Here is a 56,259-nt window from a genome sequence, read left to right on the forward strand (position 1 = left end):
GCCGCTCGACGATGAACAGGTCCTGCGAGGGCAGGTGGGAGATCTCGGTGATCCGGCCGATCTCGGTGCCGTCGGCGAGGACCACGTCGAGGTCCATGAGCTGGTGGTCGTAGTACTCGTCGGGCTCCTCGGGCAGCTCCGCCGGGTCCACCTCCGCGATGAGCAGGATGTTGCGCAGCGCCTCGGCACCGGTGCGGTCCTTGACGCCGGCGAAGCGGAGCATCAGCCGCCCGCTGTGCACCCGGCCCGTCTCGATGGTCAGCGGTCCCGCCGTCGCGGGCTCCGTCTTGAGCACGGCGCCGGGACTGAGCCGCAGTTCCGGCTCGTCGGTGCGCACCTCGACGGTGACCTCACCCTTGATGCCGTGGGCGCGGCCGATCCGCGCGACTACCAACTCCACTGTGCTCTCCTGTTCAGACGACGACGGGCCGGGGCGGGCACGAATGCCCTCCCCGGCCCGTGCCGGTGTTTCACGCTTCTAGCAAACCGGGTCTCAGCGGACCTGGTCCACGTCGACGAGGTCGACGCGGATCCCCCGGCCGCCGATGGCGCCCACGACGGTACGCAGAGCACGTGCGGTGCGGCCGTTGCGGCCGATCACCTTGCCGAGGTCGTCGGGGTGAACCCGGACCTCGAGCACCTGTCCGCGGCGCAGGTTGCGCGAGGCGACCTGCACTTCGTCGGGGTTGTCCACAATGCCCTTCACGAGGTGCTCAAGAGCCTCCTCGAGCATGCTCAGGCCTCGGTCGACTCGGCGGTGGCCTCAGCCTCGTCCGCCTTCTTGTCGGCCTTCTTCTTCTGCGTGATGGCCTCGCCCTTGCCCTCGCCGATGCCCTCGAGGGCCTTGGCGAACTCGTCGAAGGAGCGACGCTTGCTCTCCTTCGTCGCCGGCTGCAGCAGCGGCGCGGGGGCCGGAAGGCCCTTGTGCGCCTGCCAGTCACCGGTCAGCTTCAGGATGGCGAGCACAGCCTCGGTGGGCTGGGCGCCAACGGACAGCCAGTACTGCGCACGCTCGGCGTTGACCTCGATGCGCGACGGGTTGTACGTCGGGTGGTAGATACCGATCTCTTCGATCGCGCGACCGTCACGGCGGGTGCGGGCGTCGGCGACGACGATGCGGTAGTGCGGCTGGCGAATCTTGCCGAGGCGCTTGAGCTTGATCTTGACTGCCACTGGAGTGGTGTCTCCTGAACTTGACGTGGTTGGGCACATGAGATGCCACGTGGGGTTGCGGTACTCGGGTGCCCGATGGACGCGTCAGCCGGAGGAGAGAGGGGTCCTATGCGACTGTCGAGTACAGCTAGCCATTGTGCCATACGCCCGCGGCGCGCTCAGCCGCGGGGGCCCGCTCCGGCCACCCCGCCGCGACGTCAGGACGCCACGGCGACGGCGACCTCCGGGATGCGGAAGGGCTTCATGCAGCCCCCGCACACGATCGGCGCCTGGGCCAGCACGGAGGGGACCACCCGCACATTGCGCCCGCAGTCGCACACCGCCTTGACGCGCACCCCGCCGCCGGAGGAGCCGTGCCGGGCGGCCGGCCCGCGGAAGCTGCGCTTGGTGTCGGCGGCCGTGGCGACGGTGTGCGCCTTCAGCGCGCGCTGAAGGCGCTCCATGGTGGGGCGGTAGCGCCGCTTGGCCTCGGGGTTGAGCGAGACCAGCGAGAAGCCGCTGCTCGCGTGCGGCTCGTCGGAGTGGTCCAGCCCCATCTCCTCGGCGATCGCGAGGAATCTGCGGTTGTGGTAGCGGCCGGCGCGCGAGGTGTCACGCACTCCGCGCGCTGCGGCGATGCCGTGGACTGCCTCATGCAGCAGTCGCTCGAAGGAGAGCTCGGCGCCGCAGGCGGACGAGGACTCTCCGATCAGGGACTCGGGCGCGGCAAGGTCAGGCAGCTCGGGGTGGTACCGCTGAATATCGGCCCACGCCTGTGCCAGCTCTGCGGCGAGAACAGGTGGTGTCGTGCTCACGTCGTGACAACGAGCCGGGGTGCCCCGGTGTTCCGATTCCGGGCCATTCCAAATTTTTTGCACGTACCAGTCAGTTCAGTCTCATGCGTCCCGACGAGGACGGGTGCGTCTATCCCAGGAGGAGTCGGTACGTAACGAGGACTAACGACAAAGCCGCCCCGGCGCGCGGCACGGGCCGCACGCCGGGGCGCAGGAGTCACTCAGTAGGAGCGCGCGACGATGGCGAGGGTACCGGGGGCGTCGTCCGCCTCCGGGACCGACCCGTCGGCCGCGATCAGGCAGCGCACGGAGACGGCCTGCTCGGCCAGCTTGGCCTCGCCCTCGGGACCGAGGTCGGCCCACGGGATCCGCGCCCAGCCGCCGGCGATGGCGGCCTCGGCGGCCTCCTCGATGGTGGAGACGTCGGAGGTACGGGACTCACGGCGCTCGCGGGACTCGCGCAGCAGCTGCGCCTGGTCCTCCTCCAGCACCTTGGGCAGCAGGTCGGCGAGCGCGTCGATCTGCACCGGGGTCTTGCCGCCCGGGATCCGGCGGGCCAGCATCGCGGTGCCGGCCTCCAGGTCGCGGGGGCCGATCTCGATGCGGACCGGTACGCCCTTGAGCTCCCAGTCCACGGCGCGGCGGCCGAAGGGGGTGTCGACGCGGTCGTCGACCTGGACGCGCAGGCCCGCGGCCTTCAGCTGGGCGCCGAGCTCGCGGACCTTGGTGACGGCCTCGTCGCCCTTGATCGCCATGACGACGACCTGGACGTGCGCGAGGCGCGGCGGGACCCGCAGGCCGTTGTCGTCGCCGTGGGACATGATCAGACCGCCGACCATGCGGGTCGAGACGCCCCAGGAGGTCTGCCAGACGAGCTCCTGCTTGCCTTCCTTCGACAGGTACTGCGTGTTGAAGGCCTTGGCGAAGTTGGTGCCGAGCTCGTGGCTCGTACCCAGCTGGAGGGCCTTGCCGTCGCCCATCATGCCCTCGAGGGTGAGGGTGTTGATGGCGCCGGCGAAGCGCTCCTTGGCGGTCTTGCGGCCGAGCACGACGTCGATGCCGAGGACGTTCGTCATGAAGTCGCCGTAGACGTCCGTGTGGATCCGGGAGGCGTAGTCGCGGGCGTCCTCGTACGTGGCGTGGGCCGTGTGGCCCTCCTGCCACAGGAACTCGCTCGTACGGAGGAACACGCGCGGGCGCATCTCCCAGCGGACCACGTTGGCCCACTGGTTGATCAGCAGGGGCAGGTCGCGGTAGCTCTGGACCCACTTGGAGAAGTAGTCGTTGATGATCGTCTCGGAGGTGGGCCGGACGACGACCGGCTCTTCCAGCTCCTTGCCGCCGCCGTGCGTGACGACCGCGAGCTCGGGGGCGAAGCCCTCGACGTGCTCCGCTTCCTTCGTCAGGTACGACTGGGGGATGAACAGCGGGAAGTACGCGTTCTGGGCGCCCGCGTCCTTGATGCGCGCGTCCATCTCCTGCTGCATCCGCTCCCACAGGCCGTAGCCGTACGGCCGGATGACCATCGTGCCGCGGACCGGACCGTTGTCGGCCAGCTCGGCCTTGTTGATCAGATCCTGGTACCAGCGGGGGAAATCCTCCGCCTGCGGGGTGAGAACGGGTGCCTTTGCCATGGCGCGAATGGTACGGCGCCGGGCGACCCGAGCGTGAATCGGGTGGCGCGCTCCTCTGGACGCGGGGGCGAATCGGGAGTTCTCTGGCAGCGGGGGCAAGGGGGCGACACGGAATCAGGAGCGCTCTTTCGATGACACCGACGCCGACGGCGACGCTCGTCGCCCGGGACTGGGCGGAGATCCAGGAACGGATGCTGGTACCGCTGTACGAGGCGGTCTACGACCGGCTGGAGGTCGGGCCGGGCAACCGGCTGCTCGGCCTGGACTGCGGGGCCGGACTGCCGCTGCTGCTGGCCGCGGGGCGGGGCGCCTCGGCCACCGGCGTGGAGCCGGACCCGGCCCGCCGGGCGCTGGCACGGGAGCGGCTGCTGGAGGTGGTGGCGACACCCCCGGTGCCCACGGCGCGGCCGTACGACGTCCTGCTGGCGTTCTCGCCCGGCCCGGGCACCCTGGCCGCGGCGCTGCCCGCGGTCCGGCGGGGCGGTGCGGTGGTGCTGGCCGACTGGGGCCCGCCGGAGCGGTGCACGGTGCCGGCGGTGCTGGGCGGCGGTCCGGCCCCGCGCGACCTGGACGCGGTGGTCGAGCGGGCGGGCCTGCGACCGGACGGCTCGGGGCGGGTGTTCTGCCCCTTCGGGTACGCGGACGTGGACAGCGCGGTACGGGGGCTGCTCTCGACGGGCCTGTACGACGGCGCCGCGGCGGCCGATCCCGCACTGGCGGAGAAGGAGCTGGCGGAGTCGCTTCACCCGTACGAGCGGCCGGACGGGGCCGTCTGGCTGCCGAACATCTTTCGCTACGTGGTGGCCCGTACGAGGTAGCGGCGGCCCGGCCCGGGGCCGCCGCTTCGCCGGGCGGTCCCGTGAGGCGGTCCCGTCAGGCGGGCTTCGTCAGGCGGGTGATGCCCGCGGCGGCGTAGGCCGCGGACTCCTCCAGCGTCTCGTTCGCCAGCAGCGCCTCCGCGAGGGCGTCGAGCTTGTGGCGGTTCTCGCGCAGCAGGCGGCAGGCCTCCGCGTAGCACTCGTCGACGATGCGGCGCATCTCGTGGTCCACCGCGTCGAGTGTGGCGGGGGCGGCGGTGAGGCCGTAGGGGCTCTGCGCGTCGGACGGGATGGCGGTCAGCTTGCCGATGCGGTCGCTCATCCCCCAGCGGCCGACCATCCCGCGCGCGAGGTTGGTGACCTGTTCGAGGTCGTTCTCCGCGCCCGTCGTGACGACGTCGTAGACGGTCTGCTCGGCGGCCATGCCGCCCAGCGCGCCGATGATGCGGCCGCGCAGGTACTCCTCCGTGTACGCGTAGCGGTCGGCGTCCGGGGTGGACAGGGTCACGCCCAGGGCCCGGCCGCGCGGCACGATGGTGATCTTGCGGACCGGGTCGGCGCCCGGCTGGAGCATGCCCAGCAGGGCGTGGCCGCTCTCGTGGTACGCCGTGCGCCGGCGCTCCTCCAGCGGCATGACCAGCGGCCGCTCGGCGCCCAGCTGGACCTTCTCCAGCGCGTCCGAGAGGTCCGACTGGGTCACCGCGCTCTGCTGGCGCTTGACCGCGAGCAGGGCCGCCTCGTTGGCCAGGTTGGCGAGCTCGGCCCCGGTCATGCCCGGTGTCGTGCGGGCCACCTGGGCGAGGTCCACGCCCTCGGCCAGCGGGATGTCCCGGGTGTGGATGCGCAGGATCGCTTCGCGGCCGGCGCGGTCCGGCGGTGAGACGGCCACCGTGCGGTCGAAGCGGCCGGGCCGGGTGAGCGCGGGGTCCAGGACGTCCGCGCGGTTGGTGGCGGCCAGTACGACCACGCCCTCGGAGCCGGAGAAGCCGTCCATCTCGGTGAGGATCTGGTTCAGGGTCTGTTCGCGCTCGTCGTGGCCGCCCATGGCGGAGCCGCCGCCGCGGGCCCGGCCGATCGTGTCGATCTCGTCGATGAACACGATCGCCGGGGCCACCTTTCGGGCCTCGGAGAAGAGTTCGCGGACCCGGGAGGCGCCCACGCCGACGATCATCTCGATGAACTCGGAGGCGGAGGCCGAGAAGAACGGCACCCCGGCCTCCCCCGCGACCGCGCGCGCCAGCAGGGTCTTGCCGGTCCCCGGCGGGCCGGCCAGCAGGACCCCGCCGGGCATCCGGGCACCCATCTTCCGGTACTGCTCCGGGTTCTTGAGGAAGTCCACGACGTCGTTGAGCTCGCCCTCGACCTCGTCGATTCCGGCCACGTCCTCGAAGGTGGTGCGCTTGGCGCCCTCCTCCAGTTCCACCGGCTTCGGCGGCGCCTTGCGGCCGAGCCCGCCCATGCCGCCCATCGCCGATCCCATCCGGCGGGCGATGAGCAGCCAGAGGCCGACCAGGAGCAGCATCGGGGCGAGCGAGATCAGCAGGTTGACCAGGAAGCTGCGCTGTACGACCACCGGGGAGGCGGTGACGTTGACGTTCTGCTTGGTGAGGTTGGCCCACAGCTGGTCGTCGGCGAAGGCGGGGCGCTGGGTGACGAACTTGGTGTAGTCGCCCTTGCCCCCGTCGGGCACCGGCTGTTTGGCCTTCAGCTGGCCCTGGATGGCGTCGCCCTTGGAGTAGATCTTCGAGACGTTGCCGTCGGTGACCTGCTTGCTGAACTCCGTGTAGGAGATGGTCGGCTCGTCGCCCTCGTTGAAGAAGGACAGCACGAGGTTGGTCACCAGGTAGACGATCAGGGCGGTGAGGATCAGCCCCCGCCAGCCGCCGGGCATCTTCTTCTTGGGCGGCGGGGTGGGCGGTGCGCCTTCCGAGCGCCAGGGGGTGTCGGCCCGGTCGCGCGGCGGTACGGGGGTGGGGCTGGGCACGTGGCCTCCTTATGCCGTCCTCCCGGCCGACGATAAGGGACAAACCTGACCATTGCCCCCGCAGCAGGGAAGGGCCCCGGCCGCTCGACCTGTCGGTCGGGAGCGCGGCCGGGGCCCTTCCCCGCGTGCTGGCGTGCGTACTACTTCATGAACTTCTTGAACTCGTCCGGAAGGTCGAAGTCCTGGCCGGGCTGGCCGCCGCCGGCCGGGAGGCCGAACGGGTTGCCGGCGGCCGCGGGCTCGGCGCCCTGCGGACCCTGTTCGCGGCGCAGGGCGGCCGCGGCCTCCTCTTCCTTGCGCTTCATCGGGTTGCCGCTCTTGCGCTTGCCCTTGGCCTGCTTGATCTGCTTCTTCTGCCGGCCGGGGCCGCCGCCCATGCCCGGCATGCCCGGCATCCCGGGCATGCCGCCGCCCTGGGCCATGCGGGACATCATCTTGCGGGCCTCGAAGAAGCGCTCGACGAGCGACTTCACGGCGCTGACCTCGACACCGGAGCCCTTGGCGATACGGGCACGGCGCGAGCCGTTGATGATGTGCGGGTCGTGGCGCTCGGCCGGGGTCATCGACTTGATGATCGCGGCGGTGCGGTCCACGTCGCGCTCGTCGATGTTGTTGATCTGGTCCTTGATCTGACCCATGCCGGGGAGCATGCCGAGCAGCTTGGAGATGGAGCCCATCTTGCGGACCTGCTCCATCTGGGCCAGGAAGTCGTCGAGCGTGAACTCCTTCGGCCCCTTCGCCAGCTTGGCCGCCATCTTCTCGGCCTCGGCCTGGCTGAAGGTCTTCTCGGCCTGCTCGATGAGGGTGAGCATGTCACCCATGTCGAGGATCCGGCCCGCCATGCGGTCGGGGTGGAACGCGTCGAACTCGTCGAGCTTCTCGCCGTTCGAGGCGAACATGATCTGCTTGCCGGTGACGTGCGCGATGGAGAGCGCGGCGCCACCGCGGGCGTCGCCGTCGAGCTTGGAGAGCACGACGCCGTCGAAGCCGACGCCGTCGCGGAAGGCCTCGGCGGTGTTGACCGCGTCCTGGCCGATCATGGCGTCGACGACGAAGAGGATCTCGTCCGGGCTGACGGCGTCGCGGATGTCCGCGGCCTGCTGCATCAGCTCCTGGTCGATGCCGAGGCGGCCCGCGGTGTCGACGATGACCACGTCGTACTGCTTGGTGCGCGCGTACTCGATGGAGTCCTTGGCGACCTGGACCGGGTCGCCGACGCCGTTGCCGGGCGCGGGGGCGTAGACCGCGACACCGGCGCGCTCCGCGACCACCGAGAGCTGGTTGACGGCGTTGGGGCGCTGGAGGTCGCACGCGACGAGGAGCGGGGTGTGCCCCTGGCCCTTGAGCCACAGGCCGAGCTTTCCGGCGAGGGTCGTCTTACCGGCACCCTGGAGACCGGCCAGCATGATCACGGTGGGGGCGGTCTTGGCGAACCGCAGCCGCCGGGTCTCGCCGCCGAGGATCGAGACCAGCTCGTCGTTGACGATCTTGAGGACCTGCTGGCCCGGGTTCAGGGCCTTGGAGACCTCTTCGCCGCGGGCGCGCTCCTTGACGTTCGCGATGAACGAGCGGACGACGGGAAGGGCGACGTCGGCCTCGAGGAGGGCGATACGGATTTCCCGCGCCGCAGCGTCGATGTCCTGCTCGGAGAGGCGGCCTTTGCCCCGCAGGGACTTGAAGGTCGCGCTGAGGCGGTCGGAAAGCGTATCGAACACGGTGGTCGCGATTCCTCGGGTCGGGGGCGGTGTGGTCGTCCCCCAGGGTATCGGCCCCCGCCAAGTGGTGGACCCGGCGGTCCGGGCTCCACCGCGCGGGGCCTTTCCGGGCTCTGCCCCGAACCCCGCGCCCCAAACGCCGGCGGGGCTGCACTCCACCCCGTCCGGCGTCTGGGGACCGGGCTACACCAGGGCCGACTCGACCGATGCGGCCAGGGCGGCCGCATCCGCCTGGTCCAGCGGTTTGCCCTCCGTGGTGGTCACGTACAGCGTGTCCACCGCATTCGCGCCGAGCGTCGACACGTGCGCGCTGCGGACCCGGACACCGGCCCCCTCCAGCGCCCGCCCGATCCGGTGCAGCAGTCCGACCGCGTCGGGGGCCCGCACCTCCAGGACCGTGGCCAGCGCGGAGACGTCGGGCACCACCGAGACCCGGGGCGGCGGCGGGACCACGCCCCGCCGGCGCGGGTACGCCGCCTCGCGGTCCGCGAGCTTCGCCGGGACGTCCAGCGAGCCGTCCAGCGCCCGGACCAGATCCGTACGCAGCCGGGCCGCCTCCGGCAGGGAGCCGTACTCGGCGGCCACCCGCCAGCGCAGTACGAGGACCTCGCCGAGCCGGTCGGGCAGTTCCAGGGAGCGCAGGTCGGCCGCCCGCACCGTGAGGCGGTGCAGTGCCAGCACCCCCGCCACCGCCGGCAGGACCCCCGGCTGGTCGGGGACGGCCACCACCAGCTCCACCCCGACGGCGTCCTCCTCGTGGCGCGCGTGCAGCGCCAGCACCGGCTCCCTGGTGCGCAGCGCCTCCACCGCGAGGCGTTCCTGCTCCGTGGTCGGGATCTCCAGCTCGGTGGCGGCCGGCGCCGTGCCCCGCAGGACCGCGGCGACCCGCGCGACGAGGTCCGCCACGAGAGAGCTGCGCCAGGCGCTCCACGCCGCCGGCCCGGTGGCCAGGGCGTCGGCCTCCGTCAGCGCGTGCAGCACCTCCAGCGTGCCGGGCGACCCCACGGCGTCGGCCACCGCCTTCACGGTCGCCGGGTCGTCCAGGTCCCGCCGCGTCGCGGTGTCGACCAGCAGCAGGTGGTGGCGTACCAGCGTGCCCAGCACCGCCGCGTCCTGCGCGTCGAAGCCGACGCGCACCGCCACGTCGCGCGCGATCGTCTCCCCCGCCACCGAGTGGTCCCCGGGCCAGCCCTTGCCGATGTCGTGCAGCAGCGCGGCCATCAGCAGCAGGTCGGGGCGGCCGACCCGGCGGGTCAGCGCCGAGGCGCGGACCGCGGTCTCCACCAGGTGCCGGTCCACGGTCCAGGTGTGCACCGGGTTGCGCTGGGGCCGGCAGCACACCCGCTCCCAGTCCGGGAGCAGCCGCGCGATCAGGCCCTCCGCCTCCAGCGCCTCCCAGACCGCCACCGTCGGCTCGCCCGCCCCCAGCAGGGTCAGCAGCTGCTCGCGCGCCTCGGCCGGCCAGGGCACCGGCAGGGGCTTCGCCTGCGCCGCGAGCCTGCGTACGGCGTGCAGGGAAACGGGCAGACCCGCCTGCGCGGCCGCGGCGCCGAAGCGCAGCGGGAGCACCGGGTCCCGGTCCGGGCGTGCAGCCAGGGCCAGTACGGCCTCGCCGTCGGACTCCACGACCCCTTCGGCCAGCGGCGCCCGCTCCACCGCCGCGCCCCCGCGGGTGCCCAGCAGTCCGCGCAGCCTCGGCCTGGCCGCCCGCGCCCGCAGCACGCGCCCGACCTCCCGCCAGGTCACGTCCTCGGCGTACGCGACGACCCGCGCGGCCTCGTACACCTCGCGCAGCAAGGCGTCCGCGTCGAGCAGCCCGAGCCGGGCGGCGACCTGCGGCTGCTCCTGCAGCGAGAGCCGGTCGGTGGCGCGGCCCGTCACCAGGTGCAGCGCGTCCCGTACGTCGAGCAGCCGCCGCCGGGCTTCGGCGAGGCCCTCGCGCGGGGCGTCGGCCAGCCAGGACGCCGCCACGGCCCGCAGCACGGTGACGTCCCGGAGCCCGCCGCGGGCCTCCTTGAGGTCGGGTTCCAGCAGGAAGCGGAGCTCCCCGGCCCGGTCGGCGCGCTCGCGGCAAAGGGAGTGCAGTTGGGGCAGGCGCTTGACCGCCTGGTTGCGCCAGTCGGCCAGTACGGAGGTGCGCAGCCCGGCGAGCAGCCCCACGTCGCCGGCGACGGGCCGGGCGTCCAGCAGGCCGAGGTGCACCTTGAGGTCCTCGGCGGCGGTCCTGCGGGCCTCGGCGGGGGTGCGCACGGAGTGGTCCAGGGCCAGACCCATGTCCCACACGGGGTACCAGAGCCGGTCGGCGAGCATGCTCAGCGCCCGGGCGTCGGCCTTGCCGTCGTGGAGCAGCACCAGGTCGAGGTCGCTGCGCGGGGAGAGCTCGGCCCGCCCGTAGCCGCCGACGGCGACCAGTGCGGCGCCCTGGACGCCCGTCTCCCGTACGGCGGTGGTGAACAGCTCCTTCAGCCAGTCGTCGGTCAGGCCGGCCAGGGCGGAACGCCGCGAAGGCCCGGACCGCGACTCCTCCTGGAGGAGTCGCAGCCGGGCCGCGGCGTAACCGCTGGGTCCCGAGTCGGCCGTGTGGTCCGTGGTCTCTTCGACACTCGTCAACCCAGGAGCTCCCGTCACCTAGAGCGCGTCAGCGCCGCGCTCGCCGGTGCGGACCCGGATGATCGAGTCCACGGGGATGCTCCACACCTTGCCGTCGCCGATCTTGCCGGTCTGGGCGGCCTCGACGATGACCCGCATGACGTCCTCGGCGTCGTCGTCCTCCACGACCACCTCGACGCGGATCTTCGGTACGAGGTCCACCGTGTACTCGGCGCCCCGGTAGACCTCGGTGTGGCCGCGCTGGCGGCCGTACCCGTTGGCCTCGGAGACGGTCAGGCCGTGGACCCCGAACCGGTGGAGGGCTTCCTTGATCTCGTCCAGCCGGTAGGGCTTGACGATCGCGGTGATGAGCTTCATGCGTCAACCTTCTTGCTCGCGGCGGCAACGGGGGTCGGTACGGCGGTGCTCCGGGAGGAGGAGCCGCCGCCGGCTCCGCTGAAGTCGTAGGCGGTCTCGGCGTGTTCGACCTGGTCGATGCCGGAGACCTCGTCGTCCTCGGTGACGCGCATCCCCATCGTCTTGTCGAGGAGGAGGGCGAGTACCGCGGACGCCACGAGAGAGTAGGCGAGGACGGCGAAGACGCCCACGGCCTGCTTGCCGAGCTGCTCCAGGCCGCCGCCGTAGAAGAGGCCGGCCGCCTCGGACTGGACCCCGCCGGTGGCGAAGAGGCCGACGAGCAGGGAGCCGAGGACACCGCCGACGAGGTGGACGCCGATGACGTCGAGGGAGTCGTCGTAGCCGAACTTGTACTTGAGGCCCACGGCCATCGCGCAGACGACACCGGCGATGGCGCCGATGGCGATCGCGCCGAGCGGGGAGCAGGAGCCGCCGGAGGGGGTGATGGCGACGAGGCCCGCGACCGCGCCGGAGGCGGCGCCGAGGGTGGTGAAGGAGCCGTGGCGCAGCTTCTCGTAGCCGAGCCAGGCGAGCATGGCGGCGGCGGTGGCGACCTGGGTGTTGACGAACATGACCGCGCCGACGCCGTCGTCGTTGCCGAGCCAGGAGCCGGCGTTGAAGCCGAACCAGCCGAACCACAGCAGACCGGCGCCGAGCATCACGAGCGGGAGGCTGTGCGGGCGCATCGGGTCCTTCTTGAAGCCGACGCGCTTGCCGATGACGAGGATCACGCCGAGGGCTGCGGCGCCCGCGTTGATGTGGACGGCGGTACCGCCGGCGAAGTCGATGACGCCGAGCTCGAAGAGCCAGCCGCCGGCGCCCCAGACCCAGTGGGCGACGGGGAAGTAGACGACGGTGACCCAGAGGGTGATGAACAGGGCCCACGCGCTGAACTTCACGCGGTCGGCCAGTGCACCGCTTATCAGGGCGGGGGTGATGATCGCGAACATCAGCTGGAAGACGGCGAAGACGTAGACCGGGATGGTGTAGCCGTCCCAGAGCTCGGTGATGCCGATCCCGCTGAGGCCCACGTAGTCGGAGGACCAGCCGATGAGGGAGCCGGAGTCGGTGCCGAAGGCGAGGCTGAAGCCGTAGAGGACCCAGAGGATCGTGACGATCCCGAGGCTGATGAAGCTCATCATGAGCATGTTGAGGCTGCTCTTGACGCGGACCATGCCTCCGTAGAAGAAGGCGAGGCCCGGGGTCATCAGCATGACCAGGGCGGAGCAGATGAGCATGAACCCGGTGTTCGCGGCAGACAGCGTCGGGGCGTCTGCAGCGAGGGTCGTGATGGCTGATGCCATCGGCGTCTCCTCGTCGTCGGTACGTTCGCGTGCGGGCGATCGTGAAAACCTGAGCGGCGGCGTTTGGAACTGGCCGGTTATTGGCCCTGAGATTCGCGCAGGCCGGTTTCCGGCGTTGCCGCTGGATGTTTCGCACCGATGACGAAGGCTTTCGGGGTGTTACGGGGTGATGAACACCGCAACCATCAATTGAGGAAGCACCGCGGCGAGCGACCACGTCCGCGAGAGCGGCGCCGGTTTAGGCGCAGAAAGCGGCCCGGCCGCGGCGGTACCCGGATGACCTGGCTGGGGGAGCCTGATCGGGCTTCACGGGGTGACTGCCGCGGCCGGGGCCTTGGGGGGCGGCCGCGTGGCCGTCAGACGGCCTCCGCGGCTTCGGGCAGCCGGGAGGCGAGGTGGTCGGTCAGCCGGACCACGTCGGCCACGTCGCCGTACTCACGTGCGGCGGTGTCGACGGTCTTGCGCAGCCGGGTGTTGACCCGTTCGGACCGTACCTTTCCCGCCACGTCGAGGGCGCGGCCGACGAGCACGGTGGCCTGCTCGGGCTCGCGCTGGAGCAGGTGGACGGTGGCCATGCCGATGAGGTTGAGGGCGTAGGAGCGCTGGTGCTCCTCGTCCTTCTCGAAGAGCTGGACGGCCCGCTCCATGACGGGCTCGGCGAGGGAGGCGTACATGGGGCTGCGCCCGGCGACGTAGGCCAGATCCCGGTAGGAGTGGGAGTTCTCGCCGTTGAGCTCGGCCTCGGAGAAGAAGCGGATCCAGTCGGGCTCGGGCTCGCCGCCGAGGCCCACGTCGCCGAAGGTGTCCTCGGCCATCCGCACGGCCCGCTTGCAGCGGCTGGGCTGGCCCATGTTGGCGTAGGCGCGGGCCTCCATCGCATACAGCATGGCCTGGGTGCGGGGTCCGGCGCAGTCGCGGCTGCCGTACTGGGCGAGGTGGATGAGTTCCAGGGCGTCCTCGGGGCGGCCGAGGTGGATCATCTGGCGGCTCATGCCGGAGAGGATGTACGAGCCGAGCGGCTTGTCGCCGCCCTCCTTCGCGGCGTGCAGCGCGAGGACGAAGTACTTCTGCGCGGTGGGGTGCAGGCCGATGTCGTAGCTCATCCAGCCGGCCAGTTCGGCGAGTTCCGCGGCGACCTTGAAGAGCCGCTTCATGACGGGGGCCGGGTGGTTCTCCTGGAGCAGGTCGGTGACCTCGTGGAGCTGCCCTACGACGGCCTTGCGGCGCAGGCCGCCGCCGCACTGCGCGTCCCACTGCCGGAACATCACGGTGGTCGCTTCGAGGAGGTCCAGCTCCGGTTCGGAGAGTCTGGGCGGCCGGTGGCCCCCGAGGGCGCCCGCCGGCCCCGCCTCGCGCGGTCCCGGGTCGGCGGCCGGGGCGGGGACGAGCCAGCGCTGCATGGGCTCGATGAGGGCGGGGCCGGCGGAGAGGGCGAGCGAGGTCCCGAGGAAGCCGCGGCGGGCGAGCATCAGGTCGCTGCGGGAGAACTCGCTGAGCAGCTCGACGGTCTGCGGGCCGGCCCAGGGCAGGTCGACGCCGGAGACGGAGGGGGTCTGGTGCGCGGTGCGCAGTCCGAGCTGTTCGATGGCGACGACGGAGCCGAAGCGTTCGGAGAACAGCTCGGACAGGATCCGCGGGACGGGCTCGCGGGGCTGTTCGCCGTCGAGCCAGCGGCGCACCCGGGAGGTGTCGGTGCTGATGTGGTGGGCGCCCATCTGGCGGGCCCGGCGGTTGACCTGGCGGGCGAGCTCGCCCTTGGACCAGCCGCTGCGGACGAACCACGACGTCAGCTGTTCGTTGCGGCCGGCCTCGGGCGGTGCTTCCGGTACGGACGGCATCCCGTACTCCGCGCTCGTTCCGCTTGCGCCGCTGCCGCTCACTGGAACGCCCCCATCCGTCAGCCTCTTCACCCGAAACCCTGGCGGGGGCGGCGAGCGCCGCCCCGGACCTTCACAGGTCCTCCACAACTTGCCTCCGGCATACCCACGGACGAGTCTGCCTTCGAGCTTCGCGTACCGAAAGTAATCCTACGATCACCCCTTCGGCGAGGCCGATTCCACAATCGCCACCATTCGCCACCCCTTCGAATGAACTCGCCACCCGCCAGGCGCGATTCACTTGACACGAAGGCGAAACGGAATGGTTGGACGGGAGTGCGCTCGGGGCGCGCGCGGCGAGGAGTGCGCCGGGCGACAAGATCGCAGCCGATCCCGCGTCCCGTCCCGATCCCGTCCCGCCGGCGTCGTAACCACCGGCGCGTCCGACCCGTTGGAGGGGGCATGGGCATGGGCTTCACGATCGGCGGCAGCCGCAGTACCAAGGAGTTCCGCACCGGCGCTCGGCGCCGCGGCCGGATGTCGGAGTGCACGGCGGTGGCGGAGTACACCGGACTGTGGGGCTGGGACGTGGTCCCCGGCGCCCGGGCCGCGGCGCCCGCCCGGGACTGCTCCTGCGGTCATACGAGTTGCAGTGCGCCGGGAGCGCATCCGCTGGCCCTCGCGCCGACGGTCCCGGCCGGCGCCACCCTCGACGAGGTCGCCGAGGCCTGGGGCGAGTACCCGGGAGCGGCGGTCCTGCTCCCCGTCGGCAGCGCCTTCGACGTCATCGAGGTCTCCGAGGAGGCCGGGCGCCGGGCCCTGGTCCGGCTGGAGCGGATGGGGCTGCCGCTCGGGCCCGTCACCGCGACCCCGGACGGCCGGGCGCAGTTCTTCGTGGCCCCGGGCGCGGCGGCCGGGCTGCCGCAGCTGCTGTACCGGATGGGCTGGGACGACGCGGACCTCGATCTGCGGGCGCTGGGCCAGGGGTCCTTCGTCACCGCCCCGCCGTCCGACTTCGCGGGGCTCGGCCCGGCGAGCTGGCTGCGGCCGCCGGCGCTGGACTGCGCCGGGGATCCCCCGCAGGCCCGGCTGCTGCTGGGCACCCTCGCCTACCTGTGCCACCGCTTGCGCGGCGCGTAGCCCGGGCCGGATCCGGCTCCGGCTCCGGCTCCGGCTCCGGACATGCCGGTGCCCCCGGGTCCGTGGGACCGCGGGGGCACTGGTCGGCGTAGCGGATCCTGCGGTCAGTCGCCGATCAGCGCGTCGACGAACGCCTCCGGCTCGAAGGGGGCCAGGTCGTCCGCGCCCTCGCCCAGGCCGACGAGCTTGACCGGGACGCCCAGCTCGCGCTGGACCGCGACGACGATGCCGCCCTTGGCCGTGCCGTCGAGCTTGGTCAGCACGATGCCGGTGATGTCCACGACCTCGGCGAAGACGCGGGCCTGGGTCAGGCCGTTCTGCCCGGTGGTGGCGTCCAGGACCAGCAGGACCTCGTCCAGCGGGCCGTGCTTCTCCACGACGCGCTTGACCTTGCCGAGCTCGTCCATGAGGCCGGTCTTGGTGTGCAGGCGGCCGGCCGTGTCGATGAGCACCACGTCGGCGCCCTCGGCGATGCCCTCCTTGACCGCGTCGTAGGCGATCGAGGCGGGGTCGCCGCCCTCGGGGCCGCGTACGGTACGGGCGCCGACCCGGTCGCCCCAGGTCTGCAGCTGGTCGGCGGCGGCGGCGCGGAAGGTGTCGGCGGCGCCGAGCACGACGCTGCGGCCGTCGGCGACGAGCACGCGGGCGAGCTTGCCGGTGGTGGTGGTCTTGCCGGTGCCGTTGACGCCGACGACCATCACGACGGCGGGGGTCTCGACGCCGCTCTCGGTCTTCACCGCGCGGTCGAAGTCCGTGCCGAGCAGGGTCAGCAGCTCCTCCTTCAGGAGCGTGCGCAGGTCGGCGGGGGTGCGGGTGCCGAGCACCTTGACCCGCTCGCGGAGCCGGTCGACCAGTTCCTGGGTCGGGGCGACACCGACGTCGGCGATGAGGAGGGTCTCCTCGATCTCCTCCCAGGTGTCCTCGTCGAGGTGCTCGCGGGAGAGCAGCGTGAGCAGCCCCTTGCCGAGCGAGTTCTGCGACCGGGCGAGGCGGGCGCGCAGCCGGACCAGGCGGCCGGCGGTGGGCTCGGGCACCTCGATCTCGGGTGCGGCCGGAGCCTCGGGCTCGGCGACCGGAGCCTCGACGGGGGCCTCGGCCTGCGCCTCGGGGAGGGACACCTCCTCGATCGTTCGGCGCGGCTCTTCCGCCGTCGGTGCGGCGTCCTCCCCCACCTGCGGTTCTGCGGGCGGGGCAGTGATGGTCGGCGTGCTCGACGGCGCCGTGGGCGGCAGCTGCTTCTTCTTGCGGCTGCTGACCACGAGCCCGCTGATCGCGCCGACCGCGACCAGGGCGATGACTACAGCAAGGATGAGGATTTCCATAACCACCCCAGTATCGGCCACGGCGGCCCCGAAGCCCGGACCTTGGACGTCCACACCGGGCACTAAGACTCTGTTTGTGGTTTTAGCGGCAAATCTACGATGATGGTCGACTTCCTGCCTCCACGTCCCCACGGAGTACCGCATGCCTGCCGAGCCCGCCGACGGCGCGATAGAGACCGCAGTCGAGACCCGTGGCCTGGAGCCCGTCCCGGACGGCGAGCGCCACGGCCGGGTGCGCGAGCTCGTTCCGACCTGGGTCGCGGCCAACATCAGCGTGCTGCTGCTGACCATGGGCGCCGGCCTGGTCATCTTCAACAAGCTGAACATCTGGCAGGTGCTCGTCGTCGCGATCGCTGCGCCCGTCGTCTCGTACGGGATCGTCGGCCTGATCTCCATCGCCGGCAAGCGCGGCGGATCCCCCGGCATGGCGCTCTCCCGGGCCGTCTTCGGCCAGCGCGGCAACCTCTTCCCCGGCGCCCTGATCTGGGTCGCCCGGTGGGGCTGGGAGACCATCAACGCGGTCAGCGGCGCCTACGCCGTCCTGACGGTCCTGGACCTGGTCTTCGGGATCAGGAAGAACACCGCCCTGATCGTCGTCACCCTGCTGTTCTTCGTCGGCTGCACCTTCCTGGTGTCGGGTCTCGGCATCAACGCCCTGCGCGTCTGCTCCAAGTGGTCGACGTACCTCTTCGGCGCCTTCAGCGTGCTCGTGCTGGGCTACCTGATCGCCGAGACCGACTGGTCCGCCGTCTTCGACAAGCCCGCCGGCTCCACCGCGATGATGATCGCGGGCATCGGCACCATCGCCGCGGGCGGCATCAGCTGGGTCCCGTCCGGCCCCGACTTCACCCGCTACCTGCCGCGCACCGCCTCCTCGAAGGGGATGGTCGCCGCCACCATCGGCGGCGCGGGCATCGTGGTCCTTCCCATGGTCCTGATGGGCGCGGTCATGGCCGTCGGGACGCCCGACCTCGCCAGCGCTCAGGACCCGGTCTCCTTCATCGGCGAGCTGCTGCCGACCTGGATCGCGGTGCCGTACCTGCTGATCGCGCTCGTCGGCATGCTGCTCATCAACTCGATGTCCATGTACTCGGCCGGTTTCACCGCGCAGACCCTCGGCATCAAGGTCCCGCGCGCCGCGGCGGTCAGCGTCAACGCCGTCATCAGCCTGGTCTTCGGGTTCCTGCTGATGGTGGTCGCCACCAGCTTCTTCGGCTCGTTCATCTCCTTCCTCACCCTGCTGGCCGTGGCCTTCTCCGCCTGGATCGGGGTCTTCGGCGTGGACATGCTGCGCCGTACCTCCTACGACGGCCCCGCGCTGCTGGACACCACGCGGACCAGCGCCTACTGGTACAAGGGCGGCTTCGCCTGGCAGGCCATGACCGCCTGGGGCCTGGCCCTGGTGGTGGGCACGATGTTCACGAAGGTGGACTGGTTCAGCGGGCCGCTCGCCAGCACCTGGATCGGGCAGAACGGCCTGGGCTGGGCGGCCGGGATCGTCACCTCGGCGGCGCTGTACGCCGTCCTGCCGCGGACGGCCGCGCCGGCGCCGGCCGAGGAGCCCGAGCTCGCCGGATCCCTGTCCAACTGACGCTACGTCAGCTAACGTCCCCCCTCGCCCGCCCACCCACACCAGGCGAAGGGGGACTCCTCCATGCCCATCACCGTGGCCCGGTTCAATCTCGTCGACCCCAACGGCACCCCCGAGACCCTCGCCGCCCGGTACAAGGCGGCCCTGGAGATGGCCGCGTACGCGGACGACCGCGGGATCGACACCATCCAGACCGAAGAGCACCACGGCACCGACAACAACTGGCTGCCCTCGCCCTTCGCCTTCGCCGGCGCGGTCTTCGGCGCCACCCGCCGGATCGCGGTCACCGTCTCGGCGATCATCGGCCCGCTGTACGACCCCCTGAAGGTCGCCGAGGACGTCGCCGTGCTCGACCTGCTGAGCGGCGGCCGCCTCGTCACGGTCGCGGGCATCGGCTACCGGCCCGAGGAGTACGAGCAGCACGGCGTCGAGTGGGGCCGGCGCGGCCGGCTCCAGGACGAGCTGCTGGAGACCCTGCTGAAGGCGTGGACGGGCGAGCCGTTCGAGTTCCGCGGCCGTACGGTGCGGGTCACCCCGCGGCCCTTCACCCGGCCGCACCCGCTGCTGCTGGTCGGCGGCAGCTCCGAGGCGGCGGCCCGGCGCGCGGCCCGGCTGGGGCTGCCGTTCTTCCCGAGCGCGCACCTGCCGGAGCTGGAGGCGTACTACAACGCGAAGCTCGCGGAGTACGGCACCGAGGGCTTCTGCATGATGCCGGCGGCCGAGACCCCGCTGCTGCACATCTCCGAGGACCCGGACCGGACCTGGGCCGAGCACGGCGAGCGCTTCCTGCACGAGGCGGGCATGTACGCGTCCTGGCAGTCCAAGGACATCCGCAGCGCCGTACGGTCGGCCGCGCGCTCGGTGGCGGAGCTGCGCGCGGAGGGCGTGTACCGCATCCTCACCCCGGACGAGGCGGTCGCGTACGCCCGCGGCGCCGGCGAGGCGGGGAACCTGGTCCTGCACCCGCTGTGCGGCGGAATGCCGGTGGACGAGGGCTGGCGGAGCCTGCACCTGCTGTGCGAACAGGTACTGCCCCGGCTCAAGGACTGAGCCGGGGCAGTATCGAGGAGAGGGGGTGTTGGCGGGGATGGTTACCCCATCTCCTCCAGCGCCTTGCCCTTGGTCTCCGGCACCCACTTGAGGATGAAGGGGATCGAGAGCACGGCGAAGACCGTGTAGATGACGTACGCGCCGGACAGGTCCCAGTCCGACAGGGTCGGGAAGGACACGGTGATGACCCAGTTGGCGATCCACTGCGCGGCCGCGGCGACGCCGAGGGCCGCGGCGCGGATGCGGCCCGGGAACATCTCGCCGAGCAGCACCCAGACAACCACGCCCCAGGACAGGGCGAAGAAGAGCACGAAGCAGTTGGCGGCGACCAGGGCCACGATGCCCTGGGCGTGCGGCAGGGCGATGTCGTCACCGGCCCCGGACTTGTAGGAGAACGCCCAGGCGGCGAGCCCCAGCGAGATCGCCATGCCGACCGAGCCGATGAGGGCCAGCGGCTTGCGGCCGATCCGGTCCACGAAGATCATCGCGATCACCGTGCCGATGATGTTCACGACCGAGGTCTCGAAGGAGTAGAGGAACGAGGCGCTCGGGTCGATGCCGACGGACTGCCACAGCGAGGAGCTGTAGTAGAAGATCACGTTGATGCCGACGAGCTGCTGGAACACCGACAGGCCGATGCCGATCCAGACGATGGGCAGGAAGCCGAAGCGCCCGCCGAGCAGGTCCTTGAAGGTGGACTTGTGCTCGGAGCGCATGGCGTGCTCGATCTCGGCGACGCGCCCGTCGAGGTCCACGTGCGAGCCCTCGACCTCGCTGAGCACCTTCCTGGCCTCGGCGGTCCGGCCGACGGAGATCAGGAAGCGCGGCGACTCCGGGATGACGAAGGACATCAGGCCGTAGAGCACGGCCGGGACGACCATGACGCCGAGCATCCACTGCCAGGCCTCCAGACCGCCGATCTCGCCGCGCTGGTCCCCGTCCGCGAGGTTCAGGATCCCCCAGTTGACGAGCTGGGAGATGGCGATGCCGATGACGATCGCCGCCTGCTGGAACGAGGCGAGCCTGCCGCGGTAGGCGGGCGGGGACACCTCGGCGATGTAGGCCGGGCCGATGACGGAGGCCATGCCGATGCCGAAGCCGCCGATCACGCGCCACATGGCGAGGTCCCAGAGGGCGAAGGGCAGGGCCGAGCCGATGGCGCTCGCCGTGAAGAGGACGGCGGCGATCTGCATGCACCGGATGCGGCCGATCCGGTCGGCGATGCGGCCCGCGGTGGCGGCGCCGAGCGCACAGCCGATCAGCGCGGCGGCGATCACCTGGGCGAGGGGCGCGGGGCCGATGTCGAAGCGGTCCCGGATCGCGACGACGGCGCCGTTGATGACGGAGCTGTCGTAGCCGAAGAGGAATCCGCCCATGGCCGCGGCCGCGGTGATGAAGATGACGTGCCCGAGGTGGTCCGGCTGGGCCGACCGGCCGCCGCCGGCCGCGGGGGCGCTCGCTGTGCTGCTGCTGGTCAAGGTGTGCTCCGTGGGGGGTTTTGTCCGTCCTACCAGTGGCGCACAGTTCAAGATCGGGCACCACCCGAAGGCGGGAGACAGCGAAGCGAGCCTATGTGTTCATTTTATGAAGTCAATACTTGGCGCGAAGTTCACGTTAGGCAGGAACCGTTGAAGTTGAGTTCACTTCTTGAAGTAATGCGTCTCAGCGCAGCCGCTGACTGATGACCTTCGAGACGCCGTCGCCCTGCATGGAGACGCCGTACAGCGCGTCGGCGACCTCCATCGTCCGCTTCTGGTGCGTGATCACGATCAGCTGCGAGCTCTCCTGGAGCTCCTCCATGATCCGGATCAGGCGCTGCAGGTTGGTGTCGTCGAGCGCGGCCTCGACCTCGTCCATCACGTAGAACGGACTGGGCCGGGCCTTGAAGATGGAGACCAGCAGCGCCACGGCCGTCAGCGAGCGCTCGCCGCCGGAGAGCAGCGACAGCCGCTTGACCTTCTTGCCGGGCGGGCGGGCCTCGACGTCGACGCCGGTGGTCAGCATGTTGCCGGGATCGGTCAGGATCAGCCGGCCCTCGCCGCCGGGGAACAGCCGCGAGAAGACCCCCTCGAACTCCCGGGCCGTGTCCCGGTACGCCTCCGTGAAGACCTGCTCGACGCGCTCGTCGACCTCCTTCACGACCTGAAGGAGGTCGGCCCGCGTCTTGCGCAGGTCGTCCAACTGCTCGCTGAGGAACTGGTGGCGCTCCTCCAGGGCGGCGAACTCCTCCAGCGCGAGCGGGTTGACCTTGCCGAGCTGCTGGTACGCGCGCTCGGCGGCCCGGAGCCGCTTCTCCTGCTTCTCCCGTACGAACGGTCCCGGCCGGTTGCGCGGGTGCTCCGGATCCTCGGGCAGCTCCTCGCCCTCGGCGGGCAGGGAGGGCGGTACCGGCTGGTCGGGTCCGTACTCGGCCACGAGCCCGGCCGCCTCGATCCCGAACTCCTCCAGCGCGCGGCCCTCCACCTGCTCGATGCGCAGCCGCTTCTCGGCGCCGAGCACCTCGCCCCGGTGCACGGAGTCGGTGAGCTTGTCGAGCTCGCCCTTGAGGTCGCGACCGCGGTTGCGGGCCTCGCCGAGTTCGCGCTCGCTCAGCCCCTTGGCGTACTCGGCGGCGGCCCGCTCCTGCTCGGCCCGGCCCAGGGACACCTCCACGTGCGCGAGCAGTTGCCGGGCGCCGTCCGCCACGGCCCGGGCCACCTGCGCCTCGTGCCGCAGCCGTTCCCGGCGCCGCTCGGCGCGGGCGCGGGCCTCCCGCTCCGCGCGGGCGCCGCGGTCCAGCGAATCGGCGCGTCCGGCCAGCCCCTTGACCCGCTCCTCGTGGGTCCTGAGCTGGAGCCGCGCCTCCATCTCGGTCTGCCGCGCGTTGGCGCCGTCGGCCGCGAGGCGGTCCCGCCGGGAGGTGTCCGGCTCCTCCTCCACCGGCATCTCCTGCGCCACCGCGAGCCGCTCCGCGCACTCCTCCACGTCGGCCAGCGCCTGCTCCAGCGCGTCCTGCGCCTTGGCCGCGGCCGCGGCGCACCGCTCGGCCTCCCCCGCGGCCCCCTTCGCCTGCCCGCCGAGGCGGCCGAGCTGCTGGGCCACCCCGGCGCGGGCCTGCTCGGCGGCGCGGCGGCGCTCGCCGAGCTCCTCCACGAGGGCTGCGCACTGCGCCCGCCGGGCCTCGGCGGACTGCTTCGCCCCGGCCAGCTCCAGGCACTGCCCGTCGAGCCGGGCCAGCTCCGCGGCCGCCTCGTCGACGGCGGCCTGCACCTCGATCAGGCTGGGCACCCCCGCGGAGCCGCCGTGCGCGAGGTGCGCCCCGAGTACGTCCCCCTCCACGGTCACGGCCACCGCGTCGGGGCGCTGCGCGACGAGGGCCTCCGCCTCTTCGAGGGTCCCGACCACCACGTAGTCCCGCAGCACCCATGCGACGGCCCGCTGCGCCTCGGCGTCGCCTGCGACCAGCGCGGCCGCGGGCACGCCGGTGACGGCTTCGGCGGCGGGTGCGCCGGCGGGGCTCGGCAGCGGACCGCGTGCCTGGGCCCGGTCCGGGGAAGCGGCGGGGTGGGGAACTCCCCCGGCCGGAGCCGCTGCCGCGCCTTCAGCCGAAACCGAGGCCGCAGCCGGAGCCGAGACCGCGGCCGCCGCCTGCCCGGGAACCGCGGGGGCCGGCTCGGGGGCGTGTCCCTGGCCCTGGCCCGGGAAGGGCGGCGGCGGGGTGATCAGGAACGTGGCGCGCCCGGCGTCCGCGTCGCGGAGGTGCCGGATCGCCGCGGCCGCCGAGGCCGGGGAGGACACCGCCAGCGCATCGGCCGCCGCACCCAGGGCCGCCGCGACCGGGACCTCGTACCCCTGGGTGACGCAGAGACGTTCCGCCGCCGGGCCCAGCAGCCCCGCCAGCCGTTCCCGGGCCGCCAGCAGCGCGCCCGTACCGTCCTTGCGGCGCAGCCCCAGCGCCAGCGCGTCGCGCCGGGCCGACACCGCCGCCCGCGACCGCTCGGCCGCGGCCAGGGCGTCCCGCGCGGCGGACAGCCCGGCTTCCGCCGCCGCCAGCTCCGCCCGCGCGGCCTCGTGGCCGGTGTCCGCCGCCGGGTCCTCCAGCCCGCCGACCTCCTGCTCCAGCGCCTCGTACTCCGCCTGCGCGGCGGCCGCCCGGGCCTGGGCCCCGTCCCGGGCCGACACCAGCCGGTCGATCTCCGCCTGCGCGGCCCCCGCCCGGGAGCGGGCCGCCCCGAGGCGTCCCGTCAGCCGGGCCAGGCCCTCGCGCCGGTCGGCGACGGCCCGCGCCGCGTCGCGCAGCCGCCGCTCCTCCTCGGCCAGCGACCGTTCCAGCTCGGCCCGGTGCTCGACCGTGTCCTCCAGCGCGCGCGAGGCCGCCTCCATCGCGGCCGTCAGCTCCGCCTCCTGCTCGCGGATCCGCGCGGCCTCCTTCTCCATGCGTTCGGGGTCCCGCGCATCGGCGCCGCGCCGCTCGTCCTCCACCGGAGCCGTCGCGCTCTTGACGCGCGCGTCCGCCAGGGAGGCGGTCCCCCGTACCCGCTCCGCCAGTTGCGACAGCTCGTACCAGGTCTGCTGCGCACGCTGGAGCCGCGGCGCGAGTTCCCGTACGGCCTGCTCCAGTTCGGACTCCCGCCGTACGGCGCCCGCGAGGAGCGCCTCGGCCGTGTCCTTGCGCTCCTTGAGGGCCGCCTCGTCCGCGACCTCGGCATCGAGGGCGCGCTTGAGCACCACGAGGTCGTCGGCGAGCAGCCGCAGCCGCGCGTCGCGCAGGTCGGCCTGGATCACGGCGGCCCGGCGGGCGACGGCGGCCTGCCGTCCCAGGGGCTTGAGCTGACGCCGCAGTTCGTCGTTGAGGTCCTGGACGCGTGCGAGGTTGGCCTGCATCGCGTCGAGCTTCCGCAGCGCCTTCTCTTTCCGCTTGCGGTGCTTCAGTACGCCGGCGGCCTCCTCGATGAAGGCCCGGCGGCCCATCGGGTCGGCGTGCAGTACGGAGTCCAGCTGGCCCTGGCCGACGATGACGTGCATCTCGCGGCCGATCCCGGAATCGGACAGCAGTTCCTGGATGTCCAGCAGCCGGCAGGTGTCGCCGTTGATCTGGTACTCGCTGCTGCCGCCGCGGAACATGATGCGGGTGATGGTGACTTCGGCGTAGTCGATGGGCAGCGCGCCGTCGGAGTTGTCGATCGTGAGGGAGACTTCGGCCCGCCCGAGCGGCGGACGCCCCGTGGTGCCCGCGAAGATGACGTCTTCCATCTTCCCGCCGCGCAGGGATTTGGCGCCCTGTTCGCCCATGACCCAGGAGAGCGCGTCGACCACGTTGGACTTGCCCGAGCCGTTCGGGCCCACGACACAGGTGATCCCGGGCTCGAAGCGCAGGGTGGTGGCAGAAGCAAAGGACTTGAAGCCACGCAGGGTCAGGGACTTGAGGTGCACGCCGCCGGACTCTACCTCCCGCGTTCGGTTTCACCCATGAAGGTGCGGGGCACCGCGCGCCCGCGGAAAGAAAGAAGGGACGCCGAAGCGTCCCTTGCAGATCATGCTGGGCTGGAGTCGTGCGACGAATGAGCGCGGATCAGGTGAGCGCAGGCTCCGCCTGGGGTACGTCGATGTCGATGCTGTCCAGCAGCGAGTCTCCGTGCTGAGCGGCGGCCGCGTTCAGCGCGTCGTTTTCGGACTGAATCCGTACGAGCTCGGACTCGAGGTCCTGGACGCGCTGCTGAAGCCGTCGCATCTCGGCGAGGAGTCGCGGGTCGGAACCGCCGACGTAACCGAGAAGCGCCTTTGCCATGATGGATGGTCCTCCACACTGAGTGACCGACCGAAGCGGTGTGGGTCGTGAGGGAATCGCACCCGCGGATGTCCGACAGCGACTGTCAGTCACTGCACACGTTCTTTGGCTAACACTGCATACTGCCAACACTGCCAAACAGCTCAGGTGCGCGGGGCTTCCAGCGTCTCACCAAAAAGTTTGACGGTCAACACGATCACGCCCCGTATCGGCGGGCATCCCGGCCCCCGCAAGGGGCGTGGAGATCATCCTCGTCTCCGAGCCTTCCACGGATCGCTCGAGTCGGCAACGCGTCGGCGATGAATGCGCAGTTCCGACCATGTGCGCACCATCGGGAGATCTGTTCAGTACATGATCAGTCGATCGGTCACCGGATCGCGAACCCGTCGTAGCCACCGCGCGGTGTACCCCAGATCTCTGTCACCCCGTCCACCCTCCCGGGCGTGTCGGCGGAGCGCAGCCAGTCGAGCAGCCGGTGGCAATTCTCACGTTGACCTTCGGCGACCACCTGTACTCGGCCGTCGTCGAGGTTGAGCGCGAAGCCATCGAGGCCACCGATCTCCAGGGCATTGGCCCTGGTGAACCAGCGGAAGCCCACTCCCTGTACACGACCGCGCACCCATGCGGTCAGCCGCACGTCTTCGTTCATGCGTGAACGCTAACCGGGCAAACGATTTTGAGGCACATCGCCCCCCTGGCCCCATGGCGTACAGTCGCGCAGCAATGACCTCACCCTTTCGGGTGAGTAGAGATCGATCTTGATCTTAACCCCTGCTAGGAAGGCACGCCGCGATGGGACGCCACCGACTCCACGCCGCGCCCGGCCGCGGAAAGCGCCGCACCGCCGTGCGCACCGGCCTGCTCGGCGTCTCCGTGGCCGTGGTCCTCGGCACCGCGGCCGTCACCGCCGGCATCGTGCCGGTCGGCGCGTCCTTCCCGTACGTCGGCGTCGCGGGCGCGGGCTCCGACACGAAGACGGAAGCCGGGGCCGGCGACAAGGCCTCGCCGAGCCCGGGCAGCTCGGTGGAGCAGCAGGGCGGACTGGCCAACCTCTCCGGCCGCGCGTCGAACGCCCCGGACACCGCCGCGGGCTCCCCGTCCCCGTCGGCCTCCCCCTCGCCCTCGGCCTCGCCCACCCCGTCGGCGACTCCGAGCCCCTCGCCCTCCACGAAGGAGCCGGAGCCGGAGAAGAGCGCGACCCCCGCCCCGTCGAAGCCGGCGGCCCCGAAGCCGTCCAAGCCGGCCGAGCCGCCGGTGGCCGGGGACGGCCACTCCGCGGAGGAGGCCGCCGTCGTGGCCCTGGTGAACCAGGTCCGCGCCCAGGCCGGATGCGGTCCGGTACGGGCGAACCCGCCGCTCGCGGCGCTGGCCGGGGCCTTCAGCAAGGACATGGCGGCCCGGGGCTTCTTCGACCACACCGACCCCGACGGCAACACCCCGTGGGACCGGGCCACCAAGGCCGGCCTCTCGGGCCTCGGCGGCGAGAACATAGCCCGCGGCCAAGGCGACGCCGATGCCGTGATGAAGGCCTGGATGGACAGCCCGGGCCACAAGGCGAACATCCTCAACTGCGAGTTCCGCACGCTGGGCGTCGGCGCCCACTTCGCCGCCGGCGGCCCGTGGTGGACCCAGGACTTCGGTTTCTAGGCTGCTCAGACCGCCAGGGCCGCGCGGCCCGCGATGACGACGCGGGTGTGCTCGGCGACGCGGCGGCCGAGGTGCTCGGCGGTGGCGATGTCGGCCTTGTGGACCGCTTCCGCGCCCTCGTCGGAGTTGCTCTGGGCCGCGGCGCCGTCGAAGAAGCCGAGGCGGTTGAGGTCGTACTCGGACCCGCTGCTGGAGTTCCAGCCCGGCTTGAGACCCAGGTTGACCCAGCTCATGCCGTGCTGCGCGGCCAGCGTCTGGAAGTAGCCCAGCGTGTGGCCCTTGTCGCCGCTCTTGGACCCGGAGTTCGTGAAGCCCGCGGCGATCTTGTCCTGCCACACGTCGCCGAACCACCGCTTCGAGGTGGCCTCGGCGAACACGTGGAAGGCGCCCGAGGCGGTGCCCATGTAGGTCGGGGAGCCGAAGACGATCGCGTCGGACGCGTCGAGGAGCTCCCACTGCGCGTCGTCGATCTCGTCGACCTTGATCAGGTGGACCGTGGCCCCGGCCTCGGCGGCACCGGCCCGGACGGCCTCGGCGACGACGGCGGTGTGGCCGTAGCCGGAGTGGTAGGCGATCGAGACGACGGGGGTGTGCGTGATACCGGACAAGGCTGATCTCTCCCTCAAGAACACTGCTTGGTGATGAGGAAAGAAAAGCACTAACTTTTGGAAAGCGCAACCCGCCAGTTAGCGCTGCGCAGAGGTACGCTGTATCCCATGGAGACCCCAGCCTGTAGCGAAGCCGCCAGTGTCGAACTACCGTTCGACGTCTTCGGACGCGCCTGCCCGTCCCGCGAGACCCTTGAGCACGTGACGGGTCGCTGGGGCAGCCTCACCGTCGGCGCCCTGCGCGACGGCCCGTGCAGGTTCAACGAACTGCGCCGTCGCGTCGACGGCGTGAGCGAGAAGATGCTTTCCCAGACCCTGCACGCGCTGGAGCGCGACGGCATCGTCAACCGCGAGGCGCAGCCGACCAACCCGCCGCGCGTGGACTACGAACTGACCCCGCTCGGTATCGAGGTCGCCGACCGGCTGCTCGCGCTCATCCACTTCCTGGAGGGGAGCATGCCGCAGGTGCTGGGCGCCCGGGAGTCCTACGACGCCGCGCGCGGCGGCCGCTGACAGCGCGGGCAGAAGTAGCTGGACCTGTTCATCCAGGGCCGGCGCCGCATCGGGGTACCGCAGCGCCGGCACGGCTCGTCCTCGCGCCCGTAGGCGTCGAGCGAGCGGTCGAAGTACCCGGACTCCCCGTTCACGTTCACGTAGAGGCTGTCGAAGCTCGTACCGCCCACGGCCAGGGCGGCGTTCATGACGTCGCGGACATGGCCGAGGAGTTCCGCGCTCCGGGGGCGCGTGAGGGTGGCGGTGGGGCGCTCGTAGTGCAGCTTGGCGCGCCAGAGCGCCTCGTCCGCGTAGATGTTGCCAACCCCGCTGATCAGCGACTGGTCCAGCAGCGCCCGCTTGACCGTGCTCCGCTTGGCCCGCAGCGCCAGGTGGTAGGCGGCCTCGTCGAACAGCGGGTCCAGCGGGTCCCGGGCGATGTGCGCGATGACGTCGGGCAGCCCGTCGGTGCTGTCGGCGGCGACCTCGTGCAGCGACAGCCCGCCGAAGGTCCGCTGGTCCACGAAGCGCAGCTCGGTCCCGGCGGCGCCCGCGGCGGAGCCGCTGTCGGAATCGGTGAAACGCACCCGGATCCGCAGGTGCTTCTCGTCCGGCGCGTCCTCGGGCTGCACGAGCAGCTGCCCGCTCATCCCCAGGTGCCCGAGCACGGACAGGTCCCGGCCCCGCAGGGGCAGCCAGAGGTACTTGCCGCGCCGCTGCGGAACACCGATGGTCTCCCCGGCGAGCCGCGCCGCGAAGTCCGCCCCGCCCCCGGGATGCCGTCGTACGGCCCGGGGGTGCAGCACCTCGACCGAGGCGACGGTGCGCCCGGCCACCCAGCGCTCAAGTCCCCGCCGCACCACTTCGACTTCGGGCAGCTCGGGCACGGCGGTCTCCTCCGGGTGATGGGCGCGAAACGGGAACGCGAAACCCCGCCGCACAGGCGTGCGGCGGGGTCACTGCGAGGAAGGCCCAAGCCTCAGGCACTCGGCGTCGGATCGGCGGGCGTCGGCGCCCCGTCACCCTCTGCCTCGGCCTCGGCCGGAGCCGGGACCTCCACCGCGACGGCGGCGGAAGCCGCGGCAGCCGCCGCGATCCGCTCGTTCGCTGCGTCGGAGATACCGCGCCAGGCGGACTCCGCCGCCTGCTGCTCGGCTTCCTTCTTGCTGCGGCCGGTGCCGGTGCCGTACGAGACACCACCGACGCGGGCGGCAGCGGTGAACGTCTTCTCGTGGTCCGGACCGGTCTCGGTGACCAGGTATTCCGGAACTCCGAGACCCTCGGCAGCCGTGAGCTCCTGGAGACTGGTCTTCCAGTCCAGGCCGGCACCGAGGTTCGAGGACTTCTCGATGAGCGGGTCGAAGAGCCGGTGGACCAGCTCCGAGGCCGCGTCGAGGCCCTGGTCGAGGTAGACCGCGCCGATCACCGCTTCAAGGGTGTCGGCGAGGATGGAGGCCTTGTCCCGGCCACCCGTGCCCTCTTCGCCCCGGCCGAGCCGGATGAAGAGACCGAGTTCGAGGCCACGCCCGACCTCCGCCAGTGCGCGCGAGTTGACCACCGCGGCCCGCAGTTTGGCCAGCTGGCCTTCCGGCAGGTCGGGGTGGGTGCGGTACAGCGTGTCCGTGACCACCAGGCCGAGCACGGAGTCCCCGAGGAACTCCAGCCGCTCGTTGGTGGGCAGACCGCCGTTCTCGTACGCGTACGAACGGTGGGTCAGTGCACGCACCAGAAGGGCGGACTCGAGGTGATACCCGAGCCGCCCTTCCAGAAGCGTGTGGGACGAGGCCGCGTTGTTACTGTCTGCCTGCTTCTCAGCGTTGGACAGCTCAGACATTGCGCCTCTCACCAGCCGCTCAGACCTCGAGGACCTGGCGCTTGTTGTAGGTGCCGCAGCTCGGGCACGCAATGTGCTGGAGCTTCGGCTCCTGGCAACGCTCGCACGAAACCAGGGTGGGGACCGCAGCCTTCCACTGCGACCGGCGGTGGCGCGTGTTGCTGCGCGACATCTTCCGCTTCGGAACAGCCACGGCTACTTCTCCTGCTTCTCGGCGGCGCTCTGAACTCCGTCAGACGCAGTGCCGCTCATGTTGTCCTTCTCATCGCCCTGATCGGTGACGAGTCCCTGCAATGCCGCCCAACGGATGTCGACGGCGTCATGGTGGTGCTCCGGGTCGTCGTTCAGGCTGAGCCCGCAATCGGGGCACAGTCCGAGACAGTCCTCCCGGCACACCGGCTGCAGCGGCAGTGCGAGCACCACCACGTCGCGCAGCACGGGTTCGAGGTCGAACAAGCCGTCCTCGAGGAAGAGCGTGTCCTCGTCGTCCTCGGCGTCGTCGGCCGGCTCCGCCTTGGAGCGGTTCCGGTCGTCGGCGTCAGGGTACGAGAACATCTCCTGGAAGTCCGCCTTGAGCTCTCGCTCGACGGCCTCCAGACACCTTACGCATTCCCCGGTGGCCGATGCACGGGCGGTGCCTGTGACAAGCACCCCTTCCATGACCGACTCCAGGCGGAGGTTGAGCTTCAGCGGGGCGCCTTCCGGTACCCCGATGACGCCTGCGAGACCGAGGTCCGCAGGAGCCGCGATCTCACGGGACAGCCGCTGCATGGCACCAGGACGCCGACCCAGCTCGTGCGTGTCGAACACGAGGGGGTTGCGGTGGTCGAGGCGGGTGTTCAGGGCTGTTCCTGCTTTCGCGGATCGCTGAAGATCAAAAAATGCGGTATGTGTGCCGCACCAAAGGGCAGCACGGATCGCGGTGCATACGCGCGACCGAAGAGCCAGGATACCCGCCGCTTCGCTCTGAGCCCAATCCGGGCCTAGCGCCCCTGTTCGTACTGGCGCAGCTGGTCCAGGTTGATCATGCTCGTGTCGAAGAAGCTGGTCTCGTCGAGCGACGGCTGCTGGGGCTGCTGCTGGACCTGCTGGGGGTCCTGGTACGCGGCGTAGGGGTCCGGCTGCTGCTGGTAGCCCGCGTAGGGGTCGGGCTGCTGCTGGTAGCCCGCGTAGGGGTCCTGGTGGCCCTGGTAGGCGTACCCGTCCTGCTGCTGGGGCTGCTGCGGCTGCTGGTAGGCGTAGGCGTCGTAGGCCGGCTCGTGCTGCTGCGCCGGGATCGGCACCTGTACGGGCTCCGGCTCGGCCAGACCCGCCAGGAAGTCCGCGTCGCTCGCGGAGCGGGACTGCGGCACCCCCGCCGCGTCCTGGGCGGCGATGTGCGCGCCGAGCTCGTCGGTGGGCACCCGGCCGAGGAGCTTCAGGCGGCCCCGGCCGACGGCCTCCAGGGTCTTGGCGAGCACCGCCTCGAAGGTCGCCAGCTTGCCGTCCACGTACGCGTCGGCCTGCTGCCGCTGCGTCTGCGGGTCGTGGCTGCGCTCGGGCGCCTCCGCGTCGGGGAAGCCCTGGTCGTCCAGGCCCGGGCCGCGCCCCAGCAGCTTCTCGCGGCCGCGGTCCACCGAGCCGATGGTCTTGGTCAGCACGACCTCGAAGTTCGCGAGCTTGCTGTCGACGTAGTCGTCGGCCTCGGCGCGGATCTCCTCGGCCTCCCGGCGGGCCTCCGCCAGGATCCGGTCCGCCTCGTCCTGGGAGCGCCGGGCGACCTCGGTGTCGGAGATCAGCGAACCGCGCTGGGTGTGCGCCGACTCGATGATCCGCTCCGCCTCCCGGCGGGCCTCCTCGACCATCTGCTCCCGGCCGCCGATCAGCTCCTGCGCCTGCGCGAGCGAGCCGGGCAGGGCGCGCCGCACCTCTTCGAGCTGTGCGAGCAGCTCGGCACGGTTGATCACACAGGAGGCCGACATGGGCATGGACCGGGCGCCGCCGACGGCCGCGACGATCTCGTCGAGCTTCTTCTGCACGTCCATGGGGGCTCGCACTCTCTCGGCCTCGGGCGGTTCCTGAGACGGACGGGACGACTTTAAGGCCACGGGGCGGGGGCCCGACACCGCCTGATGCACCGTCAGTGCGTCAGCGGTTCGCCAGGCGCTCGATCAGCGCCGCGTGCACGTGCGCGGGCAGCAGGTGGGCGACGTCGCCGCCCCAGGCCGCGACCTCCTTGACCAGGGAGGAGGACAGGAAGCTGTAGGTGGGGTTCGTCGGCACGAACAGGGTCTCGACGCCCGACAGGCCCATGTTCATCTGGGCCATCTGGAGCTCGTAGTCGAAATCGCTGACGGCGCGCAGGCCCTTGACGATGGCCGGGATGTCCCGCTGCTTGCAGAAGTCGACGAGCAGCCCGTGGAAGGCCTCGACCTCGACGTTCCCGTAGTCGGCCGTCGCCTCGCGGATCAGCTCGATCCGCTCCTCGACGGTGAACAGGCCCTGCTTCGACTGGTTGATCATCACCGCGACGTGCACGACGTCGTAGAGCCTGGAGGCGCGTCCGATGATGTCGAGGTGTCCGTTGGTGATGGGATCGAAGGACCCCGGACAGACGGCGCGGCGCAACTGAACTCCCTCGTTCATGAGTTTTCGCTGGTGAAGGCGGCGCGACCGTACCAAAGGGTGCCCTCGCCGTACTTCCGCGACCGGAGCGGCTCGAAGCCCTCGGGCCACGGGAAGGCGCCGCTCCTGGTGCTGCGCTCCACGGTGACGAGCGCATCGTCGGTGAGCCAGCCATTGGACCGGAGTGTGAGGAGGATCTCGCGGAGTTCCGCATGGTCCACGGCGTAGGGCGGGTCCAGGAAGACGATGTCGTACGGGTCCCCGCCGGCCGGGACCGAGACGATCTGCTCGGCCTTGCCGGCCCGGAACTCGGCTCCGGCCAGGCCCAGCGTCCTGATGTTGTCCCGGATCGCCTTGGCGGCCTTGGCGTCGGCCTCGACCAGCAGGGCGTGGGCGGCGCCGCGGGAGAGCGCTTCCAGGCCGACGGCGCCGGAGCCCCCGTAGAGGTCGAGCACGCGGGCCCCCTCGACGCCGTGCAGCGACTCCCAGGTGGAGAAGAGGCCTTCGCGCATCCGGTCCGAGGTCGGCCGGGTGCCGGTGCCCGGGGGCACGGCCAGCCGTCGCCCGCCGGCGCTGCCGGCGATCACGCGGGTCATCTGGGGGTCCTTCAATCCTCGGGGGACAACGGGCACCCCCATTGTCAGCCCTTCTCCAGGAACTGCTCCCGCTCGGTGTCCAGCAGGGCGTCCAGCGCGGTCTTCAGGCCGGGCAGGCCCGCCAGCTCGGGATCGGCGGCGACCACGCGGGTGGCCTCCTCCCGGGCCTCGGCGATCACCTCCTCGTCCTCGATGACCGCCAGCATGCGCAGGGAGGAGCGGACGCCGGACTGGGCCTGGCCGAGGACGTCGCCCTCGCGGCGCTGCTCCAGGTCGATGCGGGAGAGTTCGAAGCCGTCGAGGGTGGCGGCGACGGCGGCGAGCCGGGCGCGGGCGGGGCTGGCCTCGTGCATCTCGCTGACCAGCAGGCACAGGCCGGGTGCGGAGCCGCGGCCGACGCGTCCGCGCAGCTGGTGCAGCTGGGAGACGCCGAACCGGTCCGCGTCCATGATCACCATGACCGTGGAGTTCGGGACGTTCACCCCGACCTCGATGACGGTGGTGGCGACCAGCACCTTGACCTCGCCGGCGGCGAAGCGGCGCATGACGTCGTCCTTGTCGGCGGGGTCCATCCGCCCGTGCAGCACCTCGACGCTCAGGCCGGCCAGCGGCCCGCGCGTGAGCTGCTCGGCGATGTCGAGGACGGCGAGCGGCGGACGCTTCTCGGCGTCGTCCTCGGCGGAGGCCTTCTTCTTCGGCTCGTCCTCGCTGTCGCCGATCCGCGGGCAGACGACATACGCCTGGTGGCCGTTCTCCACTTCCTCGCGGACCCGCTCCCAGGCCCGGGCGAGGAAGTGCGGCTTGTCCTTGGCGGGCACCACGTGGGTGGCGATCGGTGAGCGCCCGGCGGGCAACTGGTCGAGGACGGAGGTCTCCAGATCGCCGAAGACGGTCATCGCCACCGTGCGCGGGATCGGGGTCGCGGTCATCACCAGCAGGTGCGGCGGCTGCTTCCCCTTGGACCGCAGCGCGTCGCGCTGCTCCACGCCGAAGCGGTGCTGCTCGTCGACCACGACCAGGCCGAGGTCGTGGAACTGCACCTTGTCCTCGATCAGTGCGTGGGTGCCGATGACGATGCCCGCCTCACCGGTGACCAGGTCGAGCAGCGCCTTGCGCCGCGCGGGCATCCCCATGGAGCCGGTGAGCAGCACGACCTTGGTGCCCTGGTCGGAGCCGCCGAGCATGCCCCCCTCGGCGAGTTCGCCCATCATCTCGGTGATGGAGCGGTGGTGCTGCTGGGCGAGCACCTCGGTGGGCGCGAGCATCGCGGCCTGCCCCCCGCAGTCCACGACGGCGAGCATGGCCCGCAGGGCCACCATCGTCTTTCCCGAGCCGACCTCGCCCTGGAGGAGGCGGTGCATGGGGTGGCTGGTGGCGAGGTCGTCGAAGATCTCCTTCGAGACCTTCTCCTGGCCCTCGGTGAGGGTGAAGGGGAGTTTGGCGTCGAAGGCGTCCAGGAGGCCGCCCGGGGCGGGGCGGCGGGGGACGGCCGGGAGTTGGGAGTCGGCGTGCCGGCGGCGGGCCAGGGCGACCTGGAGGACGAAGGCCTCGTCCCACTTCAGGCGCTGGCGGGCGTCGTCGACGTCGGCCTTGGTGGACGGCCGGTGGATCTTCAGCAGGGCTTCGGTGAGCGGGACCAGCCCGCGGCCCTCGCGCAGGGCGTCCGGGAGCGGGTCCACGACCTCCTGCGCCGTGGGCAGCAGCGCGTCCACGCACTTGGCGATCTTCCAGGACTCCAGCTTCGCGCAGGCCGGGTAGATCGGGATGAGCTGGTTGGCGAAGGCGGTGGCCGCGTCGCGGTCGGAGGCGTCCGCGCCGAGCGGCTCGTACGCGGGGTGCGCGAGCTGGAGCTTGTGGTTGAACTTCGAGACCTTGCCCGCGAACATCGCTCGGCTGCCCGGCAGCAGTTCCTTGTGCGGTTTGTGGACGCCCGCGCCGAAGAAGACGAGCTGGAGCCGGCCGCTGCCGTCGGTGATGGTCACCTCCAGCCGCTTGCCGCCGCCGCGGCTGCCCTGGTAGGTCAGCAGCCGGGCGTCGGCGACCTGCGCGACGACCGTCACGTGCTCGTCGATCTGGTCGGCGAGCTCGGCCAGCGAGGTCAGCTCGCCGCGCTCGGCGTACCGCCGGGGGTAGTGGTGCAGCAGGTCCAGGGCCGTGTGCAGGCCGAGCTGTTCGGCCAGCACCTTCGCGGTGGCGGGGCCGAGCGTCTTCTTGAGGTCTTCGTCGAGCGCGGGCACGTGTTCCATCTTCCCCTCCCTGCGAGTGAAAACCGGACTCGTGACGGCACAGAGCGATCGGCCCCACCACTGTCCGTGCCCTGCCCTTGCGGCGGCGGTCAGGGCTTGACCGTCACGCGGCCTCTGGGGCCGGGTGAGAAGCCACCCCCGTGGTGGCGGAGTCACTGCCCACCATGGCGCCGAATCCAGTGCGCGACCGAGATGGTGTGGAAGCGGTATCCGCAGGACGCCGGCCGGGGATTCGTGCCCCGGCCGGGCTGCCTACTCCACCCCGATGAGCAGGGGCGCCGAGTAACGCCCGCCCCGGTAGGTCACCGTGTCCACGGCCAGGTGCCCGTGCTGGACGTACGCCTCCAGGCGCTCGGCGAGCGCGTCGGGCACCTCGGGGCCCAGCACCAGCGTGACGAGCTCGCCGCCGGAGCCGAGCATCCGCGCCAGGACGGCTTCCGCGGTCTGCGGCAGGTCCGCGCCGATGACGGCGACGTCCCCGTCGATGAGCCCGAGCACGTCGCCGGCCTGGCAGATGCCGGCCGAGGTGAAGGACTGCCGTTCCGCGACGGCCAGTTCGGCGTACCGGGTGGCGCCGGCCGCCGCGGTCATGGCGACCACGTCCTCGTCGAAGCTGCCGTCCGGGTCGTGCACGGCGAGGGCGGCCAGGCCCTGGACCGCCGACCGGGTGGGGACCACGGCGACCCGTACGCCGTCGGCGCGGGCCTGCTCGGCGGCGGCGAGGGCGGCCGCGCGCAGGTCGGCGCCGCCCGGGAGCAGCACCACCTCGCGGGCGTGGGCCCGGCGGATGGCGTCGAGCAGTTCGGCGACGGTGGGCGGTTCCCCGGGGCGGGCGAGCACGCTGGTCGCGCCCGCCTCCCCGCACAGCCCGGCCAGTCCCTCGCCCGGGACGACGGCGACCACGGCCCGCTGGGCGCGCTCGCCCCTGGCCCGGCGCCGCTCGTCGCCGAAGTGGGTGATGCGGATCCGGTACGGCCGGCCGGCGACCACCCCGGCCTCCACGGCCGCGCCGGGGTCGTCGACGTGGACGTGGACGTTCCACAGGCCGTCGCCGCCGACGACCACCAGGGAGTCGCCGAGCCCGTCGAGCCGCGTCCGCAGGTCCCCGACCGCCGCCTCGCCGGCCTCCAGCAGGTAGACCACCTCGTACGCGGGCCCCTCCTGCTCCTGCGCGCACGGCTCCGGCGGCCGCGGTACGGGCACCGCCCGCCCGCGCACCGCCTCGGGGGCCGGCTCCTGGCCGGACAGGGCCTGCCACAGGGCCCCGAGTACGGCCACCAGCCCGCAGCCCCCGGCGTCGACCACCCCGGCCCGCCCCAGCTCGGCCAGTTGCCCCGGGGTCTCGGCCAGGGCCGCGCGGGCCCCGTCGTAGGCGGCCCGGGCCACGTCCACCGCGGTCCCGGCGGCGGCCCCGGCGGCCTCCCCGGCCCGCGCGGCCGCGGCTGCGACGGTGAGCATCGTGCCCTCCACCGGGTGCGCGACGGCCCGGTAGGCCTCCTCGGCGGCCCGGGTCAGCGCTTGGGCGAGCAGCCGGCCCGGCCCGCGGCCGCCCGGCTCGTCACCGAGTACGTCGGCCACTCCGCGCAGCAGCTGCGCCAGGATCGTCCCGGAGTTCCCCCGGGCGCCTATGAGGGCGCCGTGCGCGTAGGCCCGTACGGCCGTGGACAGGGGGACGGCCGGGGCTGTGGCCTCGGTCACGCTCCCGACGGCGGCCCGCAGCTCGCGGTCGGCGGACTCGGCGGTGAGGTAGAGGTTGGTTCCGGTGTCGGCGTCGGCGACGGGGTAGACGTTGATCGCGTCGATGTCCTCGCGGGCCCGGCCCAGTGCGGCCAGGGCCAGCGAGCTCCAGGTGCGCACCGCTGCGGCGTCGAGCTCGTCGCGCTCGTTGAGGGGTTGCGGCTGCGGCTCGTGCGCCACCGGGCGTTCCTCCTTGTGCGGGCCAGGGTTCACCGCAGGGTAACGAAGGCCGGCCGGGGGGTCGGGACCCCGGGGCGGGACGGGTGGCGGACATGGTAGTTTTCTTGGACCGAAGCAGTCGTTGTATGCTGCTCAGGTTGCCCGTCGAGAGTCGGGCCATCCGTCCGGCAAGCCACTTCAGATCTCTGATTCCGGTGCGCCGGATTTCACTGTAATTGCATCTGAAGTCTTTGGAGTGACCTGTGGCTGCCAACTGCGACGTTTGCGCCAAGGGGCCGAGCTTCGGCAACAACATCTCCCACTCGCACCGCCGCACCTCGCGTCGCTGGAACCCGAACATCCAGCGCGTCCGTGCCGTGGTCAATGGGACGCCGAAGCGCCTCAACGCCTGCACCTCGTGCATCAAGGCCGGCAAGGTCTCGCGCTGACGCCTCCCGTCGTCGTAGCGCAGCCCTTTCCGGTTGCCAAGAAGGCCGGTTCACCTTTGGTGAACCGGCCTTTTGCCTTGTCCGGGACCGGCGCGGGGGCCCGCACGGGGGATCGTGCCCGGGCCCGCTCTCAGCGCCACTGCCAGGCATGGTCCACCGGGCCGATGCCGCCGCCCAGCGCGAACCCGGCGGCGATGGCGCCGGTTACGTAGGTCTTCGCCGCCGTGACGGCCTCCGGGACGGCGAGGCCCTTCGCCAGGCCCGCCGCGACCGCGCTGGCCAGGGTGCAGCCCGTGCCGTGCGTGTGCCGGTTGTCGTGCCGGGGAGCGCGCAGCCACAGCTCGTCGGCGCCGTCCGTCAGCAGGTCCACGGCCTCGTCCCCGTGCGCCGCCAGGTGGCCGCCCTTGATCAGTGCCCAGCGCGGCCCGAAGCCGAGGACCGCTTCGGCGGCCCGCCGCATGTCGTCCTCGGTCTCCACCACCACGCCGGTGAGCTGGGTGACCTCGTCCAGGTTGGGTGTGGCCACGGTGGCCCGCGGCAGCAGTTCCTTGCGTACGGCGTCCAGCGCCGAGGCGGCGAGCAGCGCGTCCCCGTGCTTGGAGACGCCCACCGGGTCCACGACGGCCGGAGCGGTGGTGCCGGCCAGCAGTTCGGCGACGGTCTCCACCAGGGCGGCGCAGGACAGCATCCCCGTCTTCACGGCCTGCACGCCGATGTCGTCCACCACGGCCCTGTACTGGGCCCTGACGGCCTCGGCGGGCAGCTCCCAGACCCCGGAGACCCCCAGGGAGTTCTGGGCGGTCACAGCGGTGAGCACGCTCATGCCGTGCACGCCGAGGGCCAGCATGGTCTTGAGGTCGGCCTGGATGCCCGCGCCGCCGCCGGAGTCGGATCCGGCGACGGTCAGGCAGAGCGGTGGGGCGCCGCTCATCGCGGTGTCTCCTCGGCGTCCGGCTCGCCGCCGAAGTGGTCCCAGCCGCCGCCGCTGGTCCAGGGGGCGCCGTCCACGGTCACCTGGGGCAGCGCGGAGCGGTTGAGCACCTCTCCGATGACCTTCCAGCGGGCCGGGAGCTTCACGTCGGGCGGGAAGGTGGCCACGATCGCGTGGTCCTCTCCCCCGGTGAGCACCCACTGGAGCGGGTCCACGCCGACGGCCTGCCCGATGTCGTGCATCTGCGTCGGGATGTCGACGGCCGCCGAGCGCAGGTCGATCCGTACCTTGCTGGCCTCGGCGATGTGCCCGAGGTCTGCGATCAGGCCGTCGCTGACGTCGGTCATGGCGGTGGCGCCGAGTCCGGCGGCCGCGGGGCCCGCGTGGTACGGCGGCTCGGGCCGCCGGTGGGCCTCCACGAAGGCCCGCGGGGAGCGGAAGCCGCGCGAGAGGACGGCGAACCCGGCCGCCGACCAGCCCAGCCAGCCGGTGACGGCCACGACGTCGCCGGGCTGGGCGCCGGAGCGCAGCACGGGCTCGTGGTTGCGCAGGTCGCCGAGGGCGGTGATGGCGACGGTGATGGTGTCGCCGCGGACGACGTCCCCGCCGACCACGGCCGCGCCGGCGACCTGGCACTCGTCGCGGATGCCGTCCATCAGCTCGGTGGGCCAGGTGACCGGCAGTTCCGCCGGGACGACGAGGCCGAGGAGCAGCGCGGTCGGCACCGCGCCCATGGCGGCGATGTCGGCCAGGTTCTGCGCGGCGGCCTTGCGGCCGACGTCGTAGGCCGTGGACCAGTCGCGCCGGAAGTGCCTGCCCTCCAGCAGGATGTCGGTGCTCGCCACGACCCGCCGGTCGGGGGCCGACACCACCGCGGCGTCGTCGCCCGGCCCGAGCCGGACCGCCGGGGTGGTGGTGAGCCGTGAGGTGAGCTCCCGAATGAGCCCGAACTCCCCCAGCTCGCCCACAGTGCCCTTCATCGCTGTGCCCCTTCTTGCCCAGTCCGCTTGCGGTCGCGAGCCGTCACAGCTCTGGGTACCGTCAACAGATACGTCAACTTCTGCTCTCCGTACGCCCCGCCGTGCGTGGTGCCGGGCTCGCAGGTCTCCCCGCGGCGCTCGGCGACGCGGTACCGTGGCGTCCCTTCTTCCCCCGGCCCTGCCGATCGTGCGGGGCCCACCCGAAGGTTAGGGGAAATGATCCTCGTGGCCGCCCTGGAGGTTCCGTGGTACAGGCGTACATCCTTATCCAGACCGAGGTGGGCAAGGCGTCTTTCGTCGCCGAGTCCATCGCCCAGATCGCGGGGGTGATCCAGGCCGAGGACGTGACGGGCCCGTACGACGTGATCGTGCGTGCCCAGGCCGACACCGTGGACGAACTCGGTCGCATGGTCGTGGCCAAGGTCCAGCAGGTGGAGGGGATCACCCGCACCTTGACCTGCCCCGTGGTCCATCTGTAGCCCCCGTCTACTCTTGGCCGGTGATGTCCCTCCACCACCGGCACCTTGGTCTGCTCGCCGTACTGCCCGCACTGGCTGTCGTCCTGTCCGTCGCGGGCTGCACCGCGGGCGGTTCCGGGGCCCGGGTGACTCCGCCGCCCGCACCGCCCGCCGACGTCGCGGGGCTCTGTGCGGCGCTGCACAAGGAGCTCCCGGAAACGGTGGCCGGTCTGGCGCGGACCCCGGTGGAACCGGAGTCCGACCTGACCGCCGCTTGGGGCGGCTCGGCGATCGTACTGCGGTGCGGTATCCCCAAGCCCGCGAAGATGTGGGATCCGGAGCAGGACGGCGTCGAGGTCAACGGTGTCGGCTGGCTGCTGGAGAAGCAGGGCGACGACGGGGGGTTCCGGTTCACCACCGGCGCGCGGCTGGCGTACACGGAGGTCCGGGTCGACAAGGAGCATGCCACGGATGCCGGGATGCTGGTCGGGCTGTCCGCCGCCATCGCCAGGACCGTACCGGCGGGGATCTCTTCGTACTGAGGCCCCGATCGGACCCGCTCACACCGCCGCCCGCCGGGATTTCCCCGGCGGGCGGTCGGCGTTGGTCCCGGATTCCGGCTAGCGCAGCCCGGTGGAGCGGCGCAGGGCCGCCTGGATCAGGCGGTCCACCAGCTCCTGGTACTCGATGCCCGACTCCTGCCACATCCGCGGGTACATGGAGATGGGGGTGAAGCCGGGCATGGTGTTGATCTCGTTGATGACGAAGGTGCCGTCTTCGGTCAGGAAGAAGTCGGCGCGCACCAGACCCTCGCACGAAGCTGCCTCGAAGGCCTCGATCGCGAGCCGCTGGACCTCGGCGGTCTGCTCGGGGGTGAGCGGCGCGGGCACGATCCCGGAGGCGGAGTCGATGTACTTCGCCTCGAAGTCGTAGAAGTCGTGGCTGGAGACCGGCGGGATCTCGGCGGGCACGCTCGCGCGCGGACCGTCCTCGAACTCCAGCACCCCGCACTCGATCTCGCGGCCGCGCAGCAGCGCCTCCACGATGATCTTCGGGTCGTGCCGCTGGGCCTCGCGGACCGCCGCGTCCAGGGCGGAGGCGTCGTCGACCTTGGTGATGCCGATGGAGGAGCCGGCCCGGGCGGGCTTGATGAACAGCGGCCAGCCGTGCTCGCCGGCGAAGTCCAGGATCCTGCTGCGGGCGGCGTCGCGGTCCGCTTCCCACTCGCGGGGGCGGATGGTCACGTACGGGCCGACGCGCAGCCCGAAGGACGTGAAGACCCGCTTCATGTAGTCCTTGTCCTGGCCGACGGCCGAGGCGAGGACGCCCGAGCCGACGTACGGGATGCCGGACAGCTCCAGGAGGCCCTGCAGGGTGCCGTCCTCGCCGTACGGGCCGTGCAGTACGGGGAAGACGACGTCGACCTCGCCCAGGGCCTTGGGAACGGCGCCCGGCTCGGTGTAGACGACCTCGCGGCGGGCGGGGTCCACCGAGAGCACGACGGAGCCGTCCTCGGAGTCGGCGAGCTCCTCGACGTTCGGGAGCTTTCGGTCGGCGATGGCCATCCGCGCGGGCTCGTCGGCGGTCAGCGCCCACCGGCCGTCCGTGGTGATGCCGATGGGCAGCACCTCGTACTTGGAGCGGTCGATGGAGCGCAGCACGGCGCCCGCCGTGACGACCGAGATGGCGTGTTCCGAGCTGCGGCCGCCGAACACGACGGCCACGCGGGGCTTGCGGCCCTGCTGCTCAGGGGTCTGGGGGAGGTTCTCGCTGCTCATATCGCCACGAGGGTACCCGCTCAGACGTCCGGAAAGGAGTCAGCGCCGTTCCGGTTTGGCGCTGCGCGCCATGAGCTCCTTGAGCGCGACCAGCGTGGGCTTGCCGTGGTGGACGATGTCGACGACGGTGTCGGTGATCGGCATGTCGACCCCGTGGCGGCGGGCGAGATCGGCCACCGACTGGCAGGACTTGACGCCCTCCGCGGTCTGCCGGGTGACCGCGATGGTCTCCTCCAGGGTCATCCCGCGGCCGAGGTTGGTGCCGAAGGTGTGGTTCCGGGAGAGCGGCGAGGAGCAGGTGGCGACCAGGTCGCCGAGACCCGCGAGGCCGGAGAAGGTGAGCGGGTCGGCTCCCATCGCCACGCCCAGACGGGTCGCTTCGGCGAGTCCGCGGGTGATGAGGGAGCCCTTGGTGTTGTCACCCAGGCCCATGCCGTCGGCGATGCCCACGGCGAGGCCGATGACGTTCTTGACGGCGCCGCCGAGCTCGCAACCGATGACGTCGGTGCTCGTGTACGGCCGGAAGTACGCGGTGTGGCAGGCGGCCTGGAGGCGCCGGGCCACGGCCTCGTCCACGCAGGCGACGACGGAGGCGGCGGGCTGCCGGGCGGCGATCTCGGGGGCCAGGTTGGGGCCGGTGACGACGGCGATGCGCTCGGCGGGGACCTTGGCGACCTCTTCGATGACCTCGCTCATCCGCTTGGCGGTGCCGAGTTCGATGCCCTTCATGAGGGAGACGAGCACCGTGTCGGGGGCCAGCAGGGGCGCCCAGGCCGCGAGGTTCTCGCGCAGGGTCTGGGAGGGGATGGCGAGGACGGTGAAGTCGGCGCCGGCCGCGGCGGCGGCCGGGTCGGTGGTGGCGCTGATGTTCTCGGGGAGTTGGACGTCCGGGAAGTAGTCCGGGTTGGTCCGGCCGGTGTTGATGGCGTCGACGAGTTCCTGGCGGCGGCCCCACAGGGTCACCTCGCAGCCGGCGTCGGCGAGCACGATGGCGAAGGCCGTGCCCCAGGATCCGGTTCCGAAGACGGTTGCCTTCACGGGACGTGTCACTTCTTGCCCTCCCCCGCGGCCTTGCGCCGCTGTTCGGCCCTGGCCTTGCGATGGTCGTACGGCTGCGCGGGCGCGGTTTCGCCCCGCAGTTCCTCCAGCAGCCCGGTGATGGCCGCCATGATGACCTCGGTGACCTCCTTGAGCACCTCCGGGGTGGGTTCCCGGTCGTAGAACGCGGAGAGGTCCACGGGCGCTCCGGCGATCACCTGGAGGGTCTTGCGCGGGAACAGGCTGAGCTTGTTCTCCTTGGCGTACGGCGGCATCGCCAGATTCGCGCCCCACTGGGCCACCGGAATGACGGGGGCCTTTGTCATCAGCGCGACGCGGGCGGCGCCGGTCTTGCCGGCCATCGGCCACATGTCGGGGTCGCGGGTGAGGGTGCCTTCCGGGTAAAAGGCCACGCATTCGCCGGCCTCGATCGCGTCCACGGCGGCCCGGAATGCGTCCAGGGCGTTGGTGGACTCCCGGTAGACGGGGATCTGGCCGCTGCCGTGCAGGATGGCGCCGACAATAGGCACCTTGAAGAGGGCCGCCTTGGCGAGCAATCGGGGCACCCGGCCGGTGTTGTACTGGAAGTGCGCGTAGGAGAGCGGGTCCAGATACGAGTTGTGATTGACGGCGGTGATAAATCCGCCCTCGGCCGGAATGTGGTTCATTCCCCGCCAGTCCCGCTTGAAGAGCACTACCAGCGGCGGTTTTGCGATGACCGCCGCCAGGCGGTACCAGAAGCCGATTCTGCGGCGGGACACTCGGACACCTTCCTCTACGACCGGTGCGCGGCTGGGGCACCTCGGGGCCGGACAAGTGTCGCCCCGGGTCCGGTCTCTGTCGAGAACACCGTACGCCCCGCTCAGGGCACCGGTCCCCCGGGTCGCCCGGCCGGGAGTGACAATGGGCCGAGGCATGACCCGGCCATGACCTGACCATGGCCTGCGCATGTGCGAGAGCTCACCGGAGGGTAGGGGTCCGTGACGAACGCCGCCTGGAGCCTGGTGGTCCCGCTGAAGCCGCTGGCGTTGGCCAAGAGCCGGCTCGCGCAGGCCGTCGGCGCCTGGCGCCCGGGGCTCGCGCTGGCGTTCGCGCAGGACACCGTGGCGGGGGCGCTGGCCTGCGCGGCGGTCGCGGATGTGGTCGTCGTCACGGACGACGCGGCGGCCGGGGCGGAACTGGCCCGGCTGGGAGCGCGGATCGTGCCGGACGCGCCGGGCTCCGGGCTCAACGCGGCGCTGGTCCACGGGGCGCGGGCGATACGCGCGGGCCGGCCGCGGGCGGCGGTGGCCGCGATGAACGCGGATCTGCCCGCGCTGCGGCCTCCGGAATTGCTACGCGTGCTCGATGCGGCGGCGGTATTCCGCCGGGCATTTCTGGCCGATGCGGCGGGAATCGGGACGACCCTGCTTTCCGCTGCGCCGGACGTGGAATTGGCCCCGTCGTTCGGCGGCCGGTCCCGGGCCCGGCATTCGGCCTCCGGGGCGGTGGAAATGGCCCTGGCGGGCGTCGACAGCGTGCGCCGGGACGTGGACACGGGTGCGGACCTGCGGACCGCCCTCACCCTTGGTGTGGGGCGTCACACGGCCCGATACAGTTCCCGTATGCAGGCGACCGCGTACACGTACGACTCCCAGACCCGCAGCGGCAGTGTGCTGCTGGACGACGGCACCCCGGTGCCCTTCGAGGCCCCTGCGTTCGACGCGGGCGGCCTGCGGCTGCTGCGCCCGGGCCAGCGGGTCCGGATCGAGACGGACGGCGAGGGCGCCGGCCTGCGGATCACCCTGGTCACGCTCCAGACCTTCTGAGGTCTGCCCTTCCGACCTGCAAGAACGCACCGCGGGCCGGCTTCCCCCTCCAGGGGAAGCCGGCCCGGCGCGTGTGACTCGTGCCCTACTTCTTGCGGGCGGTGGTCTTCTTCGCGGTGGCCTTGCGCGTCGCCGTCTTCTTGGCGGGCGCGGTGGTCTTCGCGGTGGCCTTCTTGGCGGCCGGAGCCGTCTTCTTGGCCGTCGCGGTGGTCTTCTTCGCCGTCGCGGCGGCCTTCTTGACCGTGGCCTTCTTCGCGGCCGGCGCGGCCTTCTTCGCCACGGCGGTCTTGGCGACGGCCTTCTTCGCGGTCGCGGTGGTCTTCTTGGCCGTGACCTTCTTGGCGACCGCGGTCTTCGCCGCGGCCTTCTTGGCGGTGGTGGCCTTCTTGGCCGCGGCCTTCTTGACGGTCGCGGAAGCGCCACCGGTGAGGCTGCCCTTGGGCGCCTTCTTCACCGAGACCTCGCCGCCCTTGGGGAGCTTCTTGGTGCCGGCGACCAGGTCCTTGAAGCCCTGGCCCGCGCGGAAGCGGGGAACCGAGGTCTTCTTGACCCGGACGCGCTCTCCCGTCTGGGGGTTGCGGGCGTAACGGGCCGGGCGGTCGACCTTCTCGAACGAGCCGAAGCCCGTGACCGAGACCCGGTCGCCCGCGACGGTCGCGCGGACGATCGCGTCCAGTACCGCGTCGACAGCGTCCGCGGCCTGCTGACGGCCGCCCAGCTTGTCGGCAATCGCTTCTACGAGCTGCGCCTTGTTCAACGTCTTCCCCTTCGGAGACTTCGCCAGAACGAATGTGTTCAAGCTTATTTCGCACGTTAGGCGGATATATACCGCAAATCAAACACGAAACGGGCTAATCACCCTAGTGCCGCAACGTTGTAGGTCGTTACGGAGTTCCTTCGCATCAGTCGCCTTCAGGGAATCGACCCTCGTCGAGGTCCTTCATCAACCTGTCCAGGCGCCTTGCCGCATCGGCGAGATCGTGCTTCGCCGCGGCCGTGACGACCAACAGCTTCCGGGACAGCGCCATCCTTACGCCCTCCGGGACTTGCAGCGTGCGCACCCTTGTGTGTGCTTCTTTCAACCGGTCCGCGACGAGTTCGTAGAGCTCGAGTTGACTGTCGCGTTCCATGCACAGATTGTGCCATCTGGGGCGAGTTGTCGCCTCACGGGGCCTCAACAAACGGCTGTGCCCCCTGCCGGAAGGCAGGGGGCACAGTGTTGCCGACGTGATCACCCAAGGGCGAATAAGCGCTGATCAGGCAGGAATCAGGCCCGAATCGTGCGCGGCTTGAAGGCCGGCCGGGCGCTTTCGTAGGTGGCGATGTCCGCTTCGTTCTGAAGGGTGAGAGAGATGTCGTCCAGACCCTCCAGCAGCCGCCAGCGGGCGTTGTCGTCGAGTTCGAACTCCGCCTCGACGCCCTCGGCTCGGACCTGGCGCGCGACCAGGTCCACGGTGACCTCGGCGGTCGGGTCGGCCTCGGTCAGCTTCCACAGCTGCTCGACGGTCTCCTGGGGCAGGACGACGGTCAGCAGACCGTTCTTCAGCGAGTTGCCGCGGAAGATGTCGGCGAACCGGGAGGAGATGACCGTCTTGAAGCCGAAGTTCTGCAGGGCCCAGACGGCGTGTTCGCGCGAGGAGCCGGTGCCGAAGTCGGGGCCCGCGACCAGGACGGTCGCCCCCGCGCGCTCGGGCCGGTTCGTGATGAACTCCGGGTCCTTGCGCCAGGCCTCGAAGAGCCCGTCCTCGAACCCGTCGCGGGTGATCTTCTTCAGCCAGTGGGCCGGGATGATCTGGTCGGTGTCCACGTTGCCGCGGCGCAGCGGTACGGCCCGGCCGGTGTGGGTGGTGAAGGCTTCCATGGTTCAGACTCCGGCGGTCGCGGTGGCTTCGGACAGGTCGGCGGGAGAGGCCAAGTGGCCCAGTACCGCGGTGGCGGCGGCCACCTGCGGCGAGACCAGGTGGGTACGACCGCCCTTGCCCTGCCGGCCCTCGAAGTTGCGGTTGGAGGTGGACGCGGAGCGCTCACCGGGGGCCAGTTGGTCGGGGTTCATGCCCAGACACATCGAGCAGCCCGCGTGCCGCCATTCGGCGCCGGCCTCCTTGAAGACCTTGTCCAGGCCCTCCTCCACGGCCTGCAGGGCGACCCGGACGGAGCCCGGGACCACCAGCATCCGTACGCCGTCGGCGACTTTGCGGCCGCCGATGACATCCGCCACGGCCCGCAGGTCCTCGATGCGGCCGTTGGTGCACGAACCTACGAAGACGGTGTCGACCTTGATGTCGCGCAGCGGCTGCCCGGCGGTCAACCCCATGTATTCCAGGGCCTTTTCGGCGGCCAGACGCTCCGAAGCGTCCTCGTACGAAGCCGGGTCGGGGACGTGTCCCGACAGGGGCGCGCCCTGGCCCGGGTTGGTGCCCCAGGTGACGAACGGCGACAGCGCGGCGCCGTCGATGACGACCTCGGCGTCGAAGACCGCGTCCTCGTCGGTGCGCAGGGTCTTCCAGTACGCGACGGCCTCGTCCCACTCTGCGCCCCGGGGGGCGTGGTCGCGGCCCTCCAGGTAGTCGAAGGTGGTCTGGTCGGGGGCGATCATGCCGGCGCGGGCGCCCGCCTCGATCGACATGTTGCAGATGGTCATGCGGGCTTCCATCGAGAGCTTCTCGATGGCCTCGCCGCGGTATTCCAGGATGTAGCCCTGGCCGCCGCCGGTGCCGATCTTGGCGATGATCGCCAGGATCAGGTCCTTGGCGGTGACGCCCTCGGCCAGCGCGCCGGTGACGGTGATCGCCATCGTCCTGGGGCGGGCCAGCGGCAGCGTCTGGGTGGCCAGCACGTGCTCGACCTGGCTGGTGCCGATGCCGAAGGCCAGCGCGCCGAAGGCGCCGTGCGTGGAGGTGTGCGAGTCGCCGCAGACCACGGTGGTGCCCGGCTGGGTCAGACCCAGCTGCGGTCCCACGACGTGGACGACGCCCTGCTCCACGTCACCCAGCGGGTGCAGACGGACACCGAACTCGGCGCAGTTCTTGCGCAGCGTCTCCAGCTGGGCCCGGGAGACCGGGTCCGCGATCGGCTTGTCGATGTCGATGGTGGGGGTGTTGTGGTCCTCGGTCGCGATGGTGAGGTCGAGGCGTCGGACCTTGCGGCCGGCCTGGCGCAGGCCCTCGAAGGCCTGGGGGCTGGTCACCTCGTGCAGCAGGTGCAGATCGATGAAGAGGAGATCGGGCTCGCCCTCGGCGCGCCGGACGACATGGTCGTCCCAGACCTTCTCCGCGAGTGTCCTACCCATCGCTTTCCCTCCGGCTCACCGTCCCGGACCCAGTGGTTCGTGGACCCGTACATACAGACTCGCTGGTTCTTGGAAAAATTGAACTTGCGTTTCACAGTGTGAGACGCGAATATCGTTTCATGGACAACTCTAGCGGCGTCGGCGTTCTCGACAAGGCAGCTCTGGTATTGAGCGCACTGGAGTCCGGTCCGGCCACCCTCGCCGGGCTGGTCGCGGCGACAGGGCTCGCACGACCCACGGCACATCGCCTTGCCGTGGCACTGGAACACCACCGGATGGTGGCGAGGGACATGCAGGGCCGGTTCATCCTCGGACCGCGGTTGGCGGAGCTCGCCGCCGCGGCCGGCGAGGACCGCCTGCTGGCCACGGCCGGACCGGTGCTCACCCACCTCCGGGACGTGACGGGCGAGAGCGCGCAGCTCTACCGGCGTCAGGGCGACATGCGCATCTGCGTGGCGGCCGCCGAGCGGCTGTCGGGCCTGCGGGACACCGTCCCGGTGGGCTCCACGCTCCCGATGAAGGCCGGCTCGGCGGCGCAGATCCTGATGGCGTGGGAGGAGCCCGAGCGGCTCCACCGCGGCCTGCAGGGCGCGCGCTTCACCGCGACGGCGCTCTCGGGCGTACGGCGCCGCGGCTGGGCCCAGTCGATCGGCGAGCGGGAGCCCGGCGTGGCCTCCGTCTCGGCGCCGGTGCGCGGGCCCTCGAACCGCGTGGTGGCCTCCGTGTCGGTCTCCGGGCCGATCGAGCGGCTCACCCGCCACCCGGGCCGGATGCACGCCCAGGCCGTCATCGACGCGGCCGCCCGGCTCACCGAGGCGCTGCGCCGCTCCGGCTGAGCCTGCGGCCGGCCCTGTCCGACCTCCCACCACTCCCCCGGGCCCGGGGGCGCGTACGACGCCGCACACGTCCTGAACACGCGCCTCCGGGCCCGTACTCACATGCCCGCGGGGCAAAAGCGAAGAGGCCCTCCGCGATGATCGCGGAGGGCCTCTCCTGTGCGTACCCCCGACCGGATTCGAACCGGCGCTACCGCCTTGAGAGGGCGGCGTGCTAGGCCGCTACACAACGGGGGCTAGCTGTTACTGCGGTACTGCGCTGGGCTACCAGGACTCGAACCTAGAATAAGGGAACCAGAAACCCTCGTGTTGCCAATTACACTATAGCCCAATGGTCTAGACCAGCTAGACACTGTACCCCCGACCGGATTCGAACCGGCGCTACCGCCTTGAGAGGGCGGCGTGCTAGGCCGCTACACAACGGGGGCCCTAGCGATCCTGCATCAAGACGTCCGGGTGCGACCCTGGAGATCTCGCGGGAAGGATCTGTACCCCCGACCGGATTCGAACCGGCGCTACCGCCTTGAGAGGGCGGCGTGCTAGGCCGCTACACAACGGGGGCAAAGCACTGCGTTACTGCTGCACTGCGCTGGGCTACCAGGACTCGAACCTAGAATAAGGGAACCAGAAACCCTCGTGTTGCCAATTACACTATAGCCCACCAAAACTCAAGACCCTGAGGGGCTTTCGTTTGGTTAGCGCCCCCGTCCGGCCTTTCGGCCCGCTCCGGCGGCGCAGAAAGAACATTACCGGATGGCTGACCGTGCTCCAAAACGGGTATCTGCAGCCAGCAGCTCCGGCAGCCGGTCGAGTCCGGCGATCCGGTGCACACCGGCAGGACCCGGTCCGCGGCCGCCGTCGCGGTCCAGCCAGACCGCCGTCAGCCCGGCGTCACGGGCGCCGCGCGCGTCGATCTCCGGCTGGTCCCCCACGTACGCCACCTCGTGCGGCGGGAGCCCCATCTCGGCGCAGGCGCTGAGGAAGGCGGCCGCCTCGGGCTTGCTCACGCCCAGTTCGGCGGCGCACACCAGCACCTCGAAGCGGTCGCGCAGGCCGAGGTGGCGCAGCTTGGGGTCCTGGGCGGCGGTGGAGGAGTTGGAGAGCACCCCGTGCCGGTAGCCGCCGGCGAGGGCGTCCAGTACGGGCACCACGTCGGGGAACAGCGCCCACGCGGCCTTGTAGTGCGCGACGTAGCGGTCGAACCAGGCGTCGGCGCCCTCGTCGCCCATGGCGGGCTCCCCGAGGAAGTCCCGCACCCGGTCCCGGCGCTGCCCGAGGAAGGTGACCTCCCCGGCGGCGAAGCGCGCCCAGTGCCGGTCGGTGACGCAGCGCCACAGCGCGAGCGCCTCGGCGGCGGATCCGTACCGCTCGCGCAGGCCCTCGTCTTCCAGCTGCCGCGCGAGCCCGGCGGTGTCGGCACCGGTGTAGTCGAACAGGGTGTCGTCGATGTCCCACAGCACGGCGCGGATCGGCATACCGCCGAGGCTACTCGGGAAGCCCCGCCCCGGTGGGGACGACGAGGAAGTCCGTCAGGAAACAGGTGATCTCCCCCTCGGTGACGAACGCCACGACAACGCCGCAGGGGGCGGCTGCCGGGGATCCGGCGGCCGCCCCCTGCGGGACGTACGGGAGAGGGCTACGCGGCCAGCTTGGCCAGCGTCGCGTCGATGCGGGCCAGCGAGCGGTCCTTGCCGAGGATCTGCAGGGACTCGAAGAGCGGCAGGCCGACCGTGCGGCCGGTGACGGCGACGCGGACCGGGGCCTGGGCCTTGCCGAGCTTGAGGCCGTGGGCCTCGCCGGCGGTCAGGACGGCCTGCTTGAGGGACTCGGGGTCCGACCAGTCGGCCGACTCCAGGTTGGCGCGCGCGGTGGTCAGCAGGGCCGCCGGCTCGCCCTTCATCGCCTTGTCCCACGAGGCCTGGTCCTCGACCGGCTCCTTCAGGAACAGGAAGTCGACGTTGGCCGTGATGTCCGACAGGACGGTCACGCGGGTCTGGGCGTACGGCGCGATGCGCTCCCAGGCCTCGGCGTCGAACTCCTCGGGCGCCCAGTTGGCGTGCGGGGCCCGCAGCCACGGGGCGCAGGCGTCCGCGAAGGCCTTCGGGTCCAGCAGGCGGATGTGGTCGGCGTTGATCGACTCGGCCTTCTTCAGGTCGAAGCGCGCCGGGTTGGCGTTGACGTCCGGGATGTCGAACTTCGCCACCATCTCCTCGATCGAGAAGATGTCCTGGTCCTTGGAGAAGGACCAGCCGAGGAGCGAGAGGTAGTTCAGCAGGCCCTCGGGCAGGAAGCCGCGCTCGCGGTAGAGGTTGAGCGAGGACTCCGGGTCGCGCTTGGAGAGCTTCTTGTTGCCCTCGCCCATCACGTACGGCAGGTGGCCGAACTCGGGGACCGCCTTGGCGACGCCCAGCTCGATCAGCGCCTTGTAGAGCGCGATCTGGCGCGGGGTGGAGGACAGCAGGTCCTCGCCGCGCAGGACGTGGGTGATCTCCATCAGCGCGTCGTCGACCGGGTTGACGAGCGTGTAGAGCGGCGCGCCGTTGGCCCGCAGGATGCCGAAGTCGGAGACGTTCTCCGGGGCGACGGAGATCTCCCCGCGGACCAGGTCCGTGAAGGTGATCGTCTCGTCGGGCATCCGGAAGCGGACGATCGAGGGGCGGTGCTCGCCCTGGTACGCCTCCAGCTGCACCTGGGTCAGCTCGCGGCAGTGGCCGTCGTAGCCGGAGGGCTTGCCGGCCGCGCGGGCGGCGGCGCGGCGCGCGTCCAGCTCCTCGGTGGTGCAGTAGCAGTCGTACGCGTAACCGCCGTCGCGCAGGCGCTGGGCGACGTCCGCATAGATGTCCATGCGCTCGGACTGGCGGTACGGGGCGTGCGGGCCGCCCACCTCGGGACCCTCGTCCCAGGTGAAGCCGAGCCAGCGCAGCGAGTCGAGCAGCTGGACGTACGACTCCTCGGAGTCGCGGGCCGCGTCGGTGTCCTCGATGCGGAAGACGAACGTACCGCCGTGGTGGCGGGCGAACGCCCAGTTGAAGAGGGCCGTGCGGACCAGACCCACGTGGGGGTTGCCGGTCGGGGAGGGACAGAAACGTACGCGGACGTTCGCGTTAGCCACGCTTGATCACCTTGTTGGTGAGAGTGCCGATGCCTTCGATGGTGACGGCGACCTCGTCGCCGACGTTCAGGGGGCCGACTCCGGCCGGGGTCCCCGTGAGGATGACGTCGCCGGGGAGCAGCGTCATGGCCTCGCTGATGTGGACGACCAGGTCCTCGATGGAGCGGACCATGTCGCTGGTGCGGCCGAGCTGGCGCTGTTCGCCGTTGACCGTGCACTGGATGGTCAGGTCGCTCGGGTCCAGGTCGGTCTCGATCCAGGGGCCGAGGGGGCAGGCGCTGTCGAAGCCCTTGGCGCGGGCCCACTGCTTCTCGCGCTGCTGGACGTCGCGCGCGGTGACGTCGTTGGCGCAGGTGTAGCCGAGGATCACGTCCTTGACGCGCTCGCGCGGGACCTCGCGGCACATGCGGCCGATGACCACGGCGAGCTCCGCCTCGTGGTGGAGGTCCTGGGAGAAGGAGGGGTACGTGATCGGGTCGCCCGGGCCGACCACCGAGGTGGAGGGCTTGAAGAAGGTGATGGGCGCGTCGGGACGGCCCTGATCGTCAAAAATGGCGTTGCCGAGCTCCGCCGCGTGCTCCGCGTAGTTGCGGCCGATGGCCACGACCTTGTTCGGGAGCACGGGCGGCAGCAGCCGGACCTTGCTGAGCGGGACCTTCGTACCGGAGAGCTCGAAGTCCGCGAACGGGATGCCCTTGATGATGTCGAGGACGAGCTCCCCTTCGGCGCCGGGGGCGGCGTTGCCCTCGACCGCGCCGAAGGCGACGTTGCCGTCGATCGAGAACCTGGCGATGCGCACGTGTTGCGTCTGCCCCTCTGTATTACCGCTGGCTGGAGTCTGCGGACTCCAGGCTAACGCGGTGGGCGCCGACGCTTCGCGCGCCTTTCGCGCGAGGCGCTCCCTACTGCGCGGCGACGGCGTCCGGGGCGTCCATCAGGATGGTGCGGCGCGGGTTCGCGGTCTGGGCCGGCAGCTCGACGGTGTGCTCCGGAGTCGCCACGGCCTGCAGCTCCTCGGCGTCCTTGAGGTGCGCGAGGGTGGTGCGGCGCGGGTTGGCTATGTTGCGGAACATCATCGTCGTCTTCATCGGAGTCTGGGGCCCTCGGCTCGCTCGTCGGATCTTGTGTGTTGGATCTTGAGTGGTGGATGCTTGTCGCATGCACCAACCCTGTAAAGGGCAAGGCTAAACATCCGAATCACCCGCGGAACCGGGAAGTAATGGCCAGGGCTATGTGAGTTTGCTCACCCGTGACTACCCATTACGGGCATAACGGGCAGTCAATTCGCCCCGAAAAAACGGACATTGCGTCACTGAATGCGCCATTCCGCTCCCGATCATCGCGACTGGGACACCTTGCCAGACGTGGTGTTTGCATGGTGTAAGTCCGATTCTTCACCAAATGGCCTCTACGTCGTGTAGCGCTGGCATCACAAGCCGTGACCGACTCTCCGGGCCGACACTCGCACCTTGTTGGAGATCCGCCTCTGTGCTGGAATTCGCGGGACCGCCGCGGGAATCAGCCGGCGCGCAGGTGGCGCGACCCAGCGCCGAGCGCGGTGGCAAGGAGAGGGAGACGCGCCGGTCACCGACGACCACCATGGGGCGCACCGCCCCAAGACTCGACACCGTCCCACCGGTCGCCCGGCGGGACGCCTGGTCCAGAGGTTGCGACGCTAGTGCAGGGACGATTCAAGAGGGATGGCAGCGCTGCGGCGGAGCAGGAGCCGCGCGGCGGGACCGACCGTGGCTCCTCGCCCCAGCACGCCCAGAACCGCGGGCCGGCTGTCGAGGGTGCGGGCCCCGATGCTTCCACCGCCGTGAAGCCCAAGGGCCGCGGCAAGTCCGTCAGGGCCGGCAAGCCCGCGGACGAGCTGGCGGAGCGGGACGCGGCGATACCCAAGGCCCCCAGTGGGCCCGGTTCCCGTCTCGCCATGCAGAACTGGCGCATCAGCACGCGACTGGTGTCGCTGCTGACCCTGCCGGTCGTCGCCGCCACCACGCTCGGTGGCTTCCGCATCAACGACTCGATGAACGACATCGCGCAGCTGGAGCACATGCAGCTGCTGACGACGATGACCCGGCAGGCCACCAACCTGGCCGCCATGCTCCAGGAGGAGCGGGACAAGTCGGCCGGTCCGATGTCGCAGCTCAAGGACGGCAAGAGCAACAGCCTCGTCCAGGGTGTCCGCGACCAGACCGACTCCGCCGCCAAGGCCTTCGCCGCCGCGACCGACAAGGTCGACAGCGCGGAGGACAAGGACGAGACCCTCAAGTCGATCCGCAACAACATCCTGCAGATCGGCCGCCAGCTCACCGGCATCGAGGACATCCGCAAGAAGGCGTACGTCAACGGCGCCCAGCAGACCGTCACCGAGTACAACGCACTGATCGTCTCGCTGCTCTCGCTGTCGCAGGACATGGCCCAGGCCACCTCCAGCCCGGAGATGATCAAGCGCACGCGCGCCTTGGCGGCCTTCTCGTCCGCCAAGGAGTACGCCTCCATCCAGCGCGCCGTCATCGCCGCCTCGCTCCCCGAGAGCGGCGACAGGCCCGGCGACCTGAAGGAGAACGACCGTCTGTACGCGCTCTCCGCGCTCCGCGGTGAGAGCCAGTCGAAGAAGACCTTCGAACTCGTCTACCAGGGCAAGCCCGAGGAGCTCCTCGCGGCGCTCGGCGACGGCAACACGGAGATCGGCAGCGCCGACCACTACGCGCGCCGCGTCCTGAGCACCCAGGGGCAGTTCGGCAAGGAGAAGAACCGGTCCTGGATGGACTGGTACGACGCCGACGACACCAAGCTCCAGGCCATGAAGGTCATCGAGCTCACCCTGCTCGAGGACATGGAGCAGAAGGCCCGCGAGCTCAAGAACGAGTCGCAGCAGGACGCCATCATCAACGGTGCCCTGATCCTCCTCGTCCTCGGCGTCTCCCTCGTCGGCGCGTTCATCATGGCCCGCTCGATGATCCGCTCGCTGCGCCGCCTGCAGGACACCGCGACCCGCGTCGCCCAGGACCGCCTGCCGGAGCTCGTCAAGCAGCTCTCCGAGTCCGACCCGCAGGACGTGGACACGTCCGTGGAGTCCGTCGGTCTGCACACCCGCGACGAGATCGGCCAGGTGGCCGCGGCCTTCGACGACGTGCACCGCGAGGCCGTCCGCCTCGCCGCCGAGCAGGCCCTCCTCCGGGGCAACGTCAACGCGATGTTCACCAACCTCTCGCGCCGCTCCCAGGGCCTCATCCAGCGTCAGCTCTCGCTCATCTCCGAGCTGGAGTCGCGCGAGGCCGACCCGGACCAGCTGTCCTCGCTCTTCAAGCTCGACCACCTCGCGACCCGCATGCGCCGTAACGGCGAAAACCTCCTCGTCCTCGCGGGCGAGGAGCCGGGCCGCCGTTGGACCCGCCCCGTCCCGCTCGTCGACGTGCTCCGCGCCGCCGCGTCCGAGGTGGAGCAGTACGAGCGCATCGAACTCGCGTCGGTGCCCGGCACCGACGTCGCCGGCCGCGTCGTCAACGACCTCGTGCACCTGCTCGCAGAGCTGCTGGAGAACGCCACGTCGTTCTCCTCCCCGCAGACCAAGGTCAAGGTCACCGGTCACGCGCTGCCCGACGGCCGCGTGCTCGTCGAGATCCACGACACCGGCATCGGCCTCTCCCCCGAGGACCTCGCCGCGATCAACGAGCGGCTCGCCTCGCCGCCCACCGTGGACGTCTCCGTCTCCCGCCGCATGGGCCTGTTCGTGGTCGGCCGCCTGTCCCTGCGACACGGCATCCGCATCCAGCTGCGCCCCTCCGACTCGGGCGGCACCACGGCCCTCGTCATGCTGCCGGTCGACGTCGCCCAGGGCGGCAAGAAGCCGGGTGGACCCGGCGGTGCGCCCGGTGGCCCCGGTGCCGCTCAGGGCGGTCCCTCGGCGCAGGGTTCCGTGCCGGGTGGCAGTGCACGTCCCCCCGTGGGCGCGGCGCCGCAGCGCGGCCAGGTCTCCGCGGGCGGCCAGCGCGCCGCCCTCCCGGGGCGCGACGGTGCTCCCGGCCCGCAGCGTCCCACCGGCCCGCAGGGCCAGCCGGGTCAGCCGGGCGGCCGGCCCCCGCAGCAGGGCGGTCCCGGTGCTCCCGGCCAGCGCCCGCAGCAGGGTGCTCCCGCCGGGCAGGGCCAGGGCGCGTTCGGCGCGGGCGCACCGCTGCCGGGCCGCGGTCCGGCCGGTGGTCCCGGTGGCCCGCAGGCGCGTCCGGTGCCCGCTCCCTCGGCGACGGGTCCGACCGGCTTCGCCCAGGGCAGCGGCTTCGAGCGCCCCCAGGCTCCGCAGCCGCCGCAGCCCGGCGCCCCCTCGGGTCCCGCCGGTCCCGCGGCCTACCCGGGCCAGGCTCCGGCCGCCCCGGCGGGACGCGGCCCGCGGCCTCAGCTGCCGCCGCGCGGTGGTGCTCCCCGTCCGGAACTCCCGGGTGCGGGCAGCTCCCCGGCCGGAGTCCCGCAGAGCACCAGCTGGGGCGCGGACCAGCGCGGGCACGACGTCCCGCGCGGGCACGACGAGCTGTCGGGCCCCGGCTCGACCTCGGAGTTCGC

Annotated in this window: 50 protein-coding genes, 5 tRNA genes and 1 pseudogene (2 of these 56 cut by a window edge); 12 read left to right on the forward strand and 44 right to left on the reverse strand. The window is 71.4% G+C overall.

From position 1 onward, the window contains the following. The 5 genes from rimM to proS form a co-directional block, all read right to left on the reverse strand. Positions 1–400: the 5' portion of a ribosome maturation factor RimM gene (rimM, locus tag ACZ7GJ_RS21380; protein ID WP_470753790.1), read on the reverse strand. 167 nt of this gene lie to the left of the window's left edge; only the first 400 of its 567 coding nucleotides appear in the window; it begins with the start codon at positions 398–400; the stop codon falls past the left edge of the window. Between the two features lie 93 nt (positions 401–493). Beyond that, complete coding sequence (locus tag ACZ7GJ_RS21385) at positions 494–733, reverse strand: RNA-binding protein (protein WP_030011889.1); 240 nt, start codon at positions 731–733, stop codon at positions 494–496. Positions 734–735: 2 nt separating this feature from the next. Then, positions 736–1,173 carry a 30S ribosomal protein S16 gene (gene rpsP, locus ACZ7GJ_RS21390; RefSeq protein WP_468162212.1) on the reverse strand — a complete coding sequence of 146 codons (438 nt, stop codon included), beginning with the start codon at positions 1,171–1,173 and terminating at the stop codon, positions 736–738. A 197-nt stretch (positions 1,174–1,370) separates the two neighbouring features. Beyond that, positions 1,371–1,967 carry a hypothetical protein gene (locus ACZ7GJ_RS21395; RefSeq protein ID WP_365917484.1) on the reverse strand — a complete coding sequence of 199 codons (597 nt, stop codon included), beginning with the start codon at positions 1,965–1,967 and terminating at the stop codon, positions 1,371–1,373. Between the two features lie 200 nt (positions 1,968–2,167). Beyond that, a complete protein-coding gene (gene proS, locus ACZ7GJ_RS21400; RefSeq protein ID WP_470753792.1) occupies positions 2,168–3,580 on the reverse strand; it encodes a proline--tRNA ligase in 1,413 nt (470 codons plus the stop codon). 131 nt (positions 3,581–3,711) lie between these two features. On the opposite strand from proS, the gene ACZ7GJ_RS21405 reads away from it, so the two are divergent. Beyond that, positions 3,712–4,398 carry a class I SAM-dependent methyltransferase gene (locus ACZ7GJ_RS21405; RefSeq protein WP_470753793.1) on the forward strand — a complete coding sequence of 229 codons (687 nt, stop codon included), beginning with the start codon at positions 3,712–3,714 and terminating at the stop codon, positions 4,396–4,398. Between the two features lie 55 nt (positions 4,399–4,453). Here ACZ7GJ_RS21405 and ftsH read toward each other — a convergent pair whose 3' ends face one another. From ftsH to nsdA, 6 genes are all read right to left on the reverse strand, one after another. After that, on the reverse strand, positions 4,454–6,382 hold the full coding sequence (gene ftsH, locus ACZ7GJ_RS21410; protein ID WP_470753794.1) for an ATP-dependent zinc metalloprotease FtsH: 1,929 nt from the start codon (positions 6,380–6,382) through the stop codon (positions 4,454–4,456). Positions 6,383–6,522: 140 nt separating this feature from the next. Then, positions 6,523–8,097 carry a signal recognition particle protein gene (ffh, locus tag ACZ7GJ_RS21415; protein ID WP_365917487.1) on the reverse strand — a complete coding sequence of 525 codons (1,575 nt, stop codon included), beginning with the start codon at positions 8,095–8,097 and terminating at the stop codon, positions 6,523–6,525. A gap of 183 nt (positions 8,098–8,280) precedes the next feature. Next, a complete protein-coding gene (locus ACZ7GJ_RS21420) occupies positions 8,281–10,707 on the reverse strand; it encodes a [protein-PII] uridylyltransferase (RefSeq protein WP_470753795.1) in 2,427 nt (808 codons plus the stop codon). Positions 10,708–10,725: 18 nt separating this feature from the next. Then, positions 10,726–11,064: a P-II family nitrogen regulator gene (locus tag ACZ7GJ_RS21425; protein WP_365917489.1), complete on the reverse strand. Its 339-nt coding sequence runs from the start codon at positions 11,062–11,064 to the stop codon at positions 10,726–10,728. Further along, positions 11,061–12,407, reverse strand: a complete 1,347-nt coding sequence (locus ACZ7GJ_RS21430; RefSeq protein WP_365917490.1) for an ammonium transporter — start codon at positions 12,405–12,407, stop codon at positions 11,061–11,063. The genes ACZ7GJ_RS21425 and ACZ7GJ_RS21430 overlap by 4 nt, the downstream gene beginning before the upstream one ends. Before the next feature lie 356 nt (positions 12,408–12,763). Then, positions 12,764–14,287, reverse strand: a complete 1,524-nt coding sequence (nsdA, locus tag ACZ7GJ_RS21435) for a transcriptional repressor NsdA (RefSeq protein WP_470753797.1) — start codon at positions 14,285–14,287, stop codon at positions 12,764–12,766. A gap of 405 nt (positions 14,288–14,692) precedes the next feature. On the opposite strand from nsdA, the gene ACZ7GJ_RS21440 reads away from it, so the two are divergent. Beyond that, a complete protein-coding gene (locus ACZ7GJ_RS21440; protein ID WP_470753798.1) occupies positions 14,693–15,364 on the forward strand; it encodes a bifunctional DNA primase/polymerase in 672 nt (223 codons plus the stop codon). Between the two features lie 104 nt (positions 15,365–15,468). Here ACZ7GJ_RS21440 and ftsY read toward each other — a convergent pair whose 3' ends face one another. Then, positions 15,469–16,686, reverse strand: coding sequence for a signal recognition particle-docking protein FtsY (ftsY, locus tag ACZ7GJ_RS21445; protein WP_470753799.1), 1,218 nt, complete (start codon positions 16,684–16,686; stop codon positions 15,469–15,471). Between the two features lie 142 nt (positions 16,687–16,828). On the opposite strand from ftsY, the gene ACZ7GJ_RS21450 reads away from it, so the two are divergent. Then, positions 16,829–18,277 (forward strand): cytosine permease, encoded by a 1,449-nt coding sequence (locus tag ACZ7GJ_RS21450; RefSeq protein WP_470753800.1) that lies wholly within the window; start codon positions 16,829–16,831, stop codon positions 18,275–18,277. Positions 18,278–18,340: 63 nt separating this feature from the next. Continuing rightward, the gene (locus tag ACZ7GJ_RS21455; RefSeq protein WP_470753801.1) at positions 18,341–19,327 is read left to right on the forward strand and encodes an LLM class flavin-dependent oxidoreductase; all 987 of its coding nucleotides are present in this window, start codon (positions 18,341–18,343) and stop codon (positions 19,325–19,327) included. Between the two features lie 41 nt (positions 19,328–19,368). On the opposite strand, the gene ACZ7GJ_RS21460 is transcribed toward ACZ7GJ_RS21455, so the two are convergent. The 4 genes from ACZ7GJ_RS21460 to ACZ7GJ_RS21475 all read right to left on the reverse strand — a co-directional run bounded on the left by ACZ7GJ_RS21460 (position 19,369) and on the right by ACZ7GJ_RS21475 (position 25,743). Next, positions 19,369–20,805, reverse strand: a complete 1,437-nt coding sequence (locus tag ACZ7GJ_RS21460; RefSeq protein ID WP_470753802.1) for a sugar porter family MFS transporter — start codon at positions 20,803–20,805, stop codon at positions 19,369–19,371. A gap of 184 nt (positions 20,806–20,989) precedes the next feature. Continuing rightward, positions 20,990–24,739, reverse strand: a complete 3,750-nt coding sequence (locus ACZ7GJ_RS21465; RefSeq protein ID WP_470753803.1) for an AAA family ATPase — start codon at positions 24,737–24,739, stop codon at positions 20,990–20,992. A 139-nt stretch (positions 24,740–24,878) separates the two neighbouring features. Further along, positions 24,879–25,094, reverse strand: a complete 216-nt coding sequence (locus tag ACZ7GJ_RS21470) for a hypothetical protein (protein ID WP_031144198.1) — start codon at positions 25,092–25,094, stop codon at positions 24,879–24,881. A 367-nt stretch (positions 25,095–25,461) separates the two neighbouring features. Next, the gene (locus ACZ7GJ_RS21475; RefSeq protein WP_470753805.1) at positions 25,462–25,743 is read right to left on the reverse strand and encodes an acylphosphatase; all 282 of its coding nucleotides are present in this window, start codon (positions 25,741–25,743) and stop codon (positions 25,462–25,464) included. Positions 25,744–25,886: 143 nt separating this feature from the next. Between ACZ7GJ_RS21475 and ACZ7GJ_RS21480 the strand changes: the two genes are divergently transcribed. Then, positions 25,887–26,741, forward strand: a complete 855-nt coding sequence (locus ACZ7GJ_RS21480; RefSeq protein ID WP_470753807.1) for a CAP domain-containing protein — start codon at positions 25,887–25,889, stop codon at positions 26,739–26,741. 5 nt (positions 26,742–26,746) lie between these two features. Here the strand turns inward: ACZ7GJ_RS21480 and ACZ7GJ_RS21485 are convergent, their stop codons facing one another. Next, complete coding sequence (locus tag ACZ7GJ_RS21485) at positions 26,747–27,340, reverse strand: flavodoxin family protein (RefSeq protein WP_470753852.1); 594 nt, start codon at positions 27,338–27,340, stop codon at positions 26,747–26,749. A gap of 117 nt (positions 27,341–27,457) precedes the next feature. Between ACZ7GJ_RS21485 and ACZ7GJ_RS21490 the strand changes: the two genes are divergently transcribed. Further along, positions 27,458–27,862 carry a winged helix-turn-helix transcriptional regulator gene (locus ACZ7GJ_RS21490; protein WP_470753808.1) on the forward strand — a complete coding sequence of 135 codons (405 nt, stop codon included), beginning with the start codon at positions 27,458–27,460 and terminating at the stop codon, positions 27,860–27,862. On the opposite strand, the gene mutM is transcribed toward ACZ7GJ_RS21490, so the two are convergent. From mutM to ACZ7GJ_RS21535, 9 genes are all read right to left on the reverse strand, one after another. After that, positions 27,835–28,728, reverse strand: a complete 894-nt coding sequence (mutM, locus tag ACZ7GJ_RS21495; RefSeq protein WP_470753810.1) for a bifunctional DNA-formamidopyrimidine glycosylase/DNA-(apurinic or apyrimidinic site) lyase — start codon at positions 28,726–28,728, stop codon at positions 27,835–27,837. The two genes, ACZ7GJ_RS21490 and mutM, sit on opposite strands and share 28 nt — an antisense overlap. Positions 28,729–28,820: 92 nt before the next feature. Beyond that, positions 28,821–29,675 carry a ribonuclease III gene (gene rnc, locus ACZ7GJ_RS21500; protein WP_470753811.1) on the reverse strand — a complete coding sequence of 285 codons (855 nt, stop codon included), beginning with the start codon at positions 29,673–29,675 and terminating at the stop codon, positions 28,821–28,823. A 19-nt stretch (positions 29,676–29,694) separates the two neighbouring features. Further along, the gene (rpmF, locus tag ACZ7GJ_RS21505; protein WP_003965982.1) at positions 29,695–29,868 is read right to left on the reverse strand and encodes a 50S ribosomal protein L32; all 174 of its coding nucleotides are present in this window, start codon (positions 29,866–29,868) and stop codon (positions 29,695–29,697) included. Between the two features lie 2 nt (positions 29,869–29,870). Next, a complete protein-coding gene (locus ACZ7GJ_RS21510) occupies positions 29,871–30,518 on the reverse strand; it encodes a YceD family protein (RefSeq protein WP_470753853.1) in 648 nt (215 codons plus the stop codon). 140 nt (positions 30,519–30,658) lie between these two features. After that, on the reverse strand, positions 30,659–31,699 hold the full coding sequence (locus ACZ7GJ_RS21515; protein ID WP_470753813.1) for a DivIVA domain-containing protein: 1,041 nt from the start codon (positions 31,697–31,699) through the stop codon (positions 30,659–30,661). A 103-nt stretch (positions 31,700–31,802) separates the two neighbouring features. After that, positions 31,803–32,282 (reverse strand): pantetheine-phosphate adenylyltransferase, encoded by a 480-nt coding sequence (gene coaD / locus ACZ7GJ_RS21520; RefSeq protein ID WP_401178706.1) that lies wholly within the window; start codon positions 32,280–32,282, stop codon positions 31,803–31,805. 14 nt (positions 32,283–32,296) lie between these two features. Further along, a complete protein-coding gene (rsmD, locus tag ACZ7GJ_RS21525) occupies positions 32,297–32,875 on the reverse strand; it encodes a 16S rRNA (guanine(966)-N(2))-methyltransferase RsmD (RefSeq protein ID WP_470753814.1) in 579 nt (192 codons plus the stop codon). A 44-nt stretch (positions 32,876–32,919) separates the two neighbouring features. After that, complete coding sequence (gene recG / locus ACZ7GJ_RS21530) at positions 32,920–35,121, reverse strand: ATP-dependent DNA helicase RecG (protein WP_470753815.1); 2,202 nt, start codon at positions 35,119–35,121, stop codon at positions 32,920–32,922. A gap of 252 nt (positions 35,122–35,373) precedes the next feature. Further along, on the reverse strand, positions 35,374–37,038 hold the full coding sequence (locus ACZ7GJ_RS21535) for a DAK2 domain-containing protein (protein WP_470753817.1): 1,665 nt from the start codon (positions 37,036–37,038) through the stop codon (positions 35,374–35,376). A gap of 242 nt (positions 37,039–37,280) precedes the next feature. Here ACZ7GJ_RS21535 and rpmB point away from each other — a divergent pair, with 242 nt between their 5' ends. After that, complete coding sequence (gene rpmB / locus ACZ7GJ_RS21540; protein WP_007266795.1) at positions 37,281–37,466, forward strand: 50S ribosomal protein L28; 186 nt, start codon at positions 37,281–37,283, stop codon at positions 37,464–37,466. A 130-nt stretch (positions 37,467–37,596) separates the two neighbouring features. Here the strand turns inward: rpmB and thiD are convergent, their stop codons facing one another. Together thiD and ACZ7GJ_RS21550 are read right to left on the reverse strand one after the other, a co-directional pair. Continuing rightward, complete coding sequence (thiD, locus tag ACZ7GJ_RS21545; RefSeq protein WP_470753818.1) at positions 37,597–38,397, reverse strand: bifunctional hydroxymethylpyrimidine kinase/phosphomethylpyrimidine kinase; 801 nt, start codon at positions 38,395–38,397, stop codon at positions 37,597–37,599. Next, positions 38,394–39,377, reverse strand: coding sequence for a thiamine-phosphate kinase (locus tag ACZ7GJ_RS21550; protein ID WP_470753820.1), 984 nt, complete (start codon positions 39,375–39,377; stop codon positions 38,394–38,396). Before ACZ7GJ_RS21550 ends, thiD begins: the two co-directional genes overlap by 4 nt. A 245-nt stretch (positions 39,378–39,622) precedes the next feature. Between ACZ7GJ_RS21550 and ACZ7GJ_RS21555 the strand changes: the two genes are divergently transcribed. Together ACZ7GJ_RS21555 and ACZ7GJ_RS21560 are read left to right on the forward strand one after the other, a co-directional pair. Continuing rightward, positions 39,623–39,856: an Lrp/AsnC ligand binding domain-containing protein gene (locus ACZ7GJ_RS21555; RefSeq protein ID WP_214947835.1), complete on the forward strand. Its 234-nt coding sequence runs from the start codon at positions 39,623–39,625 to the stop codon at positions 39,854–39,856. 23 nt (positions 39,857–39,879) lie between these two features. After that, positions 39,880–40,377, forward strand: a complete 498-nt coding sequence (locus tag ACZ7GJ_RS21560) for a DUF3515 domain-containing protein (protein WP_470753823.1) — start codon at positions 39,880–39,882, stop codon at positions 40,375–40,377. 78 nt (positions 40,378–40,455) lie between these two features. On the opposite strand, the gene ACZ7GJ_RS21565 is transcribed toward ACZ7GJ_RS21560, so the two are convergent. The 3 genes from ACZ7GJ_RS21565 to ACZ7GJ_RS21575 are packed head-to-tail and all read right to left on the reverse strand — an operon-like array spanning position 40,456 to position 43,412. Next, positions 40,456–41,613 carry a D-alanine--D-alanine ligase family protein gene (locus ACZ7GJ_RS21565; protein ID WP_470753825.1) on the reverse strand — a complete coding sequence of 386 codons (1,158 nt, stop codon included), beginning with the start codon at positions 41,611–41,613 and terminating at the stop codon, positions 40,456–40,458. Positions 41,614–41,652: 39 nt separating this feature from the next. Continuing rightward, positions 41,653–42,663, reverse strand: a complete 1,011-nt coding sequence (locus ACZ7GJ_RS21570; RefSeq protein WP_470753828.1) for an NAD(P)H-dependent glycerol-3-phosphate dehydrogenase — start codon at positions 42,661–42,663, stop codon at positions 41,653–41,655. Beyond that, entirely contained in the window at positions 42,660–43,412 is a 753-nt protein-coding gene (locus ACZ7GJ_RS21575; RefSeq protein ID WP_470753831.1) for a lysophospholipid acyltransferase family protein, read from the reverse strand. Before ACZ7GJ_RS21575 ends, ACZ7GJ_RS21570 begins: the two co-directional genes overlap by 4 nt. A 219-nt stretch (positions 43,413–43,631) precedes the next feature. On the opposite strand from ACZ7GJ_RS21575, the pseudogene cofC reads away from it, so the two are divergent. Next, a pseudogene (cofC, locus tag ACZ7GJ_RS21580) lies at positions 43,632–44,250 on the forward strand (2-phospho-L-lactate guanylyltransferase); the annotation flags it as partial. A 294-nt stretch (positions 44,251–44,544) separates the two neighbouring features. On the opposite strand, the gene ACZ7GJ_RS21585 reads toward cofC, so the two are convergent. The 4 genes from ACZ7GJ_RS21585 to leuC all read right to left on the reverse strand — a co-directional run bounded on the left by ACZ7GJ_RS21585 (position 44,545) and on the right by leuC (position 47,748). After that, on the reverse strand, positions 44,545–45,216 hold the full coding sequence (locus tag ACZ7GJ_RS21585) for an HU family DNA-binding protein (RefSeq protein ID WP_365917513.1): 672 nt from the start codon (positions 45,214–45,216) through the stop codon (positions 44,545–44,547). A 145-nt stretch (positions 45,217–45,361) separates the two neighbouring features. Further along, positions 45,362–45,589 (reverse strand): SCO5555 family protein, encoded by a 228-nt coding sequence (locus ACZ7GJ_RS21590; RefSeq protein WP_008739877.1) that lies wholly within the window; start codon positions 45,587–45,589, stop codon positions 45,362–45,364. Positions 45,590–45,726: 137 nt separating this feature from the next. Further along, a complete protein-coding gene (gene leuD / locus ACZ7GJ_RS21595) occupies positions 45,727–46,320 on the reverse strand; it encodes a 3-isopropylmalate dehydratase small subunit (RefSeq protein WP_470753834.1) in 594 nt (197 codons plus the stop codon). A gap of 3 nt (positions 46,321–46,323) precedes the next feature. Continuing rightward, on the reverse strand, positions 46,324–47,748 hold the full coding sequence (leuC, locus tag ACZ7GJ_RS21600) for a 3-isopropylmalate dehydratase large subunit (RefSeq protein WP_470753836.1): 1,425 nt from the start codon (positions 47,746–47,748) through the stop codon (positions 46,324–46,326). Positions 47,749–47,867: 119 nt separating this feature from the next. Here leuC and ndgR point away from each other — a divergent pair, with 119 nt between their 5' ends. Continuing rightward, positions 47,868–48,584: an IclR family transcriptional regulator NdgR gene (gene ndgR / locus ACZ7GJ_RS21605; RefSeq protein WP_007266782.1), complete on the forward strand. Its 717-nt coding sequence runs from the start codon at positions 47,868–47,870 to the stop codon at positions 48,582–48,584. 164 nt (positions 48,585–48,748) lie between these two features. Here ndgR and ACZ7GJ_RS21610 read toward each other — a convergent pair. The 9 genes from ACZ7GJ_RS21610 to ACZ7GJ_RS21650 all read right to left on the reverse strand — a co-directional run bounded on the left by ACZ7GJ_RS21610 (position 48,749) and on the right by ACZ7GJ_RS21650 (position 52,784). Then, positions 48,749–48,821 (reverse strand) — tRNA-Glu (locus ACZ7GJ_RS21610). Between the two features lie 22 nt (positions 48,822–48,843). Further along, positions 48,844–48,915: transfer RNA gene (locus ACZ7GJ_RS21615), tRNA-Gln, on the reverse strand. Positions 48,916–48,939: 24 nt separating this feature from the next. After that, positions 48,940–49,012: transfer RNA gene (locus tag ACZ7GJ_RS21620), tRNA-Glu, on the reverse strand. Positions 49,013–49,073: 61 nt separating this feature from the next. Continuing rightward, a tRNA-Glu gene (locus ACZ7GJ_RS21625) sits at positions 49,074–49,146 on the reverse strand. A gap of 27 nt (positions 49,147–49,173) precedes the next feature. Then, a tRNA-Gln gene (locus ACZ7GJ_RS21630) sits at positions 49,174–49,245 on the reverse strand. A gap of 85 nt (positions 49,246–49,330) precedes the next feature. Then, entirely contained in the window at positions 49,331–50,059 is a 729-nt protein-coding gene (locus ACZ7GJ_RS21635) for an HAD family hydrolase (RefSeq protein ID WP_470753838.1), read from the reverse strand. Positions 50,060–50,220: 161 nt separating this feature from the next. Continuing rightward, positions 50,221–51,696, reverse strand: coding sequence for a glutamate--tRNA ligase (gene gltX, locus ACZ7GJ_RS21640; protein ID WP_470753839.1), 1,476 nt, complete (start codon positions 51,694–51,696; stop codon positions 50,221–50,223). Further along, positions 51,689–52,495, reverse strand: coding sequence for a fumarylacetoacetate hydrolase family protein (locus ACZ7GJ_RS21645; protein WP_470753840.1), 807 nt, complete (start codon positions 52,493–52,495; stop codon positions 51,689–51,691). Before ACZ7GJ_RS21645 ends, gltX begins: the two co-directional genes overlap by 8 nt. A 103-nt stretch (positions 52,496–52,598) precedes the next feature. Next, positions 52,599–52,784 (reverse strand): hypothetical protein, encoded by a 186-nt coding sequence (locus ACZ7GJ_RS21650; protein WP_470753842.1) that lies wholly within the window; start codon positions 52,782–52,784, stop codon positions 52,599–52,601. A gap of 590 nt (positions 52,785–53,374) precedes the next feature. Here ACZ7GJ_RS21650 and ACZ7GJ_RS21655 point away from each other — a divergent pair. Beyond that, positions 53,375–56,259: the 5' portion of a nitrate- and nitrite sensing domain-containing protein gene (locus ACZ7GJ_RS21655; RefSeq protein WP_470753843.1), read on the forward strand. Its footprint extends 826 nt past the window's final position; only the first 2,885 of its 3,711 coding nucleotides appear in the window; its start codon is at positions 53,375–53,377; its stop codon lies off the right edge, out of view.

The sequence above is a fragment of the Streptomyces sp. NPDC037242 genome, from assembly GCF_055604165.1.

Bases quoted from the DNA above. Each gene is read 5' to 3' on its own strand.
- ACZ7GJ_RS21385 (WP_030011889.1), bottom strand. From the start codon at position 733: ATGCTCGAGGAGGCTCTTGAGCACCTCGTGAAGGGCATTGTGGACAAC.
- proS (WP_470753792.1), bottom strand. From the start codon at position 3,580: ATGGCAAAGGCACCCGTTCTCACCCCGCAGGCGGAGGATTTCCCCCGC.
- ACZ7GJ_RS21405 (WP_470753793.1), top strand. From the start codon at position 3,712: ATGACACCGACGCCGACGGCGACGCTCGTCGCCCGGGACTGGGCGGAG.
- ACZ7GJ_RS21425 (WP_365917489.1), bottom strand. From the start codon at position 11,064: ATGAAGCTCATCACCGCGATCGTCAAGCCCTACCGGCTGGACGAGATC.
- ACZ7GJ_RS21430 (WP_365917490.1), bottom strand. From the start codon at position 12,407: ATGGCATCAGCCATCACGACCCTCGCTGCAGACGCCCCGACGCTGTCT.
- ACZ7GJ_RS21440 (WP_470753798.1), top strand. From the start codon at position 14,693: ATGGGCTTCACGATCGGCGGCAGCCGCAGTACCAAGGAGTTCCGCACC.
- ftsY (WP_470753799.1), bottom strand. From the start codon at position 16,686: ATGGAAATCCTCATCCTTGCTGTAGTCATCGCCCTGGTCGCGGTCGGC.
- ACZ7GJ_RS21450 (WP_470753800.1), top strand. From the start codon at position 16,829: ATGCCTGCCGAGCCCGCCGACGGCGCGATAGAGACCGCAGTCGAGACC.
- ACZ7GJ_RS21455 (WP_470753801.1), top strand. From the start codon at position 18,341: ATGCCCATCACCGTGGCCCGGTTCAATCTCGTCGACCCCAACGGCACC.
- ACZ7GJ_RS21470 (WP_031144198.1), bottom strand. From the start codon at position 25,094: ATGGCAAAGGCGCTTCTCGGTTACGTCGGCGGTTCCGACCCGCGACTC.
- ACZ7GJ_RS21475 (WP_470753805.1), bottom strand. From the start codon at position 25,743: ATGAACGAAGACGTGCGGCTGACCGCATGGGTGCGCGGTCGTGTACAG.
- ACZ7GJ_RS21480 (WP_470753807.1), top strand. From the start codon at position 25,887: ATGGGACGCCACCGACTCCACGCCGCGCCCGGCCGCGGAAAGCGCCGC.
- ACZ7GJ_RS21490 (WP_470753808.1), top strand. From the start codon at position 27,458: ATGGAGACCCCAGCCTGTAGCGAAGCCGCCAGTGTCGAACTACCGTTC.
- rnc (WP_470753811.1), bottom strand. From the start codon at position 29,675: ATGTCTGAGCTGTCCAACGCTGAGAAGCAGGCAGACAGTAACAACGCG.
- ACZ7GJ_RS21515 (WP_470753813.1), bottom strand. From the start codon at position 31,699: ATGGACGTGCAGAAGAAGCTCGACGAGATCGTCGCGGCCGTCGGCGGC.
- rsmD (WP_470753814.1), bottom strand. From the start codon at position 32,875: ATGACCCGCGTGATCGCCGGCAGCGCCGGCGGGCGACGGCTGGCCGTG.
- recG (WP_470753815.1), bottom strand. From the start codon at position 35,121: ATGGAACACGTGCCCGCGCTCGACGAAGACCTCAAGAAGACGCTCGGC.
- thiD (WP_470753818.1), bottom strand. From the start codon at position 38,397: ATGAGCGGCGCCCCACCGCTCTGCCTGACCGTCGCCGGATCCGACTCC.
- ACZ7GJ_RS21550 (WP_470753820.1), bottom strand. From the start codon at position 39,377: ATGAAGGGCACTGTGGGCGAGCTGGGGGAGTTCGGGCTCATTCGGGAG.
- ACZ7GJ_RS21560 (WP_470753823.1), top strand. From the start codon at position 39,880: ATGTCCCTCCACCACCGGCACCTTGGTCTGCTCGCCGTACTGCCCGCA.
- ACZ7GJ_RS21565 (WP_470753825.1), bottom strand. From the start codon at position 41,613: ATGAGCAGCGAGAACCTCCCCCAGACCCCTGAGCAGCAGGGCCGCAAG.
- ACZ7GJ_RS21590 (WP_008739877.1), bottom strand. From the start codon at position 45,589: ATGGAACGCGACAGTCAACTCGAGCTCTACGAACTCGTCGCGGACCGG.
- leuD (WP_470753834.1), bottom strand. From the start codon at position 46,320: ATGGAAGCCTTCACCACCCACACCGGCCGGGCCGTACCGCTGCGCCGC.
- leuC (WP_470753836.1), bottom strand. From the start codon at position 47,748: ATGGGTAGGACACTCGCGGAGAAGGTCTGGGACGACCATGTCGTCCGG.
- ndgR (WP_007266782.1), top strand. From the start codon at position 47,868: ATGGACAACTCTAGCGGCGTCGGCGTTCTCGACAAGGCAGCTCTGGTA.
- ACZ7GJ_RS21635 (WP_470753838.1), bottom strand. From the start codon at position 50,059: ATGCCGATCCGCGCCGTGCTGTGGGACATCGACGACACCCTGTTCGAC.
- ACZ7GJ_RS21650 (WP_470753842.1), bottom strand. From the start codon at position 52,784: ATGAAGACGACGATGATGTTCCGCAACATAGCCAACCCGCGCCGCACC.